The organism is Micromonospora sp. NPDC051924 (assembly GCF_055586005.1).
Window position 1 is genome coordinate 1 of sequence record NZ_JBVJJA010000020.1, and the last position, 55,285, is coordinate 55,285.

At 73.3% G+C, this 55,285-nt stretch carries 59 protein-coding genes, 1 tRNA gene, 1 pseudogene and 2 riboswitches (1 of these 63 cut by a window edge); of the genes and pseudogenes, 45 read left to right on the top strand and 16 right to left on the bottom strand.

Going from position 1 to position 55,285, the window contains the following annotated elements:
• From ACZ6S5_RS17450 to ACZ6S5_RS17520, 15 genes and pseudogenes are all read left to right on the top strand, one after another.
• Positions 1-582, top strand: a pseudogene (locus ACZ6S5_RS17450) (transcription termination factor Rho); the annotation flags it as partial.
• On the top strand, positions 579-1,043 hold the full coding sequence (locus tag ACZ6S5_RS17455) for a VOC family protein (protein ID WP_466001509.1): 465 nt from the start codon (positions 579-581) through the stop codon (positions 1,041-1,043). The pseudogene ACZ6S5_RS17450 and the gene ACZ6S5_RS17455, both read left to right, overlap by 4 nt.
• Positions 1,044-1,105: 62 nt before the next feature.
• On the top strand, positions 1,106-2,182 hold the full coding sequence (locus ACZ6S5_RS17460; RefSeq protein ID WP_466001747.1) for a DUF3626 domain-containing protein: 1,077 nt from the start codon (positions 1,106-1,108) through the stop codon (positions 2,180-2,182).
• Between the two features lie 225 nt (positions 2,183-2,407).
• Positions 2,408-3,190: a hypothetical protein gene (locus ACZ6S5_RS17465; RefSeq protein WP_466001511.1), complete on the top strand. Its 783-nt coding sequence runs from the start codon at positions 2,408-2,410 to the stop codon at positions 3,188-3,190.
• A 625-nt stretch (positions 3,191-3,815) separates the two neighbouring features.
• On the top strand, positions 3,816-4,406 hold the full coding sequence (locus ACZ6S5_RS17470) for a hypothetical protein (RefSeq protein WP_466001513.1): 591 nt from the start codon (positions 3,816-3,818) through the stop codon (positions 4,404-4,406).
• 517 nt (positions 4,407-4,923) lie between these two features.
• Entirely contained in the window at positions 4,924-8,253 is a 3,330-nt protein-coding gene (gene fdh / locus ACZ6S5_RS17475) for a formate dehydrogenase (protein WP_466001515.1), read from the top strand.
• Complete coding sequence (locus ACZ6S5_RS17480) at positions 8,246-9,289, top strand: 4Fe-4S dicluster domain-containing protein (RefSeq protein ID WP_466001517.1); 1,044 nt, start codon at positions 8,246-8,248, stop codon at positions 9,287-9,289. Before fdh ends, ACZ6S5_RS17480 begins: the two co-directional genes overlap by 8 nt.
• Positions 9,286-10,644, top strand: coding sequence for an NrfD/PsrC family molybdoenzyme membrane anchor subunit (nrfD, locus tag ACZ6S5_RS17485; protein WP_466001519.1), 1,359 nt, complete (start codon positions 9,286-9,288; stop codon positions 10,642-10,644). The genes ACZ6S5_RS17480 and nrfD overlap by 4 nt, the downstream gene beginning before the upstream one ends.
• A 102-nt stretch (positions 10,645-10,746) precedes the next feature.
• Positions 10,747-11,973: an L-lactate MFS transporter gene (locus tag ACZ6S5_RS17490; RefSeq protein ID WP_466001521.1), complete on the top strand. Its 1,227-nt coding sequence runs from the start codon at positions 10,747-10,749 to the stop codon at positions 11,971-11,973.
• Between the two features lie 60 nt (positions 11,974-12,033).
• Positions 12,034-12,129 (top strand) — tRNA-Sec (locus tag ACZ6S5_RS17495).
• A 51-nt stretch (positions 12,130-12,180) separates the two neighbouring features.
• Positions 12,181-13,473, top strand: coding sequence for an L-seryl-tRNA(Sec) selenium transferase (selA, locus tag ACZ6S5_RS17500; RefSeq protein ID WP_466001523.1), 1,293 nt, complete (start codon positions 12,181-12,183; stop codon positions 13,471-13,473).
• A 2-nt stretch (positions 13,474-13,475) separates the two neighbouring features.
• Positions 13,476-15,239 carry a selenocysteine-specific translation elongation factor gene (selB, locus tag ACZ6S5_RS17505; protein ID WP_466001525.1) on the top strand — a complete coding sequence of 588 codons (1,764 nt, stop codon included), beginning with the start codon at positions 13,476-13,478 and terminating at the stop codon, positions 15,237-15,239.
• A gap of 46 nt (positions 15,240-15,285) precedes the next feature.
• A complete protein-coding gene (locus ACZ6S5_RS17510) occupies positions 15,286-15,483 on the top strand; it encodes a hypothetical protein (protein ID WP_109944258.1) in 198 nt (65 codons plus the stop codon).
• A complete protein-coding gene (locus tag ACZ6S5_RS17515) occupies positions 15,483-16,760 on the top strand; it encodes a hemolysin family protein (protein WP_466001527.1) in 1,278 nt (425 codons plus the stop codon). The genes ACZ6S5_RS17510 and ACZ6S5_RS17515 overlap by 1 nt, the downstream gene beginning before the upstream one ends.
• Positions 16,761-16,832: 72 nt before the next feature.
• Positions 16,833-17,012, top strand: coding sequence for a hypothetical protein (locus tag ACZ6S5_RS17520; RefSeq protein WP_466001529.1), 180 nt, complete (start codon positions 16,833-16,835; stop codon positions 17,010-17,012).
• 15 nt (positions 17,013-17,027) lie between these two features.
• On the opposite strand, the gene ACZ6S5_RS17525 is transcribed toward ACZ6S5_RS17520, so the two are convergent.
• A complete protein-coding gene (locus ACZ6S5_RS17525) occupies positions 17,028-17,684 on the bottom strand; it encodes an HhH-GDP family DNA glycosylase (RefSeq protein ID WP_466001531.1) in 657 nt (218 codons plus the stop codon).
• A gap of 125 nt (positions 17,685-17,809) precedes the next feature.
• On the opposite strand from ACZ6S5_RS17525, the gene ACZ6S5_RS17530 reads away from it, so the two are divergent.
• Positions 17,810-18,016, top strand: coding sequence for a hypothetical protein (locus ACZ6S5_RS17530; RefSeq protein ID WP_466001533.1), 207 nt, complete (start codon positions 17,810-17,812; stop codon positions 18,014-18,016).
• Here the strand turns inward: ACZ6S5_RS17530 and ACZ6S5_RS17535 are convergent.
• From ACZ6S5_RS17535 to ACZ6S5_RS17545, 3 genes are all read right to left on the bottom strand, one after another.
• Positions 18,013-18,489 (bottom strand): hypothetical protein, encoded by a 477-nt coding sequence (locus tag ACZ6S5_RS17535; protein WP_466001535.1) that lies wholly within the window; start codon positions 18,487-18,489, stop codon positions 18,013-18,015. The genes ACZ6S5_RS17530 and ACZ6S5_RS17535 overlap by 4 nt on opposite strands.
• Positions 18,486-18,695 carry a phosphatidylethanolamine-binding protein gene (locus tag ACZ6S5_RS17540; protein ID WP_073833194.1) on the bottom strand — a complete coding sequence of 70 codons (210 nt, stop codon included), beginning with the start codon at positions 18,693-18,695 and terminating at the stop codon, positions 18,486-18,488. The genes ACZ6S5_RS17535 and ACZ6S5_RS17540 overlap by 4 nt, the downstream gene beginning before the upstream one ends.
• A gap of 63 nt (positions 18,696-18,758) precedes the next feature.
• Positions 18,759-19,640: a universal stress protein gene (locus ACZ6S5_RS17545; protein WP_466001537.1), complete on the bottom strand. Its 882-nt coding sequence runs from the start codon at positions 19,638-19,640 to the stop codon at positions 18,759-18,761.
• A gap of 460 nt (positions 19,641-20,100) precedes the next feature.
• Between ACZ6S5_RS17545 and ACZ6S5_RS17550 the strand changes: the two genes are divergently transcribed.
• The 14 genes from ACZ6S5_RS17550 to ACZ6S5_RS17615 all read left to right on the top strand — a co-directional run bounded on the left by ACZ6S5_RS17550 (position 20,101) and on the right by ACZ6S5_RS17615 (position 31,070).
• Positions 20,101-21,294 carry a PP2C family protein-serine/threonine phosphatase gene (locus tag ACZ6S5_RS17550; RefSeq protein ID WP_466001539.1) on the top strand — a complete coding sequence of 398 codons (1,194 nt, stop codon included), beginning with the start codon at positions 20,101-20,103 and terminating at the stop codon, positions 21,292-21,294.
• A gap of 46 nt (positions 21,295-21,340) precedes the next feature.
• Complete coding sequence (locus tag ACZ6S5_RS17555) at positions 21,341-21,805, top strand: MarR family transcriptional regulator (protein WP_466001541.1); 465 nt, start codon at positions 21,341-21,343, stop codon at positions 21,803-21,805.
• A 320-nt stretch (positions 21,806-22,125) separates the two neighbouring features.
• A complete protein-coding gene (locus ACZ6S5_RS17560; protein ID WP_466001543.1) occupies positions 22,126-22,767 on the top strand; it encodes a CDP-alcohol phosphatidyltransferase family protein in 642 nt (213 codons plus the stop codon).
• Positions 22,764-23,708, top strand: coding sequence for a DUF881 domain-containing protein (locus ACZ6S5_RS17565; protein WP_466001545.1), 945 nt, complete (start codon positions 22,764-22,766; stop codon positions 23,706-23,708). The genes ACZ6S5_RS17560 and ACZ6S5_RS17565 overlap by 4 nt, the downstream gene beginning before the upstream one ends.
• Positions 23,705-24,037, top strand: a complete 333-nt coding sequence (locus ACZ6S5_RS17570; protein WP_007071104.1) for a small basic family protein — start codon at positions 23,705-23,707, stop codon at positions 24,035-24,037. Before ACZ6S5_RS17565 ends, ACZ6S5_RS17570 begins: the two co-directional genes overlap by 4 nt.
• Before the next feature lie 10 nt (positions 24,038-24,047).
• On the top strand, positions 24,048-25,004 hold the full coding sequence (locus tag ACZ6S5_RS17575) for a DUF881 domain-containing protein (protein WP_466001547.1): 957 nt from the start codon (positions 24,048-24,050) through the stop codon (positions 25,002-25,004).
• 57 nt (positions 25,005-25,061) lie between these two features.
• The gene (gene gcvH / locus ACZ6S5_RS17580) at positions 25,062-25,442 is read left to right on the top strand and encodes a glycine cleavage system protein GcvH (protein WP_466001549.1); all 381 of its coding nucleotides are present in this window, start codon (positions 25,062-25,064) and stop codon (positions 25,440-25,442) included.
• A 221-nt stretch (positions 25,443-25,663) separates the two neighbouring features.
• Positions 25,664-26,113: an oxoglutarate dehydrogenase inhibitor Odhl gene (gene odhI / locus ACZ6S5_RS17585; RefSeq protein WP_046570336.1), complete on the top strand. Its 450-nt coding sequence runs from the start codon at positions 25,664-25,666 to the stop codon at positions 26,111-26,113.
• A gap of 50 nt (positions 26,114-26,163) precedes the next feature.
• On the top strand, positions 26,164-26,865 hold the full coding sequence (gene ftsR / locus ACZ6S5_RS17590) for a transcriptional regulator FtsR (protein ID WP_466001551.1): 702 nt from the start codon (positions 26,164-26,166) through the stop codon (positions 26,863-26,865).
• A gap of 212 nt (positions 26,866-27,077) precedes the next feature.
• Complete coding sequence (locus ACZ6S5_RS17595; protein WP_320068752.1) at positions 27,078-27,542, top strand: bifunctional nuclease family protein; 465 nt, start codon at positions 27,078-27,080, stop codon at positions 27,540-27,542.
• Between the two features lie 214 nt (positions 27,543-27,756).
• Positions 27,757-28,353 (top strand): MerR family transcriptional regulator, encoded by a 597-nt coding sequence (locus tag ACZ6S5_RS17600; RefSeq protein ID WP_466001554.1) that lies wholly within the window; start codon positions 27,757-27,759, stop codon positions 28,351-28,353.
• Positions 28,354-28,831: 478 nt separating this feature from the next.
• A complete protein-coding gene (locus ACZ6S5_RS17605) occupies positions 28,832-29,221 on the top strand; it encodes a group I truncated hemoglobin (RefSeq protein ID WP_466001555.1) in 390 nt (129 codons plus the stop codon).
• Between the two features lie 2 nt (positions 29,222-29,223).
• Positions 29,224-30,390, top strand: coding sequence for a globin domain-containing protein (locus tag ACZ6S5_RS17610; protein WP_466001557.1), 1,167 nt, complete (start codon positions 29,224-29,226; stop codon positions 30,388-30,390).
• Entirely contained in the window at positions 30,387-31,070 is a 684-nt protein-coding gene (locus ACZ6S5_RS17615) for a DivIVA domain-containing protein (protein ID WP_466001559.1), read from the top strand. Before ACZ6S5_RS17610 ends, ACZ6S5_RS17615 begins: the two co-directional genes overlap by 4 nt.
• A gap of 45 nt (positions 31,071-31,115) precedes the next feature.
• Here the strand turns inward: ACZ6S5_RS17615 and ACZ6S5_RS17620 are convergent, their stop codons facing one another.
• Positions 31,116-31,775, bottom strand: coding sequence for an NAD(P)H-binding protein (locus ACZ6S5_RS17620; RefSeq protein WP_466001561.1), 660 nt, complete (start codon positions 31,773-31,775; stop codon positions 31,116-31,118).
• 142 nt (positions 31,776-31,917) lie between these two features.
• Here ACZ6S5_RS17620 and ACZ6S5_RS17625 point away from each other — a divergent pair, with 142 nt between their 5' ends.
• Together ACZ6S5_RS17625 and gcvP are read left to right on the top strand one after the other, a co-directional pair.
• Positions 31,918-32,808 carry an NAD-dependent protein deacetylase gene (locus ACZ6S5_RS17625; protein WP_466001563.1) on the top strand — a complete coding sequence of 297 codons (891 nt, stop codon included), beginning with the start codon at positions 31,918-31,920 and terminating at the stop codon, positions 32,806-32,808.
• A 65-nt stretch (positions 32,809-32,873) separates the two neighbouring features.
• Positions 32,874-32,973, top strand: a riboswitch (glycine riboswitch).
• 74 nt (positions 32,974-33,047) lie between these two features.
• On the top strand, positions 33,048-35,870 hold the full coding sequence (gcvP, locus tag ACZ6S5_RS17630; RefSeq protein WP_466001565.1) for an aminomethyl-transferring glycine dehydrogenase: 2,823 nt from the start codon (positions 33,048-33,050) through the stop codon (positions 35,868-35,870).
• 125 nt (positions 35,871-35,995) lie between these two features.
• Here gcvP and ACZ6S5_RS17635 read toward each other — a convergent pair whose 3' ends face one another.
• Positions 35,996-36,196: a DUF5999 family protein gene (locus ACZ6S5_RS17635; protein WP_466001566.1), complete on the bottom strand. Its 201-nt coding sequence runs from the start codon at positions 36,194-36,196 to the stop codon at positions 35,996-35,998.
• A gap of 123 nt (positions 36,197-36,319) precedes the next feature.
• Between ACZ6S5_RS17635 and ACZ6S5_RS17640 the strand changes: the two genes are divergently transcribed.
• Both ACZ6S5_RS17640 and ACZ6S5_RS17645 read left to right on the top strand, forming a co-directional pair.
• Positions 36,320-37,516: a chorismate-binding protein gene (locus ACZ6S5_RS17640; RefSeq protein WP_466001568.1), complete on the top strand. Its 1,197-nt coding sequence runs from the start codon at positions 36,320-36,322 to the stop codon at positions 37,514-37,516.
• Positions 37,517-37,576: 60 nt separating this feature from the next.
• Positions 37,577-38,545: an AraC-like ligand-binding domain-containing protein gene (locus ACZ6S5_RS17645; RefSeq protein WP_466001569.1), complete on the top strand. Its 969-nt coding sequence runs from the start codon at positions 37,577-37,579 to the stop codon at positions 38,543-38,545.
• Between the two features lie 6 nt (positions 38,546-38,551).
• On the opposite strand, the gene pip is transcribed toward ACZ6S5_RS17645, so the two are convergent.
• Complete coding sequence (pip, locus tag ACZ6S5_RS17650) at positions 38,552-39,499, bottom strand: prolyl aminopeptidase (RefSeq protein ID WP_466001570.1); 948 nt, start codon at positions 39,497-39,499, stop codon at positions 38,552-38,554.
• A gap of 51 nt (positions 39,500-39,550) precedes the next feature.
• On the opposite strand from pip, the gene ACZ6S5_RS17655 reads away from it, so the two are divergent.
• Together ACZ6S5_RS17655 and def are read left to right on the top strand one after the other, a co-directional pair.
• Positions 39,551-40,054 carry a MarR family winged helix-turn-helix transcriptional regulator gene (locus tag ACZ6S5_RS17655; RefSeq protein WP_466001571.1) on the top strand — a complete coding sequence of 168 codons (504 nt, stop codon included), beginning with the start codon at positions 39,551-39,553 and terminating at the stop codon, positions 40,052-40,054.
• 50 nt (positions 40,055-40,104) lie between these two features.
• Positions 40,105-40,614: a peptide deformylase gene (def, locus tag ACZ6S5_RS17660; RefSeq protein WP_466001572.1), complete on the top strand. Its 510-nt coding sequence runs from the start codon at positions 40,105-40,107 to the stop codon at positions 40,612-40,614.
• A gap of 175 nt (positions 40,615-40,789) precedes the next feature.
• On the opposite strand, the gene ACZ6S5_RS17665 is transcribed toward def, so the two are convergent.
• Positions 40,790-41,563, bottom strand: coding sequence for a GNAT family N-acetyltransferase (locus ACZ6S5_RS17665; protein ID WP_466001573.1), 774 nt, complete (start codon positions 41,561-41,563; stop codon positions 40,790-40,792).
• A 24-nt stretch (positions 41,564-41,587) separates the two neighbouring features.
• A complete protein-coding gene (locus ACZ6S5_RS17670) occupies positions 41,588-41,950 on the bottom strand; it encodes a winged helix-turn-helix transcriptional regulator (protein WP_466001574.1) in 363 nt (120 codons plus the stop codon).
• A gap of 96 nt (positions 41,951-42,046) precedes the next feature.
• On the opposite strand from ACZ6S5_RS17670, the gene ACZ6S5_RS17675 reads away from it, so the two are divergent.
• Positions 42,047-42,646 (top strand): malonic semialdehyde reductase, encoded by a 600-nt coding sequence (locus tag ACZ6S5_RS17675; RefSeq protein WP_466001575.1) that lies wholly within the window; start codon positions 42,047-42,049, stop codon positions 42,644-42,646.
• 10 nt (positions 42,647-42,656) lie between these two features.
• Here the strand turns inward: ACZ6S5_RS17675 and ACZ6S5_RS17680 are convergent, their stop codons facing one another.
• On the bottom strand, positions 42,657-43,430 hold the full coding sequence (locus ACZ6S5_RS17680; protein ID WP_466001576.1) for a sulfite exporter TauE/SafE family protein: 774 nt from the start codon (positions 43,428-43,430) through the stop codon (positions 42,657-42,659).
• A gap of 186 nt (positions 43,431-43,616) precedes the next feature.
• Between ACZ6S5_RS17680 and ACZ6S5_RS17685 the strand changes: the two genes are divergently transcribed.
• The 3 genes from ACZ6S5_RS17685 (at position 43,617) to ACZ6S5_RS17695 (ending at position 46,543) form a co-directional block, all read left to right on the top strand.
• Entirely contained in the window at positions 43,617-44,396 is a 780-nt protein-coding gene (locus tag ACZ6S5_RS17685; protein ID WP_466001578.1) for an endonuclease/exonuclease/phosphatase family protein, read from the top strand.
• A 145-nt stretch (positions 44,397-44,541) separates the two neighbouring features.
• Positions 44,542-45,540 carry a hypothetical protein gene (locus ACZ6S5_RS17690; protein WP_466001580.1) on the top strand — a complete coding sequence of 333 codons (999 nt, stop codon included), beginning with the start codon at positions 44,542-44,544 and terminating at the stop codon, positions 45,538-45,540.
• Entirely contained in the window at positions 45,515-46,543 is a 1,029-nt protein-coding gene (locus ACZ6S5_RS17695; protein ID WP_466001582.1) for an alpha/beta hydrolase, read from the top strand. The genes ACZ6S5_RS17690 and ACZ6S5_RS17695 overlap by 26 nt, the downstream gene beginning before the upstream one ends.
• Before the next feature lie 6 nt (positions 46,544-46,549).
• On the opposite strand, the gene ACZ6S5_RS17700 is transcribed toward ACZ6S5_RS17695, so the two are convergent.
• Together ACZ6S5_RS17700 and ACZ6S5_RS17705 are read right to left on the bottom strand one after the other, a co-directional pair.
• Positions 46,550-47,428: a bifunctional 5,10-methylenetetrahydrofolate dehydrogenase/5,10-methenyltetrahydrofolate cyclohydrolase gene (locus ACZ6S5_RS17700; RefSeq protein WP_466001584.1), complete on the bottom strand. Its 879-nt coding sequence runs from the start codon at positions 47,426-47,428 to the stop codon at positions 46,550-46,552.
• A gap of 13 nt (positions 47,429-47,441) precedes the next feature.
• Positions 47,442-47,525, bottom strand: a riboswitch (ZMP/ZTP riboswitch).
• Positions 47,523-48,548: a hypothetical protein gene (locus ACZ6S5_RS17705; RefSeq protein WP_466001586.1), complete on the bottom strand. Its 1,026-nt coding sequence runs from the start codon at positions 48,546-48,548 to the stop codon at positions 47,523-47,525. Its footprint overlaps the riboswitch before it by 3 nt.
• 124 nt (positions 48,549-48,672) lie before the next feature.
• On the opposite strand from ACZ6S5_RS17705, the gene ACZ6S5_RS17710 reads away from it, so the two are divergent.
• A complete protein-coding gene (locus ACZ6S5_RS17710) occupies positions 48,673-50,058 on the top strand; it encodes an acyltransferase family protein (protein ID WP_466001588.1) in 1,386 nt (461 codons plus the stop codon).
• Here ACZ6S5_RS17710 and ACZ6S5_RS17715 read toward each other — a convergent pair.
• On the bottom strand, positions 50,030-51,043 hold the full coding sequence (locus ACZ6S5_RS17715) for a tyrosine-type recombinase/integrase (protein WP_466001590.1): 1,014 nt from the start codon (positions 51,041-51,043) through the stop codon (positions 50,030-50,032). The two genes, ACZ6S5_RS17710 and ACZ6S5_RS17715, sit on opposite strands and share 29 nt — an antisense overlap.
• Before the next feature lie 144 nt (positions 51,044-51,187).
• On the opposite strand from ACZ6S5_RS17715, the gene ACZ6S5_RS17720 reads away from it, so the two are divergent.
• The 3 genes from ACZ6S5_RS17720 to ACZ6S5_RS17730 all read left to right on the top strand — a co-directional run bounded on the left by ACZ6S5_RS17720 (position 51,188) and on the right by ACZ6S5_RS17730 (position 53,311).
• Complete coding sequence (locus ACZ6S5_RS17720) at positions 51,188-51,484, top strand: hypothetical protein (RefSeq protein ID WP_466001592.1); 297 nt, start codon at positions 51,188-51,190, stop codon at positions 51,482-51,484.
• Positions 51,485-51,491: 7 nt separating this feature from the next.
• Positions 51,492-51,761: a hypothetical protein gene (locus ACZ6S5_RS17725; protein ID WP_466001594.1), complete on the top strand. Its 270-nt coding sequence runs from the start codon at positions 51,492-51,494 to the stop codon at positions 51,759-51,761.
• Between the two features lie 995 nt (positions 51,762-52,756).
• The gene (locus tag ACZ6S5_RS17730) at positions 52,757-53,311 is read left to right on the top strand and encodes a hypothetical protein (protein ID WP_466001596.1); all 555 of its coding nucleotides are present in this window, start codon (positions 52,757-52,759) and stop codon (positions 53,309-53,311) included.
• A gap of 110 nt (positions 53,312-53,421) precedes the next feature.
• Here ACZ6S5_RS17730 and ACZ6S5_RS17735 read toward each other — a convergent pair whose 3' ends face one another.
• Genes ACZ6S5_RS17735 through ACZ6S5_RS17745 form a run of 3 tightly spaced genes read right to left on the bottom strand, consistent with a single transcriptional unit; the run spans position 53,422 to position 54,915 of the window.
• Positions 53,422-53,700: a hypothetical protein gene (locus ACZ6S5_RS17735; protein ID WP_466001598.1), complete on the bottom strand. Its 279-nt coding sequence runs from the start codon at positions 53,698-53,700 to the stop codon at positions 53,422-53,424.
• 24 nt (positions 53,701-53,724) lie between these two features.
• Positions 53,725-54,576 carry a pyridoxal kinase PdxY gene (gene pdxY, locus ACZ6S5_RS17740; RefSeq protein ID WP_466001600.1) on the bottom strand — a complete coding sequence of 284 codons (852 nt, stop codon included), beginning with the start codon at positions 54,574-54,576 and terminating at the stop codon, positions 53,725-53,727.
• Positions 54,577-54,618: 42 nt separating this feature from the next.
• Positions 54,619-54,915, bottom strand: coding sequence for a GNAT family N-acetyltransferase (locus ACZ6S5_RS17745; protein ID WP_466001602.1), 297 nt, complete (start codon positions 54,913-54,915; stop codon positions 54,619-54,621).
• Positions 54,916-55,240: 325 nt separating this feature from the next.
• Between ACZ6S5_RS17745 and ACZ6S5_RS17750 the strand changes: the two genes are divergently transcribed.
• A protein-coding gene (locus ACZ6S5_RS17750) for a zinc ribbon domain-containing protein (RefSeq protein WP_466001604.1) crosses the window boundary here: on the top strand, positions 55,241-55,285 show its start. Its footprint extends 1,860 nt past the window's final position; the window shows 45 of its 1,905 coding nt (coding positions 1-45); it begins with the start codon at positions 55,241-55,243; its stop codon lies off the right edge, out of view.

Here is a 55,285-nt window from a genome sequence, read left to right on the forward strand (position 1 = left end):
CCGCCGCAGGACCACACCACGGTGGCGGAGCTGGCGATCGAGCGGGCGAAGCGCCTGGTCGAGCTGGGCCACGACGTGGTCGTGCTGCTCGACTCATTGACCCGGCTGGGCCGTGCCTACAACCTCTCCGTCCGCTCGGCCGGCCGTACGCTCTCCGGCGGCGTGGACGTGGCCGCGCTCAACCCGCCGAAGCAGCTGCTCGCCGCGGCCCGCGCGATCGAGGAGGGCGGCTCGCTGACCATTCTCGCCTCAGCGCTGGTCGAGACCGGTTCCGCCGCCGACACCCTGATCCACGAGGAGTTCAAGAGCACCGGGAACGCCGAGTTGAAGCTGGACCGGTCGCTGGCCGACCGGCGTGCCTTTCCGGCGGTCGACCTGCGGGCCTCGGGCACCCGCCGGGAGGAGCTGCTGTTCACCGCCGTGGAGCGGCAGCGCCTGCGGGCCCTGCGTTCCGCGCTGTCCCAGGTGGACCGGCAGGCGGCCCTGGACCAGTTGCTGCGCCAGCTCGCGGCCACCCCGGACAACGCGCGCTTCCTGGCCCGGCTGGGCGGCCTCGCGCCCGGTTATGATCGGCAACCGTGACCGAGCAGGGGAACGACCGCCCACCGACCGTACGGCAGCTGCGCCTGGTGGTGGAGGCCGAGGACTACGACACCGCGGTCGCCTTCTTCCGCGACGCCCTGGGTCTGCCCGAGCAGGCAGCGTACTCCGGTGGGGACGACGCCCGCGTGGTGATTCTGGAGGCCGGCCGGGCCACCTTGGAGCTGGCAAACCCGGCGCAGAAGCGCATGATCGACGAGGTGGAGGTCGGCCGGCAGGTCGCGCCCCGGCTGCGGGTGGCGTTCGAAGTGGACGACAGCCGGGCGGTGGCCGAGCGTCTGGTCGCGGCGGGCGCCACCGAGGTCGCCCCGCCCACCGTCACCCCGTGGCAGTCGCTCAACGCCCGCCTCGACGGCCCGGCGGGCCTGCACCTCACCGTCTTCCAGGAGCTTCGCTCCGCCGACGAACGGGCCGCCCTGGACGGTTTCGGCACCGACGTCTGACGAATCCGGGTGGCAGCCCGCCATCCGGCCCGGCGATACTCTGGCGCGTGCCCGACCCCAGCATGACCCCCGCCCAGGCCGCCGCCGTACGGTACGTCCGTGACGTCGCGCTGCGCGACCGGCGGGCCGCGCTCGCGGTCATCGCCGAGCACCTGGCCGGCTCGGGCGCCGGGTACCGGTCGGACGAGGTGGTCGCCGCGGTCGCCCGGCACGGGCGGCTGACCCTCAACTTCCACCCGGACCGACTGTTGCGCGACGGCCGGACCGTCGCCGAGGCGCTGGACCAGGAGGACGTCTACCGCAGCCAGTTCGAGACCGGTATCTCCAACGGCGGCCTGACCGCCTTTCCCGGCGGGGACCGGGACCGGTGGGAGGAGAAGATGTTCGGTCGGGCGTACCAGCGCCCCGGCGTGCTGCCGGCCGAGCGTCCGAAGTACGGCGGCCTGAACCTGCTGGACCACCCGGACGGCGCCTGCCCCCGGTTCGGCTCCTGCCACCTGCGGCTGCGTCCAGAGGTTCTCGCCCGGGCCACCCTGTGCTTCGGGGACAGTCACATCGAGCCCACCGAGTTCGGCACGGTCGACGTCTTCGAGCCGGTGCTCGCGGCGCTGCTCACCGCCACTGCCGACACCGGTGTCAGCCTCGGGGTGAACGGCCTGGACACCGGCACCCTGCTGCAGACCCTGCTCCGGCGCCGGGAGCGCGCCTCGTACGCTGCCGGACGCGCCCTCGACGACTACATCGAGGCGCAGATCCACGGCGAGCTGAGCCTCGCCCGGGACGTCGAGGCCCTCGTGGCCGACCCGTCGTTCCGGGGCACGGACGTGGCACGTGTCCTCCATCGCGTCGCCGACCGGCACGGCTTCCCGCTGACCTGGCACGCCGGATTCGAGCTGCCCGTCGACGGGATCGACCCCGACTTCCGGGGCCCGGCGATCCCGCCCCTCGCGGCCCGGGTGCACGCCGAGTTCGCCCGGCCGGGGGAGCCGGTCGACGCCGCGTTGGTCGGCCGGGCCGCCGCGTCGGTGGTCACCGAGCCGGATCGCTGGGCCGACCGGGGGCCGGCTGCGGTCACGCTCCAGCATCTCAAGCAGCTCTGGCACGTCCTGGTCTGGTACGGCACCCCGGCAGCGCGCTGACCGTCGCGTCCCGTTCCGCCGTTCCACGCCTGCCCGGCCCGTCCCGTCCGAATTTCGTCGTGACCTGGACCGCAGCCTGCCGCTGCTCCGGTATATCCGGAATGACCGACACGTGGAGCTGGTTGTGTCCCCCGTACCGCCGGAACGCAAACCCGTACCGGTCAGTAGTTCCCCCGGAGGGCGCTCACCCCGGAGCGCGTCCTAACGATCGAAAGGGCATCCATCGTGAAGCAGACCTTCACTCGATGGCTCCCGGTCATCGCGAAGACCGCCGTCGTGAAGACCGCTGTTGCGAAGACCGCCGCTGCGAAGACCGCCATCGCGCAGACCCCGAACCGCAAGGCCGCACTGACCGTCGCGGGCGTGGCCGCCCTGGGCGGGCTGGCCCTCGGCCCCACCGCGATCGCGGCTCCGGTCACCAGCGGTCCGCACTCGGGTGCCGTCGCCGCGATCGACCTGGCCACGGGCAAGAAGACGGAGACCGACCCGGACACCGGCAAGCAGACCACCACCGTCGAGTCCGGTCTGACCACCGCGAGCGACAAGGTCCACAGCAAGGCCAACCGGCCGAGCCGGGACAAGCTCGTGCCGCACGGCGTCGAGGGCGCGCAGTCGCGTGTCCCGCTCGACGACGCGCAGCTCGCCAACGCCAAGGCCATCGTCAAGGCGGCCAAGGAGACCGGCGTGGGTGAGCGGGGCGCCGTGATCGGCGTGGCCACCTCGCTGCAGGAGTCGAAGCTGTACAACCTCGGCCACCTCGGCGCGAGCAACGACCACGACTCGGAGGGTCTGTTCCAGCAGCGCCCGTCGTCCGGTTGGGGCACGCCCGAGCAGGTCACCGACCCCGACTACGCCAGCAAGGCGTTCTTCAACGCCCTGAAGAATGTGGGCGGGTGGCACGAACTGCCGCTGACCGCGGCGGCCCAGACGGTCCAGGTCTCGGCCTTCCCGTACGCGTACGCGCAGTGGGAGGAGCAGGCCGCGGACATCGTCCAGCAGCTCTGGTAAGTCGTACTGCCATGACCGGCCGGTCCCCGTTCGGGGACCGGCCGGTCTGCGTTTCGGTGAGTGACTCGTTCTGCGGCCGATCGTGCTGTCCCGGCCGCCGGTTACCGCCCCTTGCGACACGCCGAGTGGATGAAGGTCGGCCTGCCGTGGTGGCGAGGGCTTGGCCAGGGGAGGGCGGGGCGGGGGCGTGTTTTGTCCGGTTGTGGGCGGGCTCGGGTGCGGTGGGTGGAACGCCATGGAGGTCACCGGGTCCCGGAGACGTCCATGGCGTTCCATTGACGGGCCAGGCGGCTGGGTGGTGTGGTCGTCGGTGGGGTGTGGTGTCCGGTTTGGGGGTGTGACCGGGGGCATCCGGGGGTCGGAATGGTGGCCGGGGCGGGGTCGTTGAACACGGGTGCACGGCCGAGGAAGACCGCCCCGCCCGACGGGGTGACGGGTCCCCGGGAATGGTGGTGGGCCGCCGGTCGTTACACATGGTCCCGGCGCCGCGAAGCGGCCAAGCCCCGCGAGCGTCGGATCCCCCCGCAAGACTTTCCCCCTTTTTTGCTTGAGCGCCTGACGGTGCTTGCGCACCCGCCGACCCCCCATCGGTGTTGGTGTGCCAACCCCCGAATGGAGCTTTCCCATGAACACGATGCTGCGTAAGAGCGTTCTTGGTGTTGCTGGTCTGGCTTTCGCTGGTGGTGTGTTCGCCGGTCCGATCGCCGCCCACGCTGAGGCTCGTCCTGTGGAGGGCAAGCCGGTCGCGGTCGCGGTGCAGGCGGACAAGCCGGACACGGGCAAGCTGATCCCGCATGGTGTGCAGGGCGCCCAGTCGAAGATCACCCTGAACGGCGAGCAGGTCGGTAACGCCAAGGCGATCATCGCCGCGACGAAGAAGGCGGGCCTGCCGGAGCGGGCCGCGGTCATCTCGATCGCCACCAGCCTGCAGGAGTCGAAGCTGGAGAACCTGGGCCACCTCGGCGACCAGAATGACCACGACTCGCTGGGCCTGTTCCAGCAGCGCCCGAGTTCGGGTTGGGGTACGCCGGAGCAGATCACCGACCCCGAGTACGCCACCCTCGCCTTCGAGAAGGGCCTCAAGCAGGTCGACGGCTGGCAGGACATGCCGCTGACCCAGGCCGCGCAGACCGTGCAGGTGTCGGCCTACCCGGACGCCTACGCCCAGTGGGAGCAGCAGGCCGCCGACCTGGTCGCCCAGCACTGGAACAACTGACCCACACACGCAACGCTGGCCGGCACCCCCACCACGGGGTGCCGGCCAGCGCACGGGAACGGGTGACCGCCGTCACCGAGAGCGGCGGAAGAACGAGAGTGCCCGTACCGTTGTGGAGAGCGTCGGTGTGTCCAGTGTCCCCGGGCCTCACCTAATTTGCCTTCGCGGAATACCGTCCGGCTGGAGCCGCGTCGCGCCACTCGCCGAGAGGCGACCTGCACACCGACGCCCAGCGGCGCCCCGGCCACGAGCCGGGGCGCCGCTGTTTGTGCGCTGCGCCGCCGCCCGGAACAGGGCCGGCCCCGGGCAGGCCGCGTACCCCTGGTCAGGCCGGACCGGCGCCTTCGCCACCACCAGCAGCACCGGGGTCATCCGCGGATCCCCGGCATGGGCGGCTTTTTGCCAGCCGCCGACGATTCAAACGTGGAACCTGTTCCGACACTCGACTCGCGGGAGCCCGGCGGCTGCCCTAGTGTTCAGAAGGTCAGCTTCCGCCAGCGGGGGAGGGGGTTCCGGGATGGGTCTGAAGACCTTCATCGAGGGGTGGCCGGTCTATCGGCAGCTCACCGGCACCGACCCGCTCGGCCGGGGCGCCGCCGCCCAGTCGGCCCGTTCGGCGGCCCTGACCGCCCGCACCGAGACGGCCGACAGCATGGCCCGCTCGGTCTGCCCGTACTGCGCCGTGGGCTGCGGGCAGCGGGTGTTCGTCAAGGACGGCCAGGTCACCCAGATCGAGGGTGACCCGGACAGCCCGATTTCCCGCGGTCGGCTCTGCCCGAAGGGTTCGGCCAGCAAGAGCCTGGTCACGAGTCCGCTGCGGCAGACCAAGGTCCGCTACCGCCGGCCGTACGGCACGGAGTGGGAGGACCTGGACCTCGACGTCGCGCTCGATATGATCGCCGACCGGGTCCTCGCCGCCCGCGACGAGACGTGGGAGGACGTCGACGACGAGGGGCGGCCGCTGAATCGGACTCTGGGCATCGCCAGCCTCGGCGGGGCCACCCTCGACAACGAGGAGAACTACCTCATCAAGAAGCTGTTCACGGCGATGGGGGCACTCCAGATCGAGAACCAGGCCCGGATTTGACACTCCGCCACCGTCCCCGGTCTGGGGACCAGCTTCGGTCGCGGCGGCGCAACGGTCTTCCAGCAGGACCTGGTCAACGCTGACGTCATCGTCATCCAGGGCTCCAACATGGCCGAGGCCCACCCGGTGGGCTTCCAGTGGGTGATGGAGGCCAAGAGGCGCGGGGCCAAGGTCTTTCACGTCGACCCACGGTTCACTCGGACCAGCGCGCTCGCCGACACGTACCTGCCGATCCGGGCGGGCACCGACATCGCGCTGCTCGGCGGCGTGGTGCGGTACATCTTGGAGAACGAGCTGGATTTCCGGGAGTACGTGCTGGCGTACACGAACGCGGCCACCATCGTCAGCGAGCAGTTCGCGGACACCGAGGACCTGGACGGTCTCTTTTCGGGCTACAACCCGGAGACCGGCTCGTACGACGAGACCAGCTGGCAGTACGAGGGACACGAGAAGGACGTGCGGATCCGGGGCACCGGCCGGGAGCGCGACAGCGCGGCCGGCCTCCGGCACGAGTCGCACGGCATGCCGCTGCCTTCGGATGTCCAGCGCGACGAGACGCTGCAGCATCCGCAGTGCGTCTACCAGATCCTCAAGCGGCACTTTTCCCGCTACACCCCCGAGATGGTGGAGCGCGTGTGCGGCATCCCGCAGGAGGAGTTCCTCGAGCTGGCCCGCGCCTGGACTCAGAATTCCGGCCGGGAGCGGACCGGCGCGCTGGTGTACTCGGTGGGCTGGACCCAGCACAGCGTCGGCGTGCAGTACATCCGCACCGGGGCGATCATCCAGCTGCTGCTGGGCAACGTGGGCCGGCCGGGCGGCGGCGTGCTGGCGCTGCGCGGGCACGCCAGCATCCAGGGCTCCACGGACATCCCCACGCTGTTCAACCTGCTGCCGGGCTACCTGCCCATGCCGCACCACGCCATCCACCCGAGCTTCGAAGAATGGGTGGACCGGATCCGCCACCCCGGGCAGAAGGGCTTCTGGGGTAACTCGCGAGCCTTCGCGGCCAGTCTGCTCAAGGCGTACTGGGGTGACGCGGCGACCCCGGAGAACGACTTCTGCTACGGGTACCTGCCCCGCATGACCGGCGACCACGGCACGTACCAGACGGTGCTGAACATGATCGACGGCAAGGTGAAGGGCTACTTCCTGCTCGGCCAGAACCCGGCGGTCGGCTCGGCGCACGGCCGGGCCCAACGGCTGGGCCTGGCGAACCTCGACTGGCTGGTCGTCCGCGACCTGTTCATGATCGAGAGCGCCACGTTCTGGAACAACAGCCCCGAGGTGGCCACCGGCGAGATCGTGCCGGAGGAGTGCCGTACCGAGGTGTTCTTCCTGCCGGCGGCCTCGCACGTGGAGAAGGAGGGCACCTTCACCCAGACGCAGCGGCTGCTGCAGTGGCGGGAGAAGGCCCTCGAACCGCCGGCCGACTGCCGCTCCGAGCTGTGGTTCTTCTACCACCTCGGGAGGGTGCTGCGGGAGAGGCTGGTCGGCTCCACCAAGCCCCGCGACCGGGCGCTGCTTGACCTCGCCTGGGACTACCCGACGCACGGTCCGCACGCCGAGCCGAGCGCCGAGGCGGTGCTCAAGGAGATCAACGGTTACGAGGTGGCCACCGGCCGGCCGCTGTCGGCGTTCGCCGAGGCGAAGGACGACGGGTCCACCGCGATCGGCTGCTGGATCTACTCGGGCGTCTACGCCGACGGGGTGAATCAGGCCGCCCGCCGCAAGTCCCGGCACGAGCAGGACTGGGTGGCCGCCGAGTGGGGTTGGGCGTGGCCGGCGAACCGCCGCATTCTCTACAACCGCGCCTCCGCCGATCCGCAGGGCCGGCCGTGGAGCGAGCGGAAGAAGTACGTCTGGTGGGACGCGGAGAAGGGCGAGTGGACCGGCCGCGACGTGCCGGACTTCGAGAAGACGAAGCCGCCGACGTACCGGCCGCCGGACGGTGCCTCCGGTCCGGAGGCCCTCGCCGGCGACGACCCGTTCGTCATGCAGGGCGACGGCAAGGCCTGGCTGTTCGCGCCGAGCGGGGTGCTGGACGGTCCGCTGCCGACCCACTACGAACCGGCCGAGTCCCCGCTGCGCAACCCTCTGTACGGGCAGCAGGCCAACCCGACCCGCAAGGTGTACGTGCACCCGGTGAACCGGATGAACCCGAGCCCGCCGGAGCCGCACAGCCAGGTCTTCCCGTACGTCTTCACGGTCAGCCGGCTCACCGAGCACCACACTGCGGGCGGGATGAGCCGCACCGTACGCCCGCTCGCCGAACTCCAGCCGGAGATGTTTGTGGAGGTGTCCCCGGAGCTGGCCGCCGAGGTCGGGCTGGCGAACCTGGGCTGGGCGCACCTGATCAGCGGGCGTGCGGTGATCGAGGCGAAGGTGCTGGTCACCGACCGGCTCACCCCGCTGCGAGTGGACGGCCGGGTGATCCACCAGCTCTGGTTGCCGTACCACTTCGGCCGGGAGGGACTGGTCACCGGCGACTCGGCCAACGACCTGTTCGGCATCACCCTGGACCCGAACGTGCTCATCCAGGAGAGCAAGGTGGGCACCTGTGACGTCCGGCCGGGCCGCCGTCCCACCGGGCCGGCGCTGCTGGACCTGGTCGGCGAATACCAGCGGCGGGCCGGGATGACGCCGGACCGGAAGGTGCCGATCGTCACCACCGGCGCGGGCGGCGGCCCCCCCCCCCGCGCCGGTGATGACGAGGAGACGCCCGCGCAGGCGGCACAGGACGACGGAGACGGGGATGCCTGACGCCAACAGCCTGTACGGTCCGCTCGACCCGGCGCCGGATGCGGGCTGGGCCGACGCCGGCCCCCGGATGGGCTTCTTCACCGACACCAGCGTCTGCATCGGCTGCAAGGCCTGCGAGGTGGCCTGCAAGGAGTGGAACGGCGTCCCGGACGCGGGCTTCGATCTGCTCGGCATGTCGTACGACAACACCGGGGCGCTGACCGCCAACTCGTGGCGGCACGTCGCCTTCGTCGAGCAGCCCCGCCCCGCCGGGCACCGCACCCCGCCGTTCGCCGGCAACCCGACGGGTGAGGCGTCCAGCCCGGCCGACGCGGCAGTCGCGGCCGGCACGGTGACGGACACCGGCACCGACCCCGGCCTTCCCCCCGGTCAGCCGGAGGCCGCCGCGCGGATGGCCGCCGGCCCGGAGTTCCTCGGCATGCCCGGGTCGCAGCCGCCCGGCCGGGCCACCGGCGTGGAGTCCCGCACCGACTTCCGCTGGCTGATGATGTCGGACGTCTGCAAGCACTGCACCCACGCCGCCTGCCTGGACGTCTGCCCGACCGGCTCGCTGTTCCGCACCGAGTTCGGCACGGTGGTGGTGCAGGAGGACATCTGCAACGGCTGCGGCTACTGCATCTCCGCCTGCCCGTACGGGGTGATCGACCAGCGCAAGGGCGACGGCCGGGCGTGGAAGTGCACGCTCTGCTACGACCGGCTCGGCGCCGGCAAGACCCCCGCCTGCGCGCAGGCCTGCCCGACCGAGTCCATCCAGTTCGGCCCGCTGGACGAGCTGCGGGAACGCGCCGCGCAGCGGGTCGCCACGTTGCACGATCGGGGGGTGCCGGAGGCTCGCCTCTACGGCCACGACCCCACCGACGGGGTCGGCGGCGACGGCGCGTTCTTCCTGCTCCTCGACGAGCCCGAGGTGTACGGCCTGCCCCCCGACCCGGTGGTCACCACCCGGGACCTGCCGAAGATGTGGAAGCGGGCCGGGCTGGCCGCCCTGGCCATGGCAGCGGCGGCCGTCGCCGCGTTCGTCGGAGGTTCATCGTGAGTCCGGAACGCGCCCCGGTGGGCGACCTGTTCCGCCGCTTCCGGGAGCGGCTCGCCGCCGAGGGGCCGGAGCGCCTCGGCGGGCCCGGCCCGCGCACCGGCCACGGTCCGAAGGTCACCCCGCCGCTCGGCACGGCGCCCGAGGGTGAGCCCGGCGCGCCGGCGGTGAACGGCACCGGCCACAACGGCGCCGGGCCGCTCAGAGCGGGTGAGGAGCGCGGTAGCCGGGCCACCGGCACCGGCGCGGGCGTGGCCCGCACCGACCGGGGTGCCCAGGACGCCGGGCTGGCCCCGTACCCGCCGCGCGACGTCGCGCCCGCCGAGCCGCATCGACGCCGCCGCGGCAGTGGCGGTGGCGGGGAGCAGCTGAACGTGCCGCCGGCCGAGTTCACCTCCTACTACGGCCGCCCGATCCTCAAGGCGCCGGTGTGGAAGTGGGACATCGCCGCGTACCTGTTCACCGGCGGCCTCGCCGCGGGCTCGTCGCTGCTGGCCGCGGGCGGGCAGCTCACCGACCGGCCGGCGCTGCGTCGGGCCGGGCGGGTGACCTCCCTGGCGGCGGTCAGCGCCAGCGCGTTCTTCCTCGTTCGTGATCTCGGCAAGCCGAGCCGGTTCCACCACATGCTGCGGGTGGCGAAGCCGACCTCCCCGATGAGCATGGGCACCTGGATCCTCACCGCCTTCGGCCCGGCCGCCGGGGTCGCCGCGGTCGCCGAGGCCGCGCCCTGGCTGCCCGAGCGGGGCGTGCTCGGCCTCGGCCGCAGGCTGCTGCCCCCGGCCGGGCAGGCCGCCGGGCTGCTCGCCGCGGCTACCGCGCCGGCGCTGGCCACGTACACCGGGGTGCTGCTCGCCGACACCGCGGTGCCGTCCTGGCACGAGGCGTACCCGGAACTGCCGACCATCTTCGCGGGCAGCGCCCTGGCCAGCGGTGCCGGCGTGGGGCTGCTCGCCGCGCCGAGCGCGCAGGCCGGCCCGGCCCGGCGCCTCGCCGTCGCCGGCGCCGCCTTGGAGCTGTGGGGCTCCCACCGGGTGGAGAACCGGCTCGGCCTGCTCAGCGAGCCCTACGCGATCGGCACCGCCGGCAAGCTGCTGCGCGCGGGCCGGGCGCTCACGGCGGCCGGCGTCGTCGGCGCGCTGGTCGGCCGCCGCAGCCGGGTGCTCTCCGCGCTCTCCGGCGGCGCCCTGCTGGCCGCCTCGGTCTGCACCCGGTTCGGCATCTTCCATGGCGGGGTCGCCTCGGCGAGGGACCCGAAGTACACCGTCGTCCCGCAGCGGGAACGCGCGCAGCGGCGGGAGCAGGGGACATCAGACGTCAGCGGGCCGGGCGCCGGCCCGAATCCGGGGGCAGACACGTAACAGGCGCCAGGCCCATGAGCCGATACGGGGGTACCGCTCATGGCCACGACAACCAGGGGTTCGCGGGACGGCCGACCACCCACACGGGGCCGGTGGGGCCTCGTGCTGGCGGCCGTGCTGGTCCAACTCGCGCTCGGCGCGGTGTACGCGTGGAGCGTGTTCAACAAGCCGCTGCAGGCCGAGTTCGGCTGGAGCAAGGCCGAGGTGGTGCTGCCGTTCGAGGTGGCGATCGGGACCATCTTCATCGGCAGCCTGGTCGGCGGGCGCATCCAGGACCGCCGGGGACCACGACCGGTCGCCCTCGGCGGCGGGATCCTGTACGCCGTCGGCACCATGCTGGCCTCGCTGGTGTCCTCGAGCGACCAGCTGTGGCTGCTGCTGCTCACCTACGGGGTGCTGGGCGGCATCGGGCTCGGCGCCGCCTACATCACCCCGATCGCCATGCTCAGCAAGTGGTTCCCGGACAAGCGGGGCCTGATCACCGGCATCGCCGTGGCCGGCTTCGGCTTCGGCGCAGTGATCACCGCACCGGTGGCGAAGGCGCTGCTGGCCGGGACCGACCACAAGACCGACGTCTTCCTGCCCCTGGGCCTCGCCTACCTGGTCGCGGTCCTGCTCGGGGCGTCCTTCTTCCGCGACCCGCCGGCCGGCTACCAGGTGCCCGGTTTCACCCCGGCGGTCGGCGGCCGGGCCGTCGCCGGCACCCGGGTCTACACCTTCGGCGAGGCCCTGCGCATCCGGCAGTGGTACCTGCTCACGCTGATCCTCACGCTCAACGTGACCTGCGGGATCGCGCTGATCTCCCAGGCCGCCGACGCGGCCCAGGCGGTCGCCGGGGTGAGCGCCGCCACCGCCGCCGGGATGGTCGGCATCCTCGGCCTGTTCAACGGCGGCGGCCGGGTCGCCTGGGCCTGGCTGTCCGACCGGGTCGGCCGGATGCCCGCGTTCCTCGGCATGCTCGCGCTGCAGGGCGTCTGCTTCCTGATCCTGCCGCACGCCTCCGCCTTCTGGCTCTTCGCGGTGCTCGCCGCGCTGGTCTACCTCGCCTACGGCGGGGGCTTCGGCACCATGCCGGCGACCGCCGCCGACTACTTCGGCACCCCGAACGCCGGCGCCATCTACGGGGCGATGATCGTGGCGTGGAGCATCGGCGGCGTGGTCGGCCCGCTGCTCACCGCGCTGCTCTACGACGCCAGCGGCAAGAGCTACACGCTGCCGTTCACGGTGATCGGCATCCTCGCCTTCGTCGCGCTGGTGCTCCCGCCGATCACCCGGCTGCCCACCGCACCCGGCAAGCCGAGGCCCCACTTCCAGACGCCGGGACCCTGATCCGGCGGACCCACCGCCCTCCCCGGGCGGATCGAGATCGCGTGTGGTTAAGTGCTGTTTGGAGGCGTTCAGGCGGCTGGTGCCCCTCCCGGTCTTCAAAACCGGTGTGGTCCGGGACCCGGGCCAGGCGGGTTCGATTCCCGTCCGTCTCCGCCAAGCAGATTCCGGGGTTCCGCCTCTGCGAGGCCTGCCAGAGGGGGTGAACCGATGCGTGACGTCGACCCGCGGCGGCGGGTGCCACGTACCGACGCGCTGCTCGCCGACCCCGGGCTGGCCGCCGCCGTCGGCTCGCTCGGCCGTGAGCGGGTGAAGGCCGCCATCGTCCGCGCCCAGCAGCGCGCCCGTACCGGCGAGATCACCCCCGACGAGGTACGCGACGCCGCGCTGGCCGACCTGCCCGCGCCGGCGCCCCGGGCGGTGCTCAACGCCACCGGCGTGGTGCTGCACACCAACCTCGGCCGGGCCCCGCTCTCCGCCGCCGCCGTTGACGCCCTCGTCTCCGCCGCCGGCCACACCGATGTCGAGTTGGACCTGCGGACCGGCCGGCGGGCCCGGCGCGGCCGGGAGGCGCTCGACGCGCTCGCCGCCGCCGTGCCCGACGCGGCGGGCGTGCACGTGGTCAACAACGGGGCCGCCGCCCTGGTGCTCGCCGCCACCGCCCTCGCCACCGATCGCGAGATCGTGGTCAGCCGCGGCGAACTGGTCGAGATCGGCGACGGCTTCCGCCTGCCCGACCTGCTGGAGAGCACGGGCGCGCGGCTGCGCGAGGTCGGCACCACCAACCGCACCACCCGCGCCGACTACGCCGCCGCCATCGGCCCGCGCACCGGCTTCCTGCTCAAGGTGCATCCGTCGAACTTCCTGGTCAGCGGCTTCACCTCGGCCGTGCCGGTCCGGGAGCTGGCCACCCTGGGCGTACCGGTGGTCGCCGACATCGGTTCCGGGCTGCTCGCCCCCAACCCGCTGCTGCCCGACGAGCCGGACGCCGCCGGCACCCTGCGCGCGGGCGCGCACCTGGTCACCGCCAGCGGCGACAAGCTGCTCGGCGGCCCGCAGGCCGGGCTGCTGCTCGGCGCGGCCGATCTGGTCGAGCGGCTGCGCCGGCACCCCCTCGCCCGGGCGCTGCGGGTCGACAAGCTCACCCTCGCCGCGCTCGCCGCCACCCTGCACGGCCCGACCACCCCCACCCGGCAGGCGCTGCACGCCGACCCGGCGGCCCTGCGCGAACGCACCGAACGGCTGCGCGACCGGCTGGGCGAGGACGGCGCCAAGGCCGAGGTGGTGCCCAGCGTCGCCGTCGTCGGCGGTGGCGGCGCGCCCGGCGTGGAACTCGACTCGTGGGCGCTGAGCCTGCCCGAGCGGTACGCCGAGCCGCTGCGCACCGGCGAACCGCCGATCCTCGGCCGGATGCTGCACGGCCGGCTCCTGCTCGACCTGCGCTGCGTACCGGCCGACGCCGACGAGACCGTCCGTGCCGCGGTGCTGCGGGTGGGTGGCTGACCGTGTGGGTCGTCGCCACCGCCGGCCACGTCGACCACGGCAAGTCCACCCTGGTCCGGGCGCTGACCGGGATGGACCCCGACCGGTGGGCGGAGGAACGCCGCCGGGGCATGACCATCGACCTCGGCTTCGCCTGGACCACCCTGCCCTCCGGCGGCACCGTCGCCTTCGTCGACGTGCCCGGCCACGAGCGGTTCGTGCCGAACATGCTCGCCGGGGTGGGACCGGTCCCCGCCGCGCTGATCGTGGTCGGCGCCGACGAGGGCTGGATGCCGCAGTCCGCCGAACACCTGGCCGCCCTGGACGCGCTCGGTGTGTCGTACGGCCTGCTGGCGGTGACCCGCGCGGACCTGGCCGACCCGGGGCCGGCCCTCGCGCGGGCGCGCGAGGAGATCGCCGCGAGCTCCCTCGGCGAGGTGGAGGCGGTGCCGGTCAGCGGCACCACCGGCGCCGGCCTGCCCGAGCTGCGTGCCGCCCTGGACCGGCTCGTCGCCCGGCTGCCCGACCCGGCGCGCGACGCCCCGGTACGGCTCTGGGTGGACCGGTCGTTCACCATCCGAGGCAGCGGCACCGTGGTCACCGGCACCCTCGGCGGCGGCCGGCTCCGGGTCGGCGATCAGCTCGAATTGGCCGCCACCGGGGAGCCGGTCCGGGTCCGGGGCCTGCACTCGCTGAACGCCGCCCGGATCGAGGTCGACGCGGTGGCCCGGGTCGCGGTGAACCTGCGTGGGGTGTCCCGGGACCTGGTGGCCCGGGGCGACGCCCTGCTCAGCCCGGGACGGTTCCGGCCGACGGACCTGCTCGACGTCCGGCTCACCGGGGACCCGGCGGCCGACCTGCCGGCCACCCTCACCCTGCACGTGGGCTCCGCCGCCGTGCCGGTACGGGTCCGCCCGCTCGGCCCGGACACCGTCCGGCTGCGGCTGGCCCGCCCGCTGCCGCTGCTGATCGGCGACCGGGCCCTGCTGCGCGACCCCGGCCGGCACCACGTGGCCGGTGGGGTGACGGTGCTGGACGTGGACCCGCCGCCGCTGCGCCGGCGCGGTGCGGCCGCCGCCCGGGCCGCTGTCCTCGCCGGGCTGGACGGCCGGCCGGACCTGGGCGGTGAGCTGCGCCGCCGGCGGCTCGTGCGGGCCGGTGAGCTGACCCGGATGGGGGTCACGGTGACCGGCGCCCCGGTCGCCGGGGACTGGCTGGCCGATCCGGAGCACTGGCGGACCCTGGGCGGTCGGCTCACCGAGGAGGTCGCCCGGTACGCCCGCGAGCACCCCCTCGAACCGGGTGTGCCGGTCGACGTGCTGCGCCAGCGCCTCGCCCTGCCCGAGCGCGCGCTGGTGGAGGCCCTGCTTCGGCCACCGCTGCGGTTGCGTTCCGGCCGGGTCACCGCCGCCGCGGCCGATGGGCTGCCGGAACCGGTGGCCCGCGCGGTCGCCCGGGTCCGCGCCGAGTACGGCGACCGCCCGTTCCAGGCGCCTGAGGCGCACCGCCTCGCCGACCTCGGCCTCGGACCCCGGGAGATCGGCGCGGCCGTGCGGGCCGGCGCCCTGCTGCGGCTCGCCGAGAACGTGGTGCTGCTGCCCGGGGCGCTCGACGACGCGGTCGGGGTGCTCGCCCGGCTGCCGCAGCCGTTCACGCTCAGCGCCGCCCGGCAGGCGCTCGACACCACCCGGCGGGTGGCGGTGCCGTTGCTGGAGCTCCTCGACCGGCGCGGCGCCACCCGCCGGCTCCCCGACGACGCCCGCGAGGTGGTGACCCCGCCCCGCTGAGGCGAACCGGCGTCGGCGGGAGCGCCCGGTCACCTACGGTGACGCCATGGACCCTTCGGCGGTCTGGCGGGACAAGAACCATCGGTGGCGGATCGAGGCGTACCGGGCACCGGACCTGCGGTTCGCCATCTTCGCCACGAACGGGACGACCGAATCCGCGCCGCTGTGGCTGTTCGGGATGGCCGCGCTGGCCCGGTGGCTGATGACCCACGCGATCTCGCTGGACGACCTGGAGAACGACTGATGGCCGGCCAGCTGGTCCTGGTCCTGGTCCTGGTGCTGGTCAACGCGGCGCTGTCCGGCAGCGAGATGGCGCTGGTGACATTGCGCGAGGGGCAGTTGCGACGGCTGGCCCGGGCCGGGCGGTCCGGGGCGCGGCTGGTCCGGCTGGCCCGCGAGCCGAACCGGTTCCTGGCCACCATCCAGCTCGGCATCACGCTGGCCGGGTTCCTCGCTTCGGCGGCCGCCGCGGTTTCCCTGGCCGCGCCCCTGGCCGGCCTGCTCGGCTTCTTCGGCCGGGCCGCCCACCCGGTCGCCGTGCTGCTGGTGACCGTCGCGCTGACCTTCGTCACGCTGGTCGTCGGCGAACTGGCCCCGAAGCGGCTGGCCATGCAGTCGGCGGAACGTTGGGCGCTGCTCAGCGCGCCGCCGCTGGACCTGCTGGCCCGGTTGTCCCGGCCGGCGGTGTGGCTGCTGAGCCGGGCCACCGACGTGCTGGTCCGGCTGGCCGGCGGCGATCCCCGGGCCAGCCGGCAGGAGATGACCGAGGAGGAGCTGCGCGAGCTGCTGGTCAGCCAGCGGGGGCTGTCGGCGCAGCAGCGGGAGATCCTCGCCGGGGCGTTCGACATCGCCGGCCGTACCCTGCGGGAGATCCTCGTGACCCGCCGGGACGTGACGGTCCTGCCGGCGTCGCTGCCGGCGGCCGAGGCGATCCGCCGGCTGGTCGCCGCGAATCGCTCCCGCGCGCCGGTGGTCGGCCCCGGCGGCCTGGACGACGTACGCGGGGTGGTGCACATCCGCGACCTGGTCGACGCCGGTGGGGCGAGCACCGGGCAGCGGTCCCGCCCGCCGCTGCTGCTGCCGGCCACCCTGCCGGTCGCCGACGCCATGCGGCAGCTGCGCCAGCGACATGAGCAGCTCGCCCTGGTGGTCGACGAGTACGGCGGCATCGACGGCCTGGTCACCATGGAGGACCTGCTCGAGGAGGTCGTCGGTGAGCTGTACGACGAGACGGACCCGGAGGTGCGCCGGGCGGTCCGGGAGCCGGACGGGGCGTTGCTGCTGCCGGGGGACTTCCCGCTGTACGACCTGCCCGACGCCGGCGTCCGGGTCACCTTCCCGCTGTCCCGGGAGTACACCACGGTGGCCGGGCTGGTGCTGGCCGGACTGGGCCGGGTGCCCACCGGCCCGGGGGAGCGGATCCGCCTGCCGGGGCTCACCATCGAGGTGGTCGAGGTGGCGGACCGGGCGATCCGCCGGGTGCGGCTGCGCGGCCCCGCCGCCGGTTGCCCGGAGGAGTGACACCCGCTCCGGACGGGGGAACCTGTCGCGAAAAGCCCAGAAAAGGTGCGGATCGGTCGTATCGTGCGAGGCGTGAAGGACCGAGGATTCCGCACGTTCATCACGGTGCTCGCCGGGCTCGCCGTCATCTACTTCGGGGCCACCGGAAACCGGCAGAACGGCGGGGAGGGCGGCATCTCCGGCGGGGTCGTGCTGCTCGCCCTGCTCGCCGCCGCGCTGGCCTGGAACCTGACCAAGCCGGCCGCCAAGTGAGGCGGGGCGGGCGGCTCAGCGGGCCGCGGCGGCCGTGCGGCTGACCTCGCCCGCCGACTCCTCGCCGAGCGCCACCCGGACCAGCGCCGACGCCAACCGCCCGAACTCGCCCTCGCCGACCAGCCCGGCCAGCCCGCTCGGGTTCGCCGGCAGGCCCAGCCGCCGCGCCCCGGCCAGGGCCCGGCGGTCGGCGTACGGGCGCACGTCGGGCCACACGGTCTGCGCCTCCCGCAGGAAGATGTCCGCCCCGGTCGGTCCGATCCCGGGAAACTCGGTGAGCAGCCGGCGCAGCACCGTCCGGTCCCCGTCCGCCTCCTTGTGCATCCGGCGCAAATCCCCGTGCCACCGGTCCAGGCACAGCCGGGCGCCGGTGCCGAGCATGGTGGCGGTCCGCTCGTCGTAGCGCCGGTAGTGGCCGCGGCCCAACGCGTCGACCCGGTCCTGCCAGCTCGCCGCCTCCATTGCCTGCGGGGTGCGGTAGCCGGCGGCGAACAGCTCCCGGGCCGCGGCCAGCGCCACCGACGCCCGGATCCGGGTGCTCAGCAGCGTGGTGAGCACCAGCAGCTGGTAGAGCTGTCCCGGCCGGTCGGCGAGTGCGATCCCGGCCTCCTCGGCGTAGGTGCGGCCCTGCCGGTCCAGCAATGCCCGGGCCAGGTTCCGATCGTTCGGCATCCCTGCCGGGTACCCCCGCCGGGCCGGTCCAGACGCCGGACCAGGGCCGGAATGCGCCCGGCGGGGGCGGGTACCCGGATGAGGTGCGCGGCCGACGTCGCGTGCTCCACCGGAAGGAGAGACCCGTGGTCAATCCGCAGCAGCAGGAGCTCCGCCGCAACAACCGGGGTGCCACCAGTCAGGACAGCAAGGGTCCCGGCACCGCGGGGGCACCGCGCAACAGCGGCACGTCCAACGCGGACGTCGGCCGACCGGTCCCCAAGGGGCAGGTGTCGCCGTACGGTCCGGCGGCTGAGCCGGTGGCCGAGGACGAGAGCGGCCGGCGGGGCTAACGGCCCCGCCGCGACAGCGGCCGCAGCCTCCGCCAGGTGGCTGCGGCCGCCATTCCATATGCGAGGTGCGGGACGAGGTCGGCCACCCAGTCGGCCCGCCGCCAGGTGCGGGGGTCGCTGATCCGCAGCGCCGCAAGCGACCCGTCGGAGGACGCCATCACCCCGCCGCCGAGCATTCCGACGGCCACCGGCAGCGGGATCCGGCGCCGGGCGGAAAGCGCGCCGAAGACCGCTCCGGCGGCAATGCCGATGCCGTACCCGAGCACCGGCCCGAGGCCCGAGCGGCGGTTGGCCGCCTGCTCCTCGGGCCCGAGGTTGACGTGCGCGACGTCCGCGAGGCGGCCGGCGGTCTGTTCCGGCGTGCTGCTCACCGGGCGGGCCCGGACCGCGATGTCCAGAAAGCTGACGATGTTCAACGCGGCGCTGCCGACGGCGCCAGCGATGGCGCCGTCGACCACCGGGGCGGCCCTCACTTCGGGTCGCCTGGTTCGCGCTCGCCCTTGGGGCCGAACGTCCGCTCGCCCCGGACGATGCCGCGCTGACCGCGGTCGTCCTGCAGGATCCGGTTCGCGACCTGGTTCGCCTCCTGGTCGGCGGCGCGTCCGGAATTCTCGATCAGATCGCGCAGGCGCGCCCGTTCCTTGTCGTACGCGTTGCTGCCCGGCCGTGGTCCTGGCATCCCTGCCTCCTCCGGTCGCAGTGGCTTCCCGACCGTCTACCCGTCGCGGGCGCGGCCAACCGTTCAGCCGGGGGAGCGCACCACCGCGACCGGGCAGGCGGCGTGGTGCAGCACCCCCTGGCTCACCGAGCCGAGCAGCAGACCGGTCAGCTCGCTGCGGCCCTGCGCGCCGACCACGACCAGTTGGGCGGTGCGGGAGGCCTCGGTGAGCACGCCGACCGGGCGGCCGTGCACCACCTCCCGGGTCACCGGCACCTCCGGCCAGCGCTCGGCGAGCCCGGTGAGCGACTCGGCCAGGACCCGGTCCTCCTCGCCGCGCAGCTGGCCCTCCTCGTAGACCAGCGGCTGCATGTCGCCGGGCCCCCCGGAGGCCGGGTGGGTGTAGGCGTGCACGGCGTGCAGCCGGGCGCCCCGCACCGCCGCCTCCTCGACGGCGAACTCCACCGCCGCCCGGGACAGTGCCGAGCCGTCCACCCCGACCAGCACCGGGCCCGCCGTGTGTTCCGCGCCGCGCGCCACCAGCACCGGGCAGTCGGCGTACGCGGCGACCTGGATCGCCACCGAGCCGACCACCAGGGCGCCGAACCCGCCCAGCCCCCGGTCGCCGACCACGATCACGGTGGCGGTGGGGGCCTCGCCGATCAGCGCCGCGGACGCCTCGCCGTCGATGATCTCCCCGGAGACCCGCACCCCGGGAACCGCCGCCTCCGCCTCGGTGACCGCCGCGGCGACGATCTCCTCCGCCTGGTGGCGCAGGCCGCCGCCGGGTGGTCCCTCGGCCGGCGCGCCCACGGGTACGCGCAGCAACGGCCAGATGAAACCGTGCACCACCCGCAGCGGCCGGTGCCGTCGGGCGGCCTCGCCGGCGGCCAGGCGTACGGCCCGTAGCGCCGGCTCCGAGCCGTCCACGCCGACCACCACCGCCGCGCCGTTCGCCGAGTTCACCCCGTACCTCCCTGGCCGCCGCCCGCTCGCGGCCAGTATCCCGGCCGGTACGGCGTCCCCGGGGCGATACCGCCGGAGCCGACCCGTCGGTACGCTGACCCCCATCGCCCGAGGAGGGGAGCCTCGTCGATGGCCGAGCCCGACCAGCCGCGCACCGCACGCATGATCGGGCCACCGATATCGGCACCGTCGACCCGGCCCAGCTGCACCGGTTCGTGCCGGGGTGGGGGAGGAGGCCGGTCGGGGTGGTCTTCTTCGGGCTGGCCCGCCGTGGCCACCGGCCCGGCCGGTGTCGCCGCGACCAAGGCACCGCGGACCGGGTGACGCACGCTCGCGCAGGTCAGATGAGGTGATCGAGTCGCACCCGCCAGCGGCCCCGCGGCCCGGGCGGAACCGGGCGTCCGGGCACCGACCGTCCTCCGTATGATGCTTGCCCTACAGCAATAGTCGTCCTCGGAGGATGAGCATGCCGCACGGGCCCGGACAGGTGGCGCGCGCACTACGCGCGGCGCCACCCGACCAGTTGGCGGAGGCCGCCGACCGGGCGCTGCGTGCGGCGCTCGGCGCCGCACGGACCGAGGTGTTCATCGCAGACTACCGGTTCAGCGGGCTCTGGCCGGTGCTCGACCCGGACCTGCCCGACGGCGGCTCGCTGACCCGCCAGGGCGTGGCGCAGCGCTGTTTCAGCAGCCAGCAACCGGTGCTCGACACCGGCGAGGACGGCCGCTGTCGGGCCTACCTGCCGCTGTCGGTCTGGGGAGAGCGCCTCGGGGTGCTGCTGGTCGAGCTGCCGGAGTCGCCGGCCCGGGCGATGGTCGAGGCGGTGCGGGACGTCGCGGACGAGCTGGCGGTGGCGCTGCGGGCCGCCGACCGGGAGACCGACCGCTACCGGCAGGCCCGCCGGCGGGAACGGCTCAGCATGGCCGCCGAGATGCAGTGGGACCTGCTGCCCGGTCGCAGCGTCGCGCACGGCGACTTCGTGCTGGCGGGGCAGCTCGAACCGGCGTACACGGTGGGCGGCGACCACTTCGACTGGTCGGTCGACGGGGACCGGCTCACCCTGACGGTGCTCAACGGCACCGGCAGCGGCCTGGCCGCCGCGCTGCTCACCGCGGTCACCGTGAACGCCATGCGCAACGCCCGGCGCTCGGGCGGCAGCCTGGTGGAGCAGGCCGAGCTGGCTTCGGACACCATCTTCTACCAGCACCGGGGGAGCCGGCACGTGGCGACGCTGCTGCTGGAGCTGGACACCCGGCGCGGGGTGGTGCGCGCGGTGGATGCCGGCTCACCGCACGTGCTGCGGGTGCGGGGCGGCACGGTCAGCCCGATCCGGCTGGAGCAGCAGCTGCCGCTGGGCATGTTCGCCGAGACCCGGTACGACGTGCAGGAGTTCGCCGTCGAGCCGGGGGACCGGCTGTTCGTGGTGAGTGACGGGGTGTACGCGGCGCAGCCGGATGGCCAGGAGCCCTATGGAGAAAGGGCCATGGCGCGGGCGATGCGGTCTACTCGGTTGCAACCGGCGACCGAAGCAGTTGGTACGGTGATGCGCGAACTGCACGCGTACCACGCCGACGCGGATCTTCGCGACGACGCGGTCGTTGTCTGCCTGGACTGGCGCGGTTCCAGGCCGGTCGACGACGCGAGCGGGCGGTAACCGGACCGGCGGGAAACACGAGCGGGACGATCCCAGGGGACAGCGGGTGGAGCGACCTCCGAATCTTGCCGCAGCCATCGACGAGGCTGCCGACGCGCTCATCGGTGTGCTCGACTCCGCCACCTCACGGCACAACGTCGTCTCTCCGACGCAGCTGCGGGTGCTCTCGCTGATCATCGCCCACCCGTACAGCAACGTGAACCGGCTGGCCGAGCTGCTGGACGTCGTGCCGTCCTCGGCGAGCCGGCTCTGCGACCGGCTGGAGGCGGTCGGCCTGCTGCGCCGGGTGGCCGATCCGCGCGATCGACGTGAGGTGCGCCTGGTGCCCACCACCGCCGCGGAGACCCTGCTGCGTGAGCTGAAGGAGCGGCGGCACCAGGCGGTCCAGGCGGTGCTGGACCGGATGCCCAACCGGGTGCAGCACGAGCTGCTGCTGGCCCTGGTGGCGTTCAGCCAGGCGGCCACCGTGGCCGCGCCCGCCGGCTCCGACTCCACCGCCCGTACGGCCTGAGCGGTGCCCCGCTCCTGAGCCTCCCGCGCTGGTGTTCCGCATTCCACTAGTATCCTAGGACGCCTTAGGGGTGGTGTGGCGCCGCACACAGCCAACCGACTCACGACGCGAGCTGCACGCCCCGGGTCGGGCCGCCAGGGCCCGATATAGTGGCAGCGCAAACTTGCCGGCCCACGATCGATTCGATCGTGGGCCGCATCGGGGAGGTCCCAGCCCGGGATCGCAGAGGGCGCCGGCGCTGACCGGCCGGCTACGCGCACGAGCCTGGAGGAGCGGCCGATCACGGTCGGCCGCCGGAGCGTGCTGCGAAGGGAGGTTCGGTGTCGCGTCGGCCGGCTCCGTCGGAGCACCCCGCTCCGGGCGGTACGACGGCGGTCGTGGGGGACCGTGTCCTCACCCTGCCCAACCTGATCAGCTTCGTCCGGCTCGTCGGCGTGCCGCTCTTCCTCTACCTCTTCCTGGTGGTGCGCGCCGATGTCACGGCGATCGTGGTGCTTGCGATCGGTGGCACCAGCGATTGGGTGGACGGCTGGGTGGCGCGCCGGATGCACCAGGTCAGCCGGCTCGGGGAGTTGCTCGACCCGCTCGCCGACCGGCTCTACATCCTGGCCACGCTGCTGGCGTTCACCGCGCGGGAGATCGTGCCGTGGCAGTTCACCGCGGCGTTGCTGGCTCGCGAGCTGTTGCTGCTCGGCTCGCTGGGGGTGCTGCGGCGCTACGGGTACGGCCCGCCGCCGGTGCACTACGTGGGCAAGACGGCCACCTTCCTGTTGTTGGCGGCGTTCCCGGTCCTGCTGCTGGCCGCGGCTGTGCCGGGCGCGGCCACCGCGGCCGGGGCGATCGGCTGGGGTCTGGCCTGGTGGGGCCTGGTGCTCTACTGGGTGGCCGGGGCGATGTACGTGGTGCAGGCCAGCCGCCTGGTGCGGGCGATGCGGGCCCGGCGGGCCGGGGTGGCGATGTGAGCGCGGCGAACCGGGACGGCCGCGACCCGTCGGCGCGGGTGTACGCGCCGGACTTCCTCACCGAGCTGTTCCGCAACCCGCTCGACCCGGGGTACGCCGATGCGGCAGCCCGGCGCCGGACGGTGCGGCCGTCGCGGGTGCGGCAGCTGCTGGGCCGTCCGGTCAGCCTGGTGGTGATCGTGGTGATCGGGTTCCTGTTCGCGGTGGCGTACCGGGAGACGATGGCGGAGGAGCCGGGTCGGGCCAAGGCCCGGGCGGGGCTGATCGCCGAGATCAAGCAGCGTGAGGCGGAGACGGACCGGTTGACCGCGCGCGCGGACCAGCTGCGCGAGCAGGTGAGCCGGGAGCGCGACGCGGCGCTGAGCGGCTCGCAGGCGTCCCGGTTGCGGAGCCTGGAGGCGGGGACCGGGCTGGGCCGGGTGCGCGGTGACGGTGTGGTGGTCCGGTTGGCCGACGCGGCGCAGGACAAGGACGCGGTGACAGGCGCGGACGCCGGCCCGTCCCGGGTGTTGTACTCGGACCTGCAGAAGGTGGCGAACGCGTTGTGGGCGGCGGGCGCGGAGGCGGTGGCGATCAACGGGCAGCGGTTGACGGCGACGTCGACGATCCGCTCGGCCGGTGAGGCGATCCTGGTGGACTACCGGCCGGTGACGAGCCCGTACGAGGTGTCGGCGATCGGTCCGGGGTCGATGCGGGAGCGGTTCGACGACAGTCGGGCGGCGGGCCTGATGCGGGAGGTGGCGAGGTCCACCGGGTTGTCGTTCGGGGTGAAGGATGCCGAGGGCCTCACCCTGCCGGCGGCGCCGCAGCCGCGGCTACGCTACGCCGAGCCCTCGGTGAGTCCGAGCCCGTCGCCGTCGGGTTCGGGTGTCGCCGGTTCGACCAGTCCGGGGCCGTCCGGCTCGCGGACGTCTCCCAGCCCCTCCGGAGGTGGCCGATGATCGCGGTGCTGGCGTTGCTCGCCGGTGTGGTGCTCGGGGTGTATCTGGACCCGACGGTGCCTGCGGCGTTGCAGCCGTACCTGCCGATCGCCGTGGTGGCGGCGCTCGACGCGGTGTTCGGCGGCGTGCGGGCGAAGCTGGACCGGATCTTCGACGACAAGCAGTTCGTGGTGTCGTTCATCTCGAACGTGCTGGTGGCGGGTTTGATCGTGTATCTGGGTGATCAGCTCGGGGTGGGTGGTCAGTTGTCGACCGGCGTGGTGGTCGTGCTCGGGGTGCGCATCTTCGGAAACGTGGCGGCGATCCGTCGGCACCTGTTCCGGGCGTAGGTTGAGGGCGATGAGCGAGGAGCACAGGGAGACGGGGACGGGTTGGCCGGCGCCAGCGGGGCCGGGGCGGCCGACGGGTCCGGCGGGTGTACCGGATCCGCGCCCGGACGCGCCCGATCCGGACGAGTTGAGCCCGTTGGCGCCGGCCGAGCCCGAGCCCGAGCCGGTGGAGCCGGCCGAGGGTGAGCCGGTGGAGCCGGAGGTGGATGTGCCGCCGGTGGAGGAGTCGGCGGGTGACGGGCCCGAGGCGGGGGCGAAGCCGCCGGCGGCGCGGCGGTGGACGTCGGCCGGGGCGATGATCGCGGTGTTGCTGGCGCTACTGGGGTTCACCCTGGTGGTGCAGTTGAAGACGACGTCGACGGATCCGACTCTCGCGGCGACGCGGGAGGAGGACCTGGTGCGGATCTCGTCGGATCTGGATGCGCGGGAGCGGCGGCTGCGGCAGGACATCGAGGCGTTGCAGGAGAGCCAGCGTCAGTTGCGTTCGGGTGCGCAGGGTCGCCAGGCGGCGCTGGACGAGGCGACGCGGCGGGCGGACGAGCTGGGGATCCTGGCGGGTACGTTGCCGGCGGTGGGTCCGGGTCTGGTGGTGCGGTTCGAGGGTCCGGACAAGGCGATCTCGTCGGCGCGGATCCTGGACGCGGTGCAGGAGTTGCGGGGCGCGGGCGCGGAGGCGATGCAGATCTCCGGGTCGGACGGGACGGCGGTGCGGATCATCGCGTCGACGTATTTCGTGGACGCCGGTGGTGGTGGTCTGGTGGTGGACGGGCGGCGGTTGACGGGTCCGTACACGATCACGGTGATCGGGGATCCGGCGACGATGCGTACGGCGTTGAACATTCCTGGCGGGGTGGTCGCGTCGGTGCGGGATGCCGGCGGTAACGTGACGCCCGAGGATCGTGAGGCTGTGGAGGTTTCGCAGCTGCACGCGCCGATCAAGCTGGATCACGCCCGACCGGTCTCCTGACCGGCCGCGGCCGCGCCGGTTTCCCGCCGGTGCACCGATGGATGAAGGACGCAGCTGGTGATTCCTGAGGATCTGCGGTACACCGCCGAGCACGAGTGGGTGACCGGTGGTGACGGCGGTGCCGTCCGGGTCGGTATCACGCACTTCGCGCAGGACGCCCTGGGTGACATTGTGTTCGTGCAGTTGCCGGACGAGGGTGCGGTGGTGGCGGCGGGTGAGCCGCTGGGTGAGATCGAGTCGACCAAGAGCGTGTCGGAGATCTACGCGCCGGTCAGTGGGACGGTGGCGGCGCGGAACGAGGCGTTGTCCGACGCTCCTGAGGTGATCAATACGGATCCGTACGGTGCGGGGTGGTTGTTGGAGATCACCCCGGATGATCCGGCGGCGGTCGAGGGTCTGTTGACCGCTGGTGCGTACCGCGAGCTCACTGAGAGCTGAGTTTGTCGTTCCGGGCGGCGGGGGTGCTGTCTCCGCGCGTCCGGTTGCCCTGCATTTCGGCGCTGGCTAGGCTCGCCCAGTCGACCGAGAACCCAATAGTTGAGCGTTGTGGAATGCGCCTTCCCGGGCACGGGGAGCCAGCCGCCGGGTGTGTGTCTGCCCGGCGGCCAGACCCGCCATTACCCCGACGCCGACCGAAACAGATCCGTGAGGTGGTCCCCATGACGCGGCCAGACGACGAGTTCCCCCCACTCGACGTCACTTCGACGCTCAATCTCGGTTCGCTCGACGAAGTGCTGGAGGGGCCGGACACCGATGTGGTGCCGAGCCGGATGTCCGGTTCGTTGCCGCCGGGTATGGCGCTGCTGGTGGTTCGTCGGGGTCCGAATGCGGGTGCCCGGTTCCTGTTGGACCACGATGTGACGACGAGTGGGCGGCACCCGGACAGTGACATTTTCCTCGATGACGTGACGGTTTCCCGGCGGCACGCCGAGTTCCACCGGGATGGTGGCACGTTCACGGTGCGGGACGTGGGCAGCCTGAACGGTACGTATGTGAACCGGGAGCGGGTCGAGGCGGCCACGTTGAGCAATGGTGACGAGGTGCAGATCGGCAAGTTCCGGGTGGTGTTCATCGCCGGTCCGCGTCCGGAGGAGGCCGGCCGGGGGTGAACGAGCCTGCGGCTTCGACGCCGCCCGGGGCGGCGCGTTCCACACCGCTGATGAGTATCGGTGAGGTGTTGGCGCAGCTGCGGGTGGAGTTCCCGGACGTCACGATCTCGAAGTTGCGGTTTCTGGAGGCCGAGGGCCTGGTGGAGCCGCAGCGGACGCCGGCGGGTTATCGGAAGTACAGCTGGGACGATGTGGCGCGGTTGCGGTTCGTGTTGACCGCGCAGCGGGACCAGTATCTGCCGTTGCGGGTGATCCGTGACCAGTTGGCGGAGTGGGACGCGTCGGGTCCGGCGCCGGGGCGGCAGCGGCCGGCGTTGGTGGCGGTGGGTCCCGGTGGTGAGGTGCCGGGTCGGGAGGTGGAGGAGTCCGCCGAGTCGTCGGAGGCGCGGCTGGGTCGGGCGGATCTGCTGGCCCGGAGCGGGCTCGCCGAGTCGACGTTGGTGGAGTTGGAGCGGCTCGGTGTGCTGGTCTCCGATCCGCCGGGGTGGTATGACGCGGATGCGTTGATCATCGCGCGGGCGGTGGCGGGGTTGGCGGCGTACGGGTTGGAGCCGCGGCATCTGCGGGGGTACCGGACGGCGGCGGATCGGGAGGTCGGTCTGTTCGCGCAGTTGGTGGCTCCGTTGGCGCGGCAGAGTGATCCGGCGGCGCGAGCCCGGGCGGCGGAGACGGCGCGGGAGTTGGTGGCGTTGTCCCAGCAGTTGCACGCGGCTCTGGTGCGGGTGGGGCTGCGGTCGACGTTGGGTCGTTGAGGTGTGTGGGGCCGGGTGTCGTGGGGGCGCCCGGCCCTTTGCCGTCGGTGGGCGCGGAAAGATCTGTCGCGGGAAGCGTGTCGTAGGCTTGCCGGGGTAACCCCTTTCCGGCGGGGCGTGGGGCACGTAGCGCATGGGACTCTCGTGTCGCGGTCCGTGTACCGTGCAGGGAAGGGCGCGGTGCGTTAGGCGACGACGACACGGAGGCGGCGGTGCGCGAGCTGAGCGTGGTCGGAGTTCGGGTGGAGTTGCCCAGCAACCAGCCGATCGTCCTGCTGCGGGAGGTTGAGGGGGACCGCTATCTGCCGATCTGGATCGGCGCGGTCGAGGCGACGGCGATCGCCTACGAGCAGCAGGGGGTCAAGCCGGCGCGGCCGTTGACGCATGATCTGTTGCGGGACGTGTTGGCGGCGCTGCAGGCGCCGTTGCGGGCGGTGGAGATCACCGAGCTGAAGGAGAACGTCTTCTACGCCGATCTGTTGATCGGTGACGGGGTTCGGGTGTCGGCGCGGCCGAGCGATTCCATCGCGCTGGCGTTGCGGGTGGGGGCTCCGATTCGTTGTGCCGAGCAGGTCCTCAGTGAGGCGGGGATCGTGATCCCGGACGAGCAGGAGGACGAGGTGGAGAAGTTCCGGGAGTTCCTGGACCAGGTGCGTCCGGAGGACTTCGCGGGCTGAGTGGCGGTGCCGGGTCGGTGGGCCCGGTGGGTGCGGCGGCGGCTGTCCCGGTGGGTGGCGGCGGGCCGGTGTTGGTGATCTTCCTGGTGGGTGCGCGGCGTGTCGTGGTGCTTCCTGCTCGGTAAGTCCTCGGGCCCGCTATAGGGTTGCCGTTGTCGAGGGGTGCACGTACGGGGAGACGACGTGTCACCGCACGGGCGGGGAGGTTGTCCGGATGCACGAGCCGCGAGATCCTGGTCCGAGTTCGGAACAGCAGCAGCCCGGTGTGGGGCCAGAGCCGGTCGGTGACGGCGAGGTGGGCTACCGGGGTGTGACCGCCTGCTCGGCGGTGGGCATCAGCTATCGGCAGTTGGACTACTGGGCCCGGACGGGTCTGGTGGTGCCGAGTGTGCGGGACGCGTCGGGGTCGGGGACGTCCCGGCTGTACTCCTTCCGCGACCTGGTGGTGTTGAAGGTCGTGAAGCGGCTGCTGGACGCCGGGGTGTCGTTGCAGAACATCCGCAAGGCGATCGAGGCGTTGCGGTCGCGTGGGGTGGAGGACCTGGCGCGCATCACGTTGATCTCCGATGGGACGTCGGTGTACGAGTGCCGGTCGCCGGAGGAGGTGGTCGACCTGTTGCAGGGCGGCCAGGGGGTGTTCGGCATCGCGATCGGTGGCGCGTTCAAGGAGATCCAGGGTTCGCTGTCGCATCTGCCGGCGGAGCCGGTGGGTGGGCAGGAGCCGGCGCCGCCGGCCGCGGAGTCGGTCGAGGCGGCGGAGTCGGTGGGGGACGAGCTGGCGGTGCGTCGGGCGCGCCGCCGGGCCGGTTGATCCGTCTGTCGTCCGTTCCGTGGACCGCGACGCGCCGAAAGGGGCAGGCCGCGGTCCACTTTTTTGGTTACTGGGTGTGTCTCTTGCTCCCCGGCGGCGCGGTGGTTGGAGGGCGCCGCCGATGGCGCCGCGAGGCCGGTGCCGGGCCGGGGGTGTGTCCGCAGGTGACGGGTGCGGCGGGCGACGGGGCCGCGGGTGTCCGAAAAGGACCGGGTGTGGGGTCGGCCGCGGCGGTGCTTTCACGCAGGGTCGCGGCATGAGCGCGGGACGCGACCGAGGTCGCCCCGGATGTTGACTGTCCGTAGCTGACGGTTGTCGGGAATGGGACAGGGCAGGGGTGACCCGTTCGGGCGGGCACGCTATGGTCCCACACGGTCGCTTGCGCGTGGCCGTCCTGCGGACCGCCGTGCGGCGCGCGCCGGCTGCCGTTGCCCCTCCGCGGTCCCGGCCGCGTACCCCTCTCCGGAAGGAAACGACCATGACGGTGACGGAAGAGACCATCCCGGTTTCGCACTACGAGCGGATCGGCGGCGCCGCGGCGGTGAAGGCGGCGGTGGAGCTGTTCTACGAGAAGGTGCTGGCCGACCCGGAGCTGGCCGGTTACTTCACGGACGTGAACATGCCCGAGCAGCGTCGCCACCTCGCGCTGATGCTGGCCGTGGTGCTCGGCGGCCCGAACGAGTACGCGGGCCGTGGGCTGGCCGAGGCGCACCAGCCGCTGAACATCCCGCTGGCGCACTACGCGAAGGTCGGTGAGCACCTGACCGCGACGCTGTCCGAGTTGGGCGTGCCGGCGGACATCATCGCCGACGTGCAGGTGGTGCTGGGCCAGGTGAAGGACCAGGTCGTGTCGGTGGGGAACGCCTGAGCGTGGACGCGGCACGGCTCAAGCGGAGCTGGTCCCTGGTCGCCGCGCACGGCGACCAGGTGCCGCTCTATTTCTACTCGACGCTGTTCCTGGCGTATCCGGAGACGCGGCAGATGTTCCCCACGAACATGGCCGGTCAGCGGGACCGCCTGGTGAGCGCGTTGGGGCACATCGTTTCCCATGTCGACCAGGTGGACCGGCTGATGGGGTTCCTGCAGGAACTCGGCGCCGACCACCGCAAGTTTGCGGTGCGCTCCGAGCACTACCCGGCGGTCGGTGAGGCGCTCGTGGCCACGTTGCGGCATTTCCTCGCCGAGGAGTGGACCGAGGAGCTGGCCGCGGACTGGACGGGCGCGTACGGGCTGGTCTCGCAGGTGATGGTCGAGGCGGCGGAGTCCGCGGAGTCGATGTCCCCGCCGTGGTGGGTGGCCGAGATCCTCGGGCACGAGCGGCGGACGTTCGACGTGGCGGTGCTGACGCTGCGGCCGCAGTATCTGCTGCCGTTCACGCCCGGCCAGTCGATCGGGGTGTCGCATCCGGCGGTGCGGTCGTGGCGGTACTACTCGCCGGCGAACGCGCCCCGTCCGGACGGGACTCTGGAGCTGCATGTGCGGGCGACGCCGGGTGGCGTGGTGTCGTCGCGGCTGGTGTACGGGTGTTCGGTGGGTGACCAGATCCATCTGGCCTCGCCGGTGGGTGACCGGTTGACGTTGTGGCCGGCCGGGTCGTCGGACCTGCTGCTGCTGGCCGGCGGCACCGGTTGGGCGCCGGTGAAGGCGCTCGTCGAGCAGGTCGCGGCCGAGGGCGCGGGGCGCCGGGTGGACCTGTATGTGGCCGCCCGGTCCCGGATGGAGTTCTACGACAACGACGCGATCGACAAGCTGGCCGCGTCGTACCCGTGGTTGACGGTGACGCAGGTGGTCGGGGCGGATCCGCTGAGCCCCGGCGAGTTCGTGCACGTGGCGGACCGGGCCCTCGCGGACGGGGACTGGCGGTCCCGGCACGTGTACGTGTGTGGTTCCGACGAGATGGTGAGCCACTCGGTGGCGGCGCTGACCGGGGCCGGTTACCACGCCGGTCAGCTGCACCACGAGGGTTTCGGCAAGCACTGGTACGGGCCGGCCTGGCGGACCGCGACCGCCCCTGACGAATCCGGAGGTGTCCGGTGAGCGCGACCCCGATCAGCAGGTACGAGGGTGGACAGTTCTCCGGCGGCGCGCAGGTGCGCCTGACCGCGGATCGGGTCCGCCGGTGGGAGTTCGGCAGCGCGTCGTTCGCCCGGCGCGGCTACGACCACGCCGACGTGGACCGGTTCAAGCTGCAGGTGGCCGACGAGCTGGACCTGCTGGCCACGCAGATCGCCAACCTGCGGGCGGAGACCGAGCGGCTGCAGGATCATCTGGAGCTGCACCGGCACGGGGTGATCCCGAGCACCGACGCGTCCGCGACGCTGCCGGCGGCCAAGGAGGTCAACCTGCTGTCGGCGGCGCAGCGGGAGGCGGAGCAGATCATCGCCCAGGCGCACGACTACGCGCGGCGGGTCGCCGAGTACGCCCAGATGCAGTACGAGAGCTACATGCGGGCCGCGGCGGAGGAGGCGAAGCAGGAGGCCGAGCGGGCGGTGGCGCAGTACCGCAGCACCGCCGGCGCGAACTTCGACGACTCGGTGGCCACGCGGGAGGCGCTGCGGATCTTCGGCGAGATGATGATCTCGCACATGCGGGCGGCGGCGCGGCACCTGGACGACGGCAGCGAGCAGTTGGCGGCCACGATGGAGCGGATCGCCCGGGAGGTGGCGCCGGTCGGGGCCGGCCCGCAGCAGGCGGCGTTGCCGCGCCACCAGCGCTGACCACCGGCGGTCGGCCCGTCGGCATTCAACCGGCGGGCCGATCGGTCAACGGGCGGTGACGGCCGCGACGGCGTCGGCGATCGGGGTTTCCCCGCCGACCAGTTCCAGGGTCAGCCCGGCGGTGTCCGGCGCGTACAGCAGGGCCAGCAGCACCCGGGCCACGTCGGCGCGCGTCACCGGCCCGGCGGGCGCGTGCCGGTCGAGGGTGATCCGGCCGACGGGTTCGTCGTCGGTGAGCCGGCCGGGCCGCAGCACCGTCACCTCGAGGTCCCGGCCGGTGACGTCCTGTTCGGCGGCCTTCTTCGCCCGCAGGTACGCCGCCCACACCTCGTCGCTGCCGGGCGCGGGCGGGGCGTCCACGCCCATCGAGGAGACCAGCAGGTAGCGGCGCACCCCGGCGGTCTGCGCGGCGTCGGCGAGCAGCACGGCGGCGGCCCGGTCGACGGTGTCCTTGCGGACGGCGCCGCTGCCTGGACCGGCGCCGGCGGCGAACACCACCGCGTCGGCGCCGGCCACGTGCCCGGCGACGGTGTCGACGTCGGCGTGTTCCAGGTCGCACACGACCGGTTCGGCGCCGGCGGCGCGCAGCGCGGCCGCGTGCTCAGGGTTGCGGATCAACCCGACGGCGGTGTCGCCGCGCCCGGCGAGTTCCCGTTCCAGCAGCTTGGCGATCTTCCCGTGGCCTCCGGCGATGACGACTCGCATGCCCTCAACGTAGCGGCGCGGCGGCCCGCCCGCCGGGCGAGCGGCGGACCGCCGTCCGGGCCGTCCCGCACCGCCGCCGGGGTCCGTCGACGGCGAGCTCGGCAGGCTGGGCGGCGGGCGGGGGTTGAGGCAGCATGGACGGGTGACGGAGACGTTCGACGCGTTGACCCGGCTGGTCGCCGCCGGGGATGTGGTGGTGCTCAGCGGCGCCGGGCTGTCCACCGAGTCGGGCATCCCCGACTACCGGGGGCCCAGCGGCGCGGCCCGCCGGCACACCCCGATGACGTACCAGGCGTTCACCCGTGACCCGGACGCCCGGCGGCGCTACTGGGCGCGCAGCCACCTGGGGTGGCGGATGATCGCCCGGGCCGCCCCCAACGCCGGGCATCGGGCGGTGGCGCGGCTGCAGCGCGACGGCCTGCTCGGCGGGATCATCACGCAGAACGTCGACGGGCTGCACAGCGCCGCCGGGGCCGCCGGGGTGATCGAGCTGCACGGCCGCCTCGACGAGGTGACCTGCCTGGACTGCGGCAACCTCACCTCGCGGGAGGAGTTGGACCGGCGGCTGAGCGAGGCCAACCCGGGCTTCGACGCGCACGTCGGGCACGTCAACCCGGACGGCGACGTCGACCTGCCCGACGAGGCGGTGGCCCGCTTCCACACGGTCGACTGCGGCATCTGCGGCACCGGCATGCTCAAACCGGACGTGGTGTTCTTCGGCGAGACCGTGCCCGCGCCCCGCGTCGCCGACTGTTTCGCCCTGGTCGAGCGGGCCCGGGCGCTGCTGGTGCTCGGTTCGTCCCTCACCGTCATGTCGGGTCGCCGGTTCGTGATCCGCGCGGCGAAGCGCGGCATCCCGGTGGCGATCGTCAACCAGGGCCCCACTCGCGGCGACGGGCACGCCGCCCTCACCCTGGACGCGCCGCTGGGCCCGGTGCTGACGGCCCTGGCCGACCGGGTCGCCGCCGGGTCGTCCGCGCCGCCGGTGGACGCCGGCGCCGCCCCGGCGGGGGTGCAGCCGGCCGCGGTGTAGCCGTCGCCGGGCGGGGTAGGACATGAGCCGGAAACACGGTCGCTGGTAGCGTTGACCATGCCGGTACCACCCACGCGGGAGAGACCGCCCGGGAACACCCCGGACGGCGCCGAAGGGGCAGATTCCTCCCCGGAACCTCTCAGGCAAAAGGACCGCGTGGGCAGGCGCTGTGGAGCGCTTCGTGCGTGACTCAGGGGGAGGCCGCTTTGTCGACCTCGCCCCCACAAGGAGCGCCGCGCATGACCGCAGAGCAGTTCGCCGACCGGCACATCGGTCCCGGCCCCGACGACGAACGCCGCATGCTGGAGGCCGTCGGCTACAGCTCGATCGACGAGCTGATGGACGCCGCGATCCCTGAGGTGATCCGCTGGCACGGCACTCTCGACCTGCCCGCCCCGGCCGGCGAGCGGGAGGCCCTGGCGGAGTTGCGCGCCCTGGCCGCCCGCAACACCGTCGCCGTCTCCATGATCGGGCTGGGCTACCACGGCACTCACACTCCCGGCGTGATCCGCCGCAACGTGCTGGAGAACCCGGCCTGGTACACCGCGTACACGCCGTACCAGCCGGAGATCAGCCAGGGGCGGCTGGAGGCGCTGCTGAACTTCCAGACCATGGTCACCGACCTGACCGGGCTGGCCACCGCGAACGCCTCGATGCTCGACGAGGGCACCGCCGCGGCCGAGGCGATGACCCTCGCCCGCCGCGCCGGCAGGAGCAAGAGCCCCGTGTACGTCGTCGACGCGGACACCCTGCCGCAGACCATCGCGGTGATCACCAGCCGGGCCGAGCCGCTCGGCATCGACGTGCGGGTGCTCGACCTGGACTCCGACGAGCTGCCGGGTGAGTTCTTCGGCCTGCACCTGCAGTACCCGGGCGCGTCCGGGGCGGTGTGCGAGCACTCCGGCCTGGTCGAGGCGGCGCACGCGGCCGGGGCGCTGGTGACCGTGGCGGCGGACCTGCTGGCGCTGACCCTGCTGCGCCCGCCCGGCGAGATCGGCGCGGACATCGCCGCCGGCACCACCCAGCGGTTCGGCGTGCCGATGGGCTTCGGCGGCCCGCACGCCGGCTACCTGGCGGTCCGCTCCGGTCTGGAGCGGATGCTGCCCGGCCGGCTGGTCGGGGTGTCCAAGGACGCCGACGGCAACCCGGCCTACCGGCTGGCGTTGCAGACCCGCGAGCAGCACATCCGGCGGGAGAAGGCGACCAGCAACATCTGCACCGCGCAGGTGCTGCTGGCCGTGATGGCCGGCATGTACGCGGTCTACCACGGTGCGGACGGGCTGCGGGCGATCGCCCGGCGTACCCACGGCATGGCGGCGCGGCTCGCGGCCGGGCTGCGCGCCGGCGGCGTGCGGGTCGCGGACGTCGCGTTCTTCGACACCGTCACCGCGACTGTGCCGGGGCGGGCCGCCGACGTGGTGGCCGCCGCGGCCGAGCGCAACGTGAACCTGCGGCTGGTCGACGCCGACCGGGTGGGCGTCTCCTGCGATGAGACCACCACCGAGGCGCACCTGGCGGCGGTGTGGGCGGCGTTCGGCGTCGACGGCGTCGACGGCGAGGTGGACGGGGCGTTGCCGGCCGGGCTGGCCCGCACGTCCGACTTCCTCACCCACGCGGTGTTCCGCACCCACCACTCCGAGACGGCGATGCTGCGCTACCTGCGCCGGCTGGCCGACTTCGACTACGCCCTGGACCGGGGCATGATCCCGCTCGGGTCGTGCACGATGAAGCTCAACGCCACCACCGAGATGGAGGCGATCACCTGGCCCGAGTTCGCGCACCTGCACCCGTTCGCCCCCGAGACGCAGACCGCCGGGTACCGGGAGCTGATCGGCCAGCTGGAGGGCTGGCTGGCCGAGGTGACCGGCTACGACGCGGTCAGCGTGCAGCCCAACGCCGGCTCTCAGGGCGAACTGGCCGGCCTGCTGGCGATCCGCGCCTACCACCGGCAGCGCGGCGAGGGGCACCGGGACGTGTGCCTGATCCCGTCGTCGGCGCACGGCACCAACGCCGCGTCGGCGGTGATGGCCGGCATGCGGGTGGTCGTGGTCGGCTGCGACGCGGACGGCAACGTCGACCTGGTCGACCTCGACGCGAAGATCGACAAGCACCGCGACACCCTCGCGGCGATCATGGTGACCTACCCGTCCACGCACGGCGTGTACGAGACCGGCATCGCGCAGCTGTGCGCGAAGGTCCACGACGCCGGCGGCCAGGTGTACGTCGACGGGGCGAACCTCAACGCGCTGGTCGGGTTCGCCAAGCCCGGCAGGTTCGGGGCGGACGTGTCGCACCTCAACCTGCACAAGACGTTCTGCATCCCGCACGGCGGCGGCGGCCCCGGCGTGGGTCCGGTGGCGGTGCGGGCGCACCTGGCGCCGTTCCTGCCCGGGGACCCGGCCGGGGCGCGCGCCGACGGGGGGCCGGCGATCTCGGCGGCCCGGTACGGGTCGGCGGGGATCCTGCCGATCCCGTGGGCGTACCTGCGGATGATGGGGGCGGACGGGCTGGCCCGGGCGACCGGGGTGGCGGTGCTGGCGGCGAACTACGTGGCGGCGCGGCTGCGGCAGCACTTCCCGGTGCTGTACGCCGGCAACAAGGGCCTGGTGGCGCACGAGTGCATCCTGGACCTGCGGCCGCTGACCAAGGCGACCGGGGTGAGCGTCGACGACGTGGCCAAGCGGCTGATCGACTACGGCTTCCACGCGCCGACGATGTCGTTCCCGGTGGCGGGGACGCTGATGGTGGAGCCGACGGAGAGCGAGGACCTGGCCGAGCTGGACCGGTTCTGCGACGCGATGATCGCCATCCGGGCGGAGATCGACAGGGTGGGCTCGGGGGAGTGGCCGGGCGGCGACAACCCCCTGGCGAACGCCCCGCACACCGCGGCGATGGTGTCGGGCGACGAGTGGCCGCACGCGTATCCGCGGTCGGTGGGGGCGTACCCGGCCGGGGTGGACCGGGCGGGGAAGTACTGGCCGCCGGTGCGGCGGATCGACGGCGCGTACGGCGACCGGAACCTGGTCTGCTCGTGCCCCGCGCCGGAGGCGTTCGAGAACTGAAGGTGGCGGGTGCCGGGGCGGTTGTCGGGCCGCCCCGGCGCGTCGTCGACCTGGGAAGAGTGCCCCCGCCGGTGGGGACCGGCCTGGGTCGACGACGCACGCTGCGGTTACGCAGCGTGGTGAAATCAGGCGACGAGGGCGTGTCGGGCGGGGCCGCGGTGCGGGGCGATGCTGCTGCCGTCGGGGAGTAGTTCTCCGGTGTCCTCGAAAACGATCACACCGTTGCAGAGCAGGCTCCACCCCTGCTCACGAAAGCAGGCGATGACACGGGCGGCTTCTCGGTCCGTCGCCTCAGCGGAGGGGCAGGTGGGTAGGTGCTGGCACATCGGGTTCTCCGGACTGTGGGGGCACTGTGTCATGGTTCACATGACCAGTGACGCACAGTACCAAGCGAAACCGCGCGTCATCGAGCAAGGTTGCGGCTTGTTCACCCAGAATCGGCTGAACGGATGAGCAAGAACGGACCAGACGGCGTGGAAGCGCTCCCAATGAGATTCATCGACATCCCCGCGGCACCCGCCGAATGCCGGGACCGACTCACCGAACGGGCCCGCCTGCAGTGGTGGCCCGCCGACGGCGGCGACCCGGCCGCCCTCGCCGAGGAGTTCCTGGCCGAGCACGGCATCGACCTGCGGGACGTGTCCCGACCCGCCGGCCACGATCGCGACGGCGTGTGCGGCGCCGCCGTGTATCTGTCCGCCGCCGCCGGCGCGCGCACCGCCGGCGGGTCACCCGGCGCGGCCAGCCCGGTGCCGGCCCTGCCCGACCTGGTGGTCGTCGTCTACGGCCACGCCGACCGGCCGGCCACGCCACCCGCCGACCCCGTTGCGGGCGGGTGGTGGCTGGGGGACTGGCGGGACAGCTGGACGCCCCGCGCGCACGCCGACGCCGTGGAGGCGGTCCGCGCCGCCATCGGCCGCGGCGACGTCTACCAGGTCAACCTGGTCGGCCACGCCGCCGCCCCGTACACGGGGGACCCGCTGCCCGCCCTGGCCCGCCTGGCCGCCCTGCCCGGCGCCCGCTACGGCGGCACCCTCGCCGGGCTCGGCTGGGCGATCGGCTGCGCCTCCCCGGAAACCCTGATCGCCCTCGAGGACGGCCGCCTGGTCACCCGGCCGATCAAGGGCACCCGGCCGGCCACCGGGACCGGACGGCGCGAGCTGCTCGCCTCCGCCAAGGAACGCGCCGAGCACGTGATGATCGTGGACCTGGAACGCAACGACCTGGCCCGGGTGGCCCGCACCGGCTCCGTGCGGGTCGACGACCTGTTCGCCGTACGCCGGTGGTGTGACCTGTGGCAGGCGGAGTCGACGGTGTCCGCGGCGCCCGCCGACGGGCTGGGCCTGGCGGCGCTGCTGCGCGCGGTCTGCCCGGGCGGCTCGGTGACCGGCGCGCCGAAGCTGGCCGCGCTGGCGCGGATCGCCGCGCTGGAGCCGGTCGGCCGGGGCGCCAGCATGGGCGCGCTGGGTTGGGTCGGCCCGGGTCGGCTCGACCTGGGCCTGACCATCCGCACCGCGGCGGCCGACGCCGAGCGGCTGCACCTGTGGGCCGGTGGCGGCATCACCTGGGGCAGTGACCCGGCCGCCGAGGTCGCCGAGGCCGCCGCCAAGGCCGCCCCGGTGCGCGCCCTGCTCGCCGCCGGCTGAACGCGAGGCTTCTGCCACAATCGGCGTGATCATGGACGGGTTGGAGGTGGCAGGGGACCGATGCTGGTCAACCACATGGTGGACACCACGCTGCTGCCCCCGTCCGACCGGTTCGCGTTCTGGCACCAGCTCGTGGCGCAGGAGACCGCGCCCGCGCACATCAGCAGCGCCCACCTGGACGACTTCGTCGCGTACGCCCGCGCCATCGAGCTGGGCCGGGTGCGGCTGACCGCCCTGCGCTACCCGTCGCTGAACTCCACCCGCCCGGCCCGGCTGATCCGCCGCACCGAGGCCGACCTCTACCAGCTGGCGCTGCCCGTCACCGGGCGCAGCGCGCTGAGCCAGGACCGCCGGGAGGCGCAGATGAGCGCCTCGGAGTTCACCTTCCTGGACACCTCCCGGCCGCACGTGGCCACCCACACCACGGTCGGGCCCGGCCTGGCCGCCACCATCACCGTGCAGATCCCGCACCGGGAACTGCCGTTGCCCCCGGACCGGGTCCGCCGGGTGCTGGCCGCCCGGATCCCCACCGACCGGGGCATGGGCATCCTGCTGGCCCAGTACGTGCGGCGCATCGCCACCTGTCCCGAGCAGTACGACCCGGGCGACGCGGGGATGCTCGGCGCGGTGGTGGTCGACCTGATCGCCGCCACCCTCGCCCAGCACCTCGACGCCGAGACGGCCCTGCCGCCGGAGGTACGCCGGCGCGCGCTGCGCGAGCGGGTCAGCGCCTTCGTCGACCTGCACCTGGCGGATCGCGCCCTGACCCCGCAGGCGGTCGCCGCCGCCCACCACGTCTCGCTGCGCACGCTGCACCGGCTCTTCGCCGACGAGTCGGCCAGCGTCACGGCGCTGATCCGGTCCCGGCGGCTGGAGCGCTGCCGCCGGGACCTGCGCGACCCGCTGCTGGCCGACGAGCCGGTGCAGATTGTCGCGGCCCGCTGGGGCTTCCCCGACAAGGCCCACTTCAGCCGCGCGTTCCGGGCCGCCTACGGATGTTCGCCCGGGGCCTGGCGGGCCGGGCGGTGAGCCGGGTCAGGCGCGGGCGAAGGCGTCCAGGGCGGCGACCACCCGCTCGCCGACCCCGTGGCCGCTGCCGTGGCCGCCGGACTCGACGATCTCCAGGCGGGCGTCCGGCCAGTCCCGGGTGAGCTGCCAGGCGATGTCCGGCGGCCCGCTGACGTCGAGGCGGCCCTGCACCAGCACGCCGGGGATGCCGGCGAGCTTGCCGGCGTCGCGCAGCAGCTGCCCGTCCGGCATGAACCCGAGGTTGCTCCAGTAGTGGGTGACGATCCGGACGAGGGCCGCCCGGAACACGGGGTCGGCGTAGCGGGGGCTGGGCTTGAACCCGCCGGCGAGGGAGACGTGCACGTCCTCCCAGACGCACCAGTCGATCTCGGCCTGTTCCCGCACGCGCGGGTCCGGGTCGTTGACCAGCCGGGCGTACGCGGTGGGCAGGTCGCCGTCCCGGTCGGCCTCGGGCACGCCGTCGCGGAACCGGGCCCACTCCTGCGGGAAGACCCGCCCCATGTCCCGGGTCACCCAGTCGATCTCGCGGCGGGTGTTGGCGACCACGCTGAACAGCACCAGCGCGGTGACCCGGTCCGGGTGCCGCTGGGCGTACGCGAGTGACAGCGAGGAGCCCCAGGAGGCGCCGCAGAGCAGCCACCGGTCGATGCCCAGGTGCTCGCGCAGCCGTTCCATGTCGGCCAGCAGGTGCGCGGTGGTGTTCACCGACAGGTCCACCGCCGGGTCGCTGGCGTGCGGGGTGCTGCGGCCACAGCCCCGCTGGTCGAACAGGACGATCCGGTAGGCGGCCGGGTCGAACAGCCGCCGCCAGGACGGGGTGGCGCCGGAGCCGGGGCCGCCGTGCACCACCAGGGCGGGCCGGCCGTCCGGGTTGCCGCAGGTCTCCCAGTGGATCCGCTGGCCGTCGCCGACGTCGAGCAGGCCCTGCGCGTACGGCTCGATCGGTGGATACATTCCGGTCCCCTCCCACACACCAGATACAACAGCGCTGTTACATTAGCGGACGTGACCGCCACCCCCGACCGTGAGGCCCTGGGCACCCTGCTGCGCCACGTCCTGGAACTGCTCGACGGCGACGTCGCCGCCGTCTACGCCGACCTCGACCTGGCCGACTACCGGCCCCGCTTCTCGCCCCTGGTCCGGGTGCTGCTCGCCGGCGGGCCGCTGGCCATCCGCGACCTCGCCGCCCGGGTCGGCGTCACCCACTCCGCAGCCAGCCAGACCGTCGCCCAGATGAGCCGCGCCGGCCTGGTCACCCTCAGTCCCGGCGCCGACGCCCGGCAACGCATCGTCACCCTCACCGACCGGGCCCACGCGCTGCGACCGATCGTCGAGGCCGAGTGGGCGGCCACCACCACCGCCATGCGCCGGCTCGACGCCGAGCTGCCCGTGCCCCTGGCCGACGAGCTGTACGCGGTCCTCGCGGCGCTGCGCCGCCGCCCGCTGCGCGACCGGATCGCCGACACCGGCCTGGCCCCGGGACGGGCGACGGGAACCCCGGCCGGCTGACCGGCGGGTGCGCGCACCGGCGAGGGTAACGGCCGGTTAGCCTTCCGGGCATGACTATGCGCCCGATCCGGATCATCGGCGACCCCGTGCTGCGCACTCCTTGCGAGCCGGTGACCAGCTTCGACGCCGAACTGCGCGCGCTCGTGCAGGACCTGATGGACACGCTGCTGGGCGCGCCCGGCCGGGCCGGGGTGGCCGCGCCGCAGATCGGGGTGAACGCGCAGGTGTTCGTCTACGACGCCGACGGGCACCGGGGCCACCTGATCAACCCGACGCTGGAGCTGTCCGACGAACTGCAGGACGACGACGAGGGCTGCCTGTCCATCCCGGGGCTGTACTTCCCGACCGCCCGGGCGATGCAGGCCACCGCGCACGGCGTCGACCAGCACGGCGAGCCGCTGACCATCGCCGGCCGGGGTTTCCTGGCCCGCGCCCTGCAGCACGAGACCGATCACCTGCACGGCCGCCTCTACGTCGACACGCTGCGCGGGGAGACCCGCCGCCGGGCGCTGCGGGAGATCCGCGCCGGCCGGTTCCACTCGCCCAGCCGCGGTCTCTGACGCACGCCGGGGTGACCGGACGCGCCGGCCACCCCCGCCCATGATCACCGCGTCGCCGCGCAGCGTCACCTTGTAGTCGATGTCGCCGGTGCCGTCCTTGACCCGGGACTGCGCACCCGGCACCTGCACCAGCCTGATCTTGGTGTCGGCGGGGAGTCGACGATGTCGGTGCCCGTCACCGGCGGCGGTGCAGCCCGCACTCGATGAAGTCGGCGACCCGGGTGAAGCCGAGCCGCTCGTAGAGGCGTACGGCGGCGGTGTTGTCGGCCCGGACGTTGAGCGTCACGTGGTCGACGGTGTCGCGCAGCCGGGCGCAGAGCGCGGCCACCGCGGCGGCGGCCAACCCCCGACCCCGGGCCCCCGGGTGGGTGGTGACGTTGCCCAGGGCGGCCACCCGCCAGGTGGGCGACCAGACGTGCACCCCGGCGACGGCCACCAGGTCGCCGTCGGCGCGGATGCCCACGTACTGGCCGGTGTCGAGCATTCGCGGGTCGAACCAGTTCCCCGGGTACGCGGCGGCGTAGAGCGCGTGCAGCGCCGGCAGGTCGGCGCGGTCGAGCACCTGCCCGGCGGGGGTGACCCGGGCCAGCCGGTCGGGGTCGGTCAACGCCATCCGGTGGTGTGGCGCGGCGTCGGCCAGCTCGTACCAGCGGGCGACGGTGGCGTCCAGGCCGGGGGACAGGTGCGCCCACAGCCGGGCGGGCAGCACCGGGGCCGCCTCGGTCAGCAGCGCGGCCAGGTCGTCGGTGCGTTCCGGCGGGGCGAACGCCAGCAGGGTCGGCAGCTCGACGCCGTGGTAGAGCAGGGCCACCTGGTCCTCGCGGCGGTACCAGGAGGTGTACGGCCAGAAGAAGTCGTCCAGGTCACCGAGCTGGTAGGCGTGCAGCACCGGGTCCCGGCCCAGCAGCTCGGCCAGGACGGCCCGGTCGTGTTCGGCGCGTACGGGCACCTGAAGATGATCACACAGCGGTGCTCAGCAACCGCCGGCGCGTCCCGGCTGGTCGGGCAGGTTCTCGTGCGCCCAGCGGCCGAGCGCGTCCAGGGCCGGCAGCAGGGCGGCGCCGCGCTCGGTGAGCTCGTAGCTCACCCCGACCGGCGGGCCCTCCCGCACGGTGCGCGAGACCAGGCCCACGCGGCACAGCTCGCCGAGCCGGTCGGACAGCACCGACTCGCTGATCCCGGGCAGCGCCCGGCCCAGCTCGGCGAAGCCGGCCGGCCCGGTGGCGAGGGTGCCCAGCAGCACCCCGTTCCAACGCTTGCCGAGGAAGGCGAAGGCGCGGGCCAGCCCCTGGTCGCACATGCGGGGCTCGCCGCCCACCTCCGGCCTGACTGTCACCCCACCAGGATACGCGCTACCCTCATCCCGGAAGGCACTACTAAAAAGCTAGCCCCTCCCGATGTCGGAGGAGCGAGCCTGGAGCAAGGAGCCGATATGAGCGATTTCATCAGCCTGCATCCCGAGGCGCAGGCCCAGCTGTTCACCGACGCCCGCACCGCGAACACCTTCACCGACGAGCCGGTCAGCGACGAGCAGCTGCGCGCCATCTTCGAACTGGCCAAGTACCCGCCGACGGCCGCCAACACGCAGCCGCTGCGGGTGCTGTTCGTCCGGCCCGGGCAGGCCCGCGAGCGGCTGCTGACCCACATGAGCGAGGGCAACCAGGCCAAGACCGCGTCCGCGCCCGTCGTCGCCGTCCTCGCCGCGGACACCGACTTCCACGAGTTCATCCCGCGGGTCTTCCCGATCCGCCCGGAGATGCGCGACAGCTTCGCCGCCGACGCCGTCGCCCGGGAGGGGATGGCCCGGTTCAACGCCACCCTGCAGATCGGCTACTGGCTGCTGGCCGTCCGCGCCGCCGGCCTGGCCGCCGGCCCGATGGGCGGCTTCGACGCCGACGGCCTCGACAAGGAGTTCTTCGCCGACACCAGCTGGAAGTCCCTGCTCGTGGTCAACATCGGCAAGCCCGGCCCGGACGCCTGGTTCCCCCGGCTGCCCCGCCTGGACTACGACGACGTCGTCCGGCACGCCTGACCCGGCCGGGTCAGGCCGCCATCCACTGGTCGTAGCCCAGCTTGCCCACCAGGGCCAGCACCACGACCAGCAGCACCACCCGCACGAAGCCGGAGCCGCGCCGCAGCGCCATCCGCGCGCCCAGCGCGGCTCCGGCGACGTTGCACACCGCCATCGCCGCGCCCAGCAGCCACCACACGTGCCCGGTCGCCGCGAACACCACCAGCGCACCCAGGTTCGTGCCCGCGTTGACCACCTTCGCCATCGCCGAGGCATGCACGAAGTCCGCCCCCACCAGCGTGGTGAACGCCAACACCAGGAACGTGCCGGTGCCCGGGCCGATCAGCCCGTCGTACAGGGCGATGCCCAGACCGGCCACCGCGACGACCGCCACCGCCCGCGCCGGCGTCCGCCGCTCCGGCAGGGACAGCACACCCAGCCGCGGCCGAGTCAACACGAACACCGCCACCGACAGCAGCACCACCAGCACCACCGGCCGGTACGCGCCCGCCGGCACCGCCCCCGCCAACGCCGCGCCCACCCCGGCCGTCAGCACCGCCAGACCCGCCGACGGACCCGCCACCGCCCAGTCCAGCTTCGTGCGCCGGGCGTACGTCAGCGCCGCCGTCGACGTGCCGAAGATCGCGGCCAGCTTGTTCGTGCCCAACGCCGTGGCCACCGGCACCCCCGGCGCGGCCACCAACAGCGCCGGCAACAGCAACAGCCCACCACCACCGACCACGGCGTCCACCCAGCCCGCCATGGCCGCCGCGGTCAACAGGGTGGTCAGCGAGACAGGATCCACGGGCGGCCATTCTTCCCACCACCACCGCCCCGACGAGACCGCCTGTGGCCAGGCTCACCGCCGCTCAGCGCCCCCGGCGCCGCCGCAACCACAGGCCCGCCGAGGCCACCGCCACGAAAACCAGCACCGAACAGACCAACGCCTTGAGCACCCGGCAAGCCTGCCATGCGGACGTAGGGTGTGCAGGTGCGCCTGGCCACCTTCAACCTGCTGCACGGCCGCTCCCTCACCGACGGGCTCGTCGACCCCGACCGGCTCGCCGCCGCCGTCGCCGCGCTCGACGCCGACGTGCTGGCCCTGCAGGAGGTCGACCGGGACCAGTCGCGCAGCGGAAACCTCGACCTCACCGCCATCGCCGCCCGCGCCCTCGGCGCCCCCGAACACCGCTTCGCCGCCGCCGTCGTCGGCACCCCCGGCGAACAGTTCCGCCCGCTCACCCACGACGACGACGGGCACGGCGAACCCCTCTACGGCGTCGGCCTGGTCAGCCGCTATCCGGTCCGCTCCTGGCAGGTCATCCGCCTGCGCCCGGCCCCCGTCCGATCCCCGATCTACGTGCCCGGCCCCGGCGGGGGACTGGTGCTGCTGCGCGACGAACCCCGCGTCGTGCTCGCCGCCGTGCTGGACACCCCGCACGGCCCGCTGACCGTCGCCGCCACCCACCTGTCGTTCGTGCCCGGCTGGAACATCCTGCAGCTACGCCGCGTGGTCCGCGCCCTGCGCGCGCTGCCCGCCCCCCGCATCCTGCTCGGCGACCTGAACCTGCCCGCCGGCCCCGCCAGGCTGCTGTCCCGCTGGACGCCCCTGGGCCGCCGCCCCACCTACCCGGCCGGGCAACCCCGGGTCCAGCTCGACCACGTCCTCGCCGACCGGCAGGGCCTCGACCGGCTACCCCCCGTCACCGCCGTCGACACCCCACTGTCGGTCATCTCCGACCACCGGCCGCTGGTCGTCAACCTCGGCTGAGCATTCTTCAGCGCACTCCCAGCCGCCCCCCGGGCGCCGCACAGCCGCGCGGATCAGAATCAGCCTCGCCGTGCCCCGGTCGGGCGTTCCCCACCGGCCGCAGCGGCGCCCGTGATAACGATGGTGCGACGACGGGAGGCACGAGGTGTCGCTCACCGGCATACCGCTGCTCGCCCTGGCCACCACCGCCACCATCACCGCCGCGTGCGCCACCGCACACGGCTGGCGCCGGGTACGCCGGGCCCGGCTGCTGCTGCGCCCCACCGCCGTCCTGCTCACCGAACTGCTCGTGCTGCTCACCGTCGGCCTGGCCGTCAACCGGCACGAGCAGTTCTACACCTCCTGGCACGACCTGCTGCCCGCCGGCGGGAACACCACCACCGGCCACGACGACCGGCCCGGACAGCTCGACCGCTGGCTCACCCACCGGGCCCCCGGCCCCGACACCCCGATCACCTTCGACTGGCGCCCCACCGGCTGGCAGAACTGGCACCTGAACACCCCACCCACCGTGGCGGTGCCCGCCGGCTACCTGCGCCACCCCGGCTGGCGGTACCCGGCCGTCCTGGTCGTCGGCGACGACGACCGGTGGACCCCCGCCGAAGAAGCCGACGCCACCCGCGCCGCCGCCACCGCCGGCCCCGCCGTACTCGTGTTCACCCGACCCGCCGCCACCGTCGACCCCGGCGTCCTCGCCGGCGCCGTACCCCTGAGCCTCACCCGCGACCTGCGCGTCACCGGCCACACCTGGGCCCTGGTCGCCACCACCCGGCGGCGGGCCCTCGCCGACGCGGTCGTGCACACCGCGCCCGACCGCTACCCGGCCCTGGCCCTGGTCGACGACGCCACCCTCCGCACCCCGCCCACCCTCGGACCCGCCGCCCTCGCCGGCCTACCCACCGGGGAAGCCCTCGCCGTCACCGCCCCCACGGCCACCGCCAGCAACCCCGTCCGCCTCGCCGCCGGCCCCGACCGGGGCCTGCCCGCCGCCCTGCGGTGGGCCTGCCAGCAGACCCCGGCCCCCCTGGCGGCCCCCGCCCCGCTGATCCCACCCCCGCAGCGGTCCCGGCACCCGCACCCCCACCCACCGGCCATCCCACCCTCGACGGCAGGCGCCCGTGTCACCCGACAGCCTTCCCGCTGAACTCACCGCGGTCGCGCTCGCCGTCACCGCCGCCGTGCTCCTCGCCGCCACCTGGGACACCCGGCACGGCTGGCGGCGGCACACCGTCCGCGCCGCCGCCGGACTGCTCTGCCTCACCACCGCCGCCGCGGTCGCACTGACCTGGGTCAACCGGCAGAGCGCCACCTACACCACCTGGGCCGACCTGTTCGGCCGGCCCGACGCCGCCACCGCCACCACCGCCGCCGACGGACACCACGGCGGCCGGGTCGTCACCGTCACCGTCCCCGGCACCGCCAGCGGCCTCAACCTGCCCATGTACGTCTACCTGCCGGCCGCCTACGACACCCACCCCCAGCAGCGGTTCCCCGTCATCGAGGCGCTGCACGGCTACCCCGGCTCACCCGCCGGCTGGCTGCAACTGCTCGACGCCCCCGGCCACCTCGACCGGGAGATCGCCGCCGGCCGGATGGCCCCCACCGTCGTGCTGTTCCCGTACCAGACACCCAACACCATGATCGACACCGAATGCGTCAACCTCACCCACGGCCCGCAGAGCGAAACGTTCCTCACCGTCGACGTGCCCGCCTGGGCCAGCAGCCACCTGCGGCTGCGCGCCGACCGCAACGCCTGGGGCCTGACCGGCCTGTCCGCCGGCGGCTACTGCGCCACCAACCTGCTGCTGCGCCACCCCGACCGGTACGCCGCCGCCGCCAGCCTCTCCGGCTACGCCGAACCCGGCCTCACCATCGGCGACGGCACCGAACACACCCTCAACAACGACATCTGGCGGCTGCAGCACCTGCCCCGCCCCGCCGTCGCCCTCTACCTGTCCTGCGGCCGCGCCGACCGCAACGCGCTACGCGACACCCGCGCCCTCAGCCGACTCGCCCGCCCGCCCATCTCCCTCACCACCAGCTACGTCGACGGGGGCGGCCACAACCCGTCCACCTGGCGGGCCGTCGAGGCACCCGCCTTCGACTGGCTCTCCACCTGGCTGGGCCGCCCCGTCACCACCGGGTAACCGCGCTCAGCCCAACCCGACCGCCCGCTGCGCCGCCCGCACCGCATTGCGGAACAACATCGCCACCGTCGTCGGACCGACCCCACCGACCCGCGGCGTGATCGCCCCCGCCACCTCGGCACACCGCTCGTCCACGTCCGGCAGCAACCGCCGCCCCTCGTACCGCACCCCACCGCCGACCACCACCGCGCCCGGCCGCACGTGCTCCGGCTGCACGATCCCCGGCACCCCCGCCGCCGCCACCAGGATCTCCGCCCGCCGGGTGTACCGCGGCCAGTCCGCCACCCCGGTGTGCACCACCGTCACCGCCGCGTTCGCCGTCGGCCGCTTCTGCGCCAGCAACATCGCCAACGGCCGGCCCAGCGTCGCACCCCGACCGAGGATCACCACCCCCCGGCCGGCCACCGGCACCCCGTGGAACGCCAACAACGCCTCGATCCCCGCCGGCGTGCAGGGCAGGGGACCGGGCAGCCCCAACGCCAACCGGCCCATGTTCACCGGGTGCATGCCGTCGACGTCCTTGTCCGGGTCCAGCACCGCCAGGGCCCGGTCATAGTCCAGATGCCCGGGAATCGGATACTGCACCAGCACCCCGTGCACACCCTTGTCGGCGTTGAAATCCTCCAGCACCGCGTGCAGGTCCGCCTGCGACGCCGACGCCGGCAGGTGCACGTGCGGCGAGTCGAACCCCAGCTCCGCCGCCTGCCGCTGCTTGATCCGGATGTACCCGGCGCTCGCGTCGTCGTCACCCACCAGCACCGTCGCCAACGCCGGCGTCACCCCCGCCGCGCGCAGCGCCGTCACCTGATCAGCGACCTCCGCCAGCACCTGCTGCGCCACCGGACCGCCGGGCAGCAACCGAGCCGTCGTACCCGAAGAAGACATGCCACACCTCGCCCGCGGAGGCCCAGGCGGTCGACCTCCACGACGAAGCTCCCCGATGGTTGCTGCCATCCCCGTGCCGCCAGTCGCGTCCGCCTCAGCCTGCCACACCACGCGCCGCGATCGCATCCGCCACCGCCTGCCACCCCGGCAGCGCCGCCAACAGGGCATCCGCCCGGCGCCGCCGATCCGCCGCCGACGCCACCCCCAGATCCGCCACCACCGCCTCGAACGCCGGCCGCAACACCCGCTCCCGATCGGGGGCGTCCGCCGCCAGGATCGCGTGACACCGCGCGTACGTCACCACGATCCAGAACATCGCCTCCCGGTGCGCGCCCGCCCCGACCAGCTCCGCCGCGCCGTCCACCACCACCGGCCGGCCCGCCGCCGTGACGTCCGCACTGAACGGAAACCGGGTACGCGCCACCCGCGCCGTCTCGTCGAACGTCACCGCCAGCCCGGCCAGATGCTCCCGCACCCGCTCCGGACCCACCCCACCGCCGTCCAACGTCGCCAGCAACCCCGGATACCGGTCGGCCATCCCGTACCCGGCCAGCACCTCCCGGGCCCGCACGTACCGCCGCCGCACCGTCGGATCCCGCACCCCCGCCACCACCGGCAACAACGCCAGCACCGACGTCGGAAACACCCACCCCAGCACCTGCTCGTGCAGCGGCGCGTCCCCGTCCAACCGGCTCAACCCCGCCTCGATCCGCCGGCGCACCCCCGCACAACGCCGCCGCACCCACACCGGATCCGCGTACCCCGCCGACACCCGCTCCCGGATCGCCGCCAGCCGCCCCGTCGGATCCACGATCAGCGTGTCGGTACGGAAGAACGGCGCGAACACCCACGACCCGAGCACGTCCCACGGCCCACCCAGCTCCTCCCAGGTGACCGCACTGACCTCCAACAACACCCCCCGATGCCGGAACTTGCCCACCTTCCCGCCCGGGCCGTCCCGCACCAGCAGCACATCCACGTCCGACGACGCCGGCAGCACCGCATCGTCCGGCACCCCCACCGTCGACCCGCTGAAGAACGCCCCCCGTACCCCCGAATCCCGCCCGGCCCGCTCCCGCACCCAGTCCACCGCCACCGCCCGCGCGTCACCCACCCGCATCCGGAAAACGACTCCCTTCCCGTCGGACAAAGCCCCACCGAACGCCCGCCGCCTCTGCGAACATGAAGCCCCGACCCGCACCAGCAGCCCCACACCGCGCCACACGCACGAACAGGAGCGGGGCATGGACCGCGTGCGTCAGCTCGCCACCCGGACGCCGGCCGGCCGAGAACGGTACATCGACCTGCTCCGGGCGGCCGCCATCATCCTCGTGGTCTACGGCCACTGGACCGACACCGTCCTCGCCTACGACCGCGCCGGTCACGTCACCGGCTACTCGGCAACCCCCGAACTGCGGTGGGCACACCCACTGACCTGGCTCTTCCAGGTCATCCCCGTCTTCTTCCTCGTGGGCGGCTTCGCCAACGCCGCCTCGCTCACCCGCACCCGGGCCCGCGGCGGCACCGCCACCGACTGGCTGCTGGACCGCAGCGCCCGGCTGATCCGCCCGACCACCGTACTCGTCGCCACCCTGCTCGCCGGCAGCCTGCTGGCCCGGCTGCTCGGCAGCGACCCCACCGAGACCAGGACAGCGGTCGCGTTCGCCACCATCCCACTGTGGTTCCTCTGCGCCTACATCGCCGTCGTCGGCCTCACCCCCTGGATGTACGCGCTACACCGCCACCTCGGACTCCTCGTACCCCTGCTGCTGGTGGCGCTGGTCGCCGCCGGCGACCTCGGCCGCCTGCACGGCCACGGACCACTGTCCGCAGGCAACTTCCTCTTCGGCTGGCTGGCCATCCACCAGATCGGCTTCGCCTGGTACGACACGACCGCCACCACCGACAGCGAACGACGCGGCCTCCTCACCCGACGGCTACCGATCGGCCGGCCACTCGCGGCCACCCTGACAACCGTGGGTCTCGCCGCCCTGCTCCTGCTCACCGTCGTCGGCCCGTACCCGGTCAGCATGCTCACCACCCCCGGCGAGCGGCAACTGGACAACTCCTCACCGCCGAGCCTCGCGCTGCTCGCCCTGGCAACCCTCCAACTCGGCATCATCCTGCTCCTGTACCAGCCCGCGCAGCGATGGCTACGCCGCCGCAGACCCTGGCGCGCGGTCATCGCAGTGAACGCCGTCGTCCTGACCATCTTCCTCTGGCACATCAGCGCCGTGCTGCCCCTGACCGCCGCGCTCAACGCGGCGCACTGGCTGCCCGCTCCACCCGTCGGCACGGGAACCTGGTGGGCCTGGCGGATCCCCTGGCTGGTGAGCCTCACCATCATCATGCTCGGACTACTGGCCGTCGTCGGCCCGATCGAAACCCGCGCCAGCACTCACCCGCGCAAGACCACCCCCGACCACCCGCACGGAAGCCGGACGGGCCGCCGCCGCACCACCCTCACCCTCGTCGGCTACGCCGGGGTGGTCCTCGGCCTCCTGATCAACAGCGCGGTCCCCATGTCCACACCCGAGCCGCTGGGCATCCCCCCGCTCGCACTGGCCGCCTACCTGGCCGGGGCCGGCCTCCTCCGACTGCTCAGATCGAACCGGTTGCCCCACCGCTGACCACCAGCCCGGCCAACGCCCGGTTGGTCCGGTTCGACGCCGCCGCCGCCCGCTGCTGATCCGCCGTCACCTCGATGTACGTCTGCGACGACGCCAACGACGCGTGCCCCAGCAACCGCATGATCTCCGCCGCGCTCGCCCCGTCCTCCGCCAACCGGGTCGCGAAGGTGTGCCGCAACGCGTGCAGCCGCGCCCCCTTCGGCACCCGGTCACCGATGCCCGCCCGCCGGTAACACGACTCCACCAGATACTGCAGGCCACCCCGGCGCAGCGGCTCACCGTGCCGGTCGACCAGCAGCGGCGAGTCGGGCCGTACGCTGCGCCCGCCGAAGCGCCGCCCACGACTGTCCAGGTAGTCCACGACCACCCGGTCCAGCCCCGCCTCGATCGGCACCGTACGGGAACGGCCCCCCTTGCCGACCACGTCGACCCGCCGCTCGCCGTCCCGGCCGGTCACCGACGACACCCGCAGCGCCAGCAGCTCGGACAGGCGCAACCCGGCGCACAGAGCCAGCGCCAGCACGGCCAGGTCCCGCTCCGGCCACGGGTCGCGCTGCCGGCCCTGCTCGCGAGCCACCGCGGCGAGCAGCACCTCCGGGGTGTCCTCGCCGCGCAGCGGCTTCGGGCGGGGGAGCGGCGCGCGGGGTCGCCCCACCGCCGGCATCGGGTTCCCGGACACGATGCCCTCGGCGACCAGGAACGTGAAGAAGCTGTTCCAGGTGGACCAGGCACGGTGGACGGAGGCGGCGGCACGGGGAGCGGCGAACCGGGCGAACGCCGTGCGCATGGACCGGGGGGAGAGGGCGGTGACCGGCACCTGGTCGAGGGGGAGGGGAGTGGTGTCGTCCGGTCCGGTGAGCGTCCCGATGCTGGTCAGATCCCGCCGGTAGGCGGCCAGGGTGTGGGGGGAGGGCTTGCGGGTGGCCCGGTCGGTCAGGAACTCCTCGATCAACCGACCTACCGATTCGCCCGTTTTGTCATGCATAAGGGATATTATGCATGATTTTCGCGTTCTGGCCATGCCGGGGCGCAGGGGAGCGGAACACCCGATGGAATGAGCGGCATGATCACCCTGCGCCCGGCCGTCGAGGTGCCCACACCCGACCCGGCCCGTACGTGACCGTCCCGCATGTCACCCGGACCATGGCTCGCGCTGCACGCCGGCTGCACGCCGGAGGAGGTTGAGACGTTCCTCGCGAGCCTCGCGGCCCACCTCGAGCTCGCGCCGCCCGGCGGCCGGGACGAGGTGGTCGACGCCCTGCTGGGCGAAGAGCAGCTGCTGGTCGCCGGTGGCCTGCGGCTGGACGATACGGCCTCCGGGGCGTCCCGTCTCGCCGGGCTGCTGCGCCGGACTGGAGGACTGGCGGGAGTGGACGGCGGCCCTCGACGGCGACGCGCCCTGGCTGGGCCACGACCCGGGGCCTGAGGTGGAGATGCGGGGTGAAGGGCTACGGGTGTGGCAGGACGGCGGTCCGAACCAGGCCGGCCCGTACGTCGACCTCAGCAAGGTCGGACTGGCGGAACCGCTGGCGCTCGCGCAGGCCGACCTCGCCGGATTCCTCGCCCGGCTCGACGCCTGGGCGTGCGCCGCCGGCCTCGGCGCATGCGGGGCCGCTCTCGTCGCGGCGATCGACCGCGCCCTGCGGATCACCGCCCCGCTGGAGCTGCCCGGAGGAGGGCCGGAACCGCACTACTTGACATAATGTAGATTATCGAATCACGACCGTCCGAGGTGGTCGGGCGCGGAAGCGGTCTGGAGGGCCCGGCGATGATGTTCCTTCTCATTCATCCTGAGCCATTCTCAACAACTTGAGCCATCTCTTGGGTATAGCGCGCGGCAACGGACGACTGCACTCGTGGATCTACCGCCAGCGACGCCCCACGCCATCTGACGACCCTACGGCGAGAAGCTCCACCGTCAGCGCTGCCTGAGCGCAGCGGGTGACCTCCAGCCGCCCGAACCCGCGGCCGACCCGGCAGACCCCGCACTCATGTAGACGCTCCGCCGCCATCGCGGCCCATGGGTTCGGTGTGCTCCTGCGTCTCTGCGCTGTAGCTGGCCGAGCTGCTATGGGGGCAGGCCCACCATCCTGGGCCCGATCGCCATCACCACGCAGAGTAACTGTTCGTGAACGCCTCCCACCTGATGATGGAAGCCATCAATCTCAAGCACCACACCAAAACCCAACTTGGCTCAAGATAGTGAGAACTGCCGGTGCGCATTGACTCTCACTATCTTGAGCCATCGCAGGTCAGACGTCGTCCCGTGGCTCAAGTTGAATGAGAACGGACAGCGCCCTCGGCGAGTTCGGCACGGTGGCGGGGCAACACCGCGCGTGCCGGTCGGGTGTTGGGCGCTTTGAGATCGGCACTGACGTGGGCGACGGCGATGGCCGCCATGGCACGCTCGATCGTGGAGGCGGCCTTGCCCTCATCTGCGAGATACGAGATCTGCTTGGCCAGTGTCGCCGCGGTGGCTGGGAGATGCGACCGCTGGTTCTCGATGTACCAGAGCTGAACCGGTTCCAGTCGCCGCCGTAGGCTCGTCGGGCGCTGCTCGTTCGGTGGGCGCGATTGGTCCGTGTCTCCGCAATGAGCGACGTACCCCCGCCCGACACGCCCGTCAGCCAGCCGGCGGGTCCGCCACCCTCACGAGTCGGACTCGCCGCCTCCGTGGCCGCGCGACTACTCTGCGGGCATGAAGGACGCGCGCCCGCCCGGCGACGGCTCCGGGACCCCAATCATGGGCGGCCGCGGCGACATCGGTGCGGGCGGCGGCTTCCACGAGTTCTACGGGTGGGCACAGACGACCGTTGTCTACATCGGGTCCGCCATGGCCGCCGGCGTGCTGGGAAACGTGGCGTACGACGCGCTCAAGGCGGCGATCGGTCTGCGGCGCCGCGAGGTGCCGGCCGGTCCCACGGCACCCGACTCCGACATCGTGTTTCTCGCGCGGACAGTCGTGAACGCGCGGTGCGCGGAGCTCGGCATTGACGACCTGGCTGGCACTGACGTCGACGGCCTCTGCTCGCGTACGTCCGAGGGCTTGGAGGTCCTGTTCCGCGCCCGCGCCCGCCGTCGTCAGGTCACAGCCGCCGTGCAGTTCTCGGTCGACGGGCAAGGTGCAGACGTCAAGGCGGAGGTTCACCTGCCGAAGGCGCTGATTCGCAGGCACCGCGAAGAGCAGGACGACCGGGCGGCCACCGGGGTGCTCAGGGCGGCCGACGGGTGGGAGCCGTTACCGCCAGAGTAGCCCGCGCCCCTGCAGAATCCGCACCGATGCGCGGATCTCGTCCAGCCGGCGGCCGCCGTGATAGCCCAGCTGCGCGCCAGCCCTGCGGGCGGTGGTCACCTCGAAGACGATCACGCCCGGCGGCGCGGCCGGTTCGGCTGGGTCAGGCGGCCTCTCCCCCGCGCCCTTCCGCGCTCAATGATTTTGTCGTGACCGAGCAGCTGCCCGACCCGCTGCCGGGTCACTCCGGTCCGCTCGGCGATCTCCACGCCGGTGAGCCCCGCCCGGTCCATGTCGTCGAGCGCTGCCCGCCGGATCTGCGAGAGGGCGGTGACCGCGCCCTGGTGCTCCGTGATGAGCTCGCCGGGTCGCGGTGCTGGCCACCGCTCCCCCCGCCGCCGGCGGCACATGATCACCTCACCGCGCCGAGCCCGTCACCGCAGCTGGCGGGCGACGAACCGGGTCGGCGGGTGGGCGATCGCGTCCTGGGCGGCGACCAGTTGCAGTTCCCGGGTGCCGGCCGTGAGCGTGGTCTCGTAGATGGCGAAGATGGCGTTGGTGGTCCGCTCCAGCGCCGTCGCGGGCGAGCCGGTGGTCCGCAGGTGGGCCAGGTACAGCGCGGCGGTGACGTCGCCGCCGCCGTTCGGGCTGATCGGCAGCAGCGGCGTGGTGACCGCCCAGGCGCCCTCGTCGGACACGGCCACGACCTCGAGCGAGCCCTGCGGGACGTCGCCGTGCAGGACGCTGGTGACCAGCACCTGCCGTGGGCCCGTCGCCCGTACGACGTCGACCGCGGCGAGCAGGTCGTCGAGCGTGTTCGTCGTGCGGCCGGCCAGGAACTCCAGTTCGAACTGGTTCGGGGTGACGATATCCGCGCGTGGCACCACGGTGTCGCGCAGGTATTCGGGGATGCCGGGGCGGACGAACATGCCGCGGCCGACGTCGCCCATCACCGGGTCGCAGCAGTAGACGGCGTCAGGGTTGAGCGCTTTGACCCGGTCGACGGCGTCGAGGATGACCGCGCCCATCGCCGGGTCGCCCTGGTAGCCGGAGAGGATCGCGTCGGCGTCGCCGAGGACGCCGCGGTCCTCGATGCCGGTGATCACGTCGGCCACGTCGCCCGGTGCGAGCAGCGGTCCGCGCCAGGCGCCGTACCCGGTGTGGTTGGAGAAGTGGACGGTCAGGACCGGCCAGATCTCGTGCCCGAGGCGTTGCAGCGGGAAGGCGGCGGCGGAGTTGCCGACGTAGCCGTAGGCGACCGAGGACTGGATGGACAGGATCTTCACGCGCTCATCGTCGCATTCCTCGAATTGCCTGGTGGCCGGCGGTCAGGTGTCGGTGCGTAGGCGGGCGTGCAGGTGCATGTCGTGCCAGCCGTCGGCGTGGCGGGCGGCGCCGCGGTTGGTGCCCTCGGCGGGGAGGCCGGCGCGTTGCGCGACGCGGCAGGAGGCCGGGTTGGCGGTGGAGTGGCGCAGCCAGATCCGGTGCAGGGCGGCCCGGTGGAAGCTCCAGGTGGTCAGGGCGGTCAGGGCGCGGGCGGCGATGTGGCGGCCGCGGGCAGCAACCAGCAACCAGTACGACACCCCGCCCTGCGCCTCGGTCAGGCCGATATGGCGGAGGCTCACCAGATTGATTGGGAATCCTCAGTGGACATAGGCTGGTCGGGCCTCTGGTTTGCGGAAGGACGGGCGCGGGATCGACCGGCTGTTGCTGGCGGGAGTGTCATGGTGGTGCTGGTGACATGGTCGGCTGGCGCGGTTGGGTGCGGGCGGGCTGAAGCATGTGCTGGCGGTGCCTGGTGTCTCCTCGACGTACTGCATCGCGGCTGGGCGGGTGAAAGGACATCTTGAAGATCTCGGTTCAGGTTGGTGAGCGGTGAGTCGGAAGCTTTCCCTGTCTGAGGGCGAGGCTTCGCGAACCGCGTGCGCCCCCGCCGTGCTGGGGACTGGGGTGGATGAGGAGGTCGGTCAGTTCCTGTCGAGGGCGGTGCTTGCC

Bases quoted from the DNA above. Each gene is read 5' to 3' on its own strand.
- ACZ6S5_RS17460 (WP_466001747.1), top strand. From the start codon at position 1,106: ATGACCCCCGCCCAGGCCGCCGCCGTACGGTACGTCCGTGACGTCGCG.
- ACZ6S5_RS17605 (WP_466001555.1), top strand. From the start codon at position 28,832: ATGACGGTGACGGAAGAGACCATCCCGGTTTCGCACTACGAGCGGATC.
- ftsR (WP_466001551.1), top strand. From the start codon at position 26,164: ATGAGTATCGGTGAGGTGTTGGCGCAGCTGCGGGTGGAGTTCCCGGAC.
- ACZ6S5_RS17470 (WP_466001513.1), top strand. From the start codon at position 3,816: ATGAACACGATGCTGCGTAAGAGCGTTCTTGGTGTTGCTGGTCTGGCT.
- ACZ6S5_RS17515 (WP_466001527.1), top strand. From the start codon at position 15,483: ATGGCCGGCCAGCTGGTCCTGGTCCTGGTCCTGGTGCTGGTCAACGCG.
- ACZ6S5_RS17540 (WP_073833194.1), bottom strand. From the start codon at position 18,695: ATGCCAGGACCACGGCCGGGCAGCAACGCGTACGACAAGGAACGGGCG.
- ACZ6S5_RS17525 (WP_466001531.1), bottom strand. From the start codon at position 17,684: ATGCCGAACGATCGGAACCTGGCCCGGGCATTGCTGGACCGGCAGGGC.
- ACZ6S5_RS17600 (WP_466001554.1), top strand. From the start codon at position 27,757: ATGCACGAGCCGCGAGATCCTGGTCCGAGTTCGGAACAGCAGCAGCCC.
- ACZ6S5_RS17700 (WP_466001584.1), bottom strand. From the start codon at position 47,428: ATGTCTTCTTCGGGTACGACGGCTCGGTTGCTGCCCGGCGGTCCGGTG.
- ACZ6S5_RS17550 (WP_466001539.1), top strand. From the start codon at position 20,101: ATGAGCATGCCGCACGGGCCCGGACAGGTGGCGCGCGCACTACGCGCG.
- ACZ6S5_RS17675 (WP_466001575.1), top strand. From the start codon at position 42,047: ATGAGCGATTTCATCAGCCTGCATCCCGAGGCGCAGGCCCAGCTGTTC.
- ACZ6S5_RS17635 (WP_466001566.1), bottom strand. From the start codon at position 36,196: ATGTGCCAGCACCTACCCACCTGCCCCTCCGCTGAGGCGACGGACCGA.
- ACZ6S5_RS17510 (WP_109944258.1), top strand. From the start codon at position 15,286: ATGGACCCTTCGGCGGTCTGGCGGGACAAGAACCATCGGTGGCGGATC.
- pip (WP_466001570.1), bottom strand. From the start codon at position 39,499: ATGTATCCACCGATCGAGCCGTACGCGCAGGGCCTGCTCGACGTCGGC.
- odhI (WP_046570336.1), top strand. From the start codon at position 25,664: ATGACGCGGCCAGACGACGAGTTCCCCCCACTCGACGTCACTTCGACG.
- ACZ6S5_RS17645 (WP_466001569.1), top strand. From the start codon at position 37,577: ATGCTGGTCAACCACATGGTGGACACCACGCTGCTGCCCCCGTCCGAC.
- ACZ6S5_RS17705 (WP_466001586.1), bottom strand. From the start codon at position 48,548: ATGCGGGTGGGTGACGCGCGGGCGGTGGCGGTGGACTGGGTGCGGGAG.
- gcvP (WP_466001565.1), top strand. From the start codon at position 33,048: ATGACCGCAGAGCAGTTCGCCGACCGGCACATCGGTCCCGGCCCCGAC.
- ACZ6S5_RS17570 (WP_007071104.1), top strand. From the start codon at position 23,705: ATGATCGCGGTGCTGGCGTTGCTCGCCGGTGTGGTGCTCGGGGTGTAT.
- ACZ6S5_RS17725 (WP_466001594.1), top strand. From the start codon at position 51,492: ATGCGGGGTGAAGGGCTACGGGTGTGGCAGGACGGCGGTCCGAACCAG.
- ACZ6S5_RS17715 (WP_466001590.1), bottom strand. From the start codon at position 51,043: ATGCATGACAAAACGGGCGAATCGGTAGGTCGGTTGATCGAGGAGTTC.
- selA (WP_466001523.1), top strand. From the start codon at position 12,181: ATGCGTGACGTCGACCCGCGGCGGCGGGTGCCACGTACCGACGCGCTG.
- ACZ6S5_RS17735 (WP_466001598.1), bottom strand. From the start codon at position 53,700: ATGTGCCGCCGGCGGCGGGGGGAGCGGTGGCCAGCACCGCGACCCGGC.
- ACZ6S5_RS17575 (WP_466001547.1), top strand. From the start codon at position 24,048: ATGAGCGAGGAGCACAGGGAGACGGGGACGGGTTGGCCGGCGCCAGCG.
- ACZ6S5_RS17480 (WP_466001517.1), top strand. From the start codon at position 8,246: ATGCCTGACGCCAACAGCCTGTACGGTCCGCTCGACCCGGCGCCGGAT.
- ACZ6S5_RS17720 (WP_466001592.1), top strand. From the start codon at position 51,188: ATGTCACCCGGACCATGGCTCGCGCTGCACGCCGGCTGCACGCCGGAG.
- ACZ6S5_RS17620 (WP_466001561.1), bottom strand. From the start codon at position 31,775: ATGCGAGTCGTCATCGCCGGAGGCCACGGGAAGATCGCCAAGCTGCTG.
- ACZ6S5_RS17640 (WP_466001568.1), top strand. From the start codon at position 36,320: ATGAGCAAGAACGGACCAGACGGCGTGGAAGCGCTCCCAATGAGATTC.
- ACZ6S5_RS17730 (WP_466001596.1), top strand. From the start codon at position 52,757: ATGAAGGACGCGCGCCCGCCCGGCGACGGCTCCGGGACCCCAATCATG.
- def (WP_466001572.1), top strand. From the start codon at position 40,105: ATGACTATGCGCCCGATCCGGATCATCGGCGACCCCGTGCTGCGCACT.
- ACZ6S5_RS17710 (WP_466001588.1), top strand. From the start codon at position 48,673: ATGGACCGCGTGCGTCAGCTCGCCACCCGGACGCCGGCCGGCCGAGAA.